Here is a 56368-nt window from a genome sequence, read left to right on the forward strand (position 1 = left end):
ATGACCTGAAGCAACCTGCTGCCGAAAACTGCGTAACTCGTTGTTTACCAAGGAGTTTTCCGTTTCGACTGCGCCGGAAGTGGGCGGATTATAGACAGATAAAATTCGCCGTCAACTGCTAATTCAGAGTTTCTATCAATAAACTGCACAAACGGGCAAAAGCGATGTTTTCCCTCCCGGACAAGCAAGGAAAAGCATCGCTTCTATATAGAAGAACCCCTCAGAGCACGCCGGCCTCTTTGAAAGCAGCAACGGCCGCCCCATCAAGCCCCAGCACCCGCTGCAACACCTCAAGCGTATGCTCGCCCAGTAGAGGAGGAGCGCTGCGGTACTCAACCGGGGTCTCGGACAAGCGAATCGGGCTGGCAACCTGCGGCACCAACCCTGCCAAAGCATGAGGCAACTCTATCGCCAGGCCACGAGCCTGCACCTGGGGATCGGCGAATACCTGCGACAGGTCGTTGATCGGCCCGCACGGCACACCGGCCAGCTCCAACTGCGCCACCCACTCGGCAGTAGTCTTGAAGACTGTCGCCTGGCGAATCAACGGAATCAGCACCGCACGATTGGCCACCCGCAGTTTGTTGGTCGCAAACCGCGGATCATCCGCCCACTGCGCCTGGCCAGCCACTTCAGCGAACTTGCGAAACTGCCCGTCATTACCCACTGTCAGGATGAAGTTGCCATCCGCCGTCGGGAAATCCTGGTAAGGGACGATGTTCGGGTGTGCATTGCCCAAGCGCTTGGGCGCCACCCCCGTCGTCAGGTAGTTCATCGCTTGGTTAGCCAGACACGCGACCTGCACATCCAGCAGCGCCATATCGATGTGCTGGCCGCCACCGTCATGATCCCGGTGAGCCAAGGCTGCCAGGATCGCCACCGTCGAGTAGAGGCCCGTCAGAATATCCGTCAGCGCCACACCGACTTTCACCGGTCCAGCCCCCTCATCCCCCTCGGGTCGCCCCGTCAGGCTCATCAGGCCGCCAAGCCCCTGAATCATGAAGTCATAGCCGGCGCGCTTTGCATAAGGACCGGTTTGACCAAAACCGGTGATCGAGCAATAGATCAGGTTAGGGTTGATCGCCTTGAGCGACTCATAGTCCAGCCCGTAAGCCGCCAGACCGCCGACCTTGAAGTTTTCGATCAGGATGTCGGACTTCGCCGCCAACTCACGCACCAGGCGCTGACCTTCAGCCTGGGTAAAGTCGATGGTCACCGATTGCTTGTTGCGATTGGCCGACAAGTAATAGGCGGCCTCGCTGGTGTTTTCGCCGTAGGCATCCTTCAGGAAGGGCGGGCCCCAGGCGCGAGTGTCATCGCCATTACCGGGACGCTCGACCTTGATCACCTCGGCACCAAGGTCCGCAAGGATCTGACCGGCCCAAGGCCCGGCCAGTACCCGCGACAAATCCAGTACCCGCAAATGCGATAACGCACCCATGGCCGCTCTCCTATTAATAGAACGCCTGGAGACCGGTCTGCGCACGACCCAGGATCAGCGCATGGACGTCATGGGTGCCTTCGTAGGTATTGACCACCTCGAGGTTGACCAGGTGACGTGCAACACCGAACTCATCGGAGATGCCGTTGCCGCCCAGCATGTCACGGGCCATACGGACGATATCCAGCGACTTGCCGCACGAGTTGCGCTTCATCATCGAGGTGATTTCGACAGCGGCCGTGCCTTCATCCTTCATACGCCCCAGACGCAGGCAACCTTGCAAGGCGAGGGTGATTTCAGTCTGCATGTCGGCCAGCTTCTTCTGGATCAACTGAGTGGCAGCCAGAGGGCGGCCAAACTGCTGACGATCCAGGGTGTACTGACGAGCGGTGTGCCAGCAGAACTCGGCCGCACCCAATGCGCCCCAGGAGATGCCATAACGGGCAGAGTTGAGGCAAGTGAATGGACCCTTCAAGCCGCGCACGTCCGGGAAGATGTTCTCTTCGGGAACAAACACGTTGTCCATCACGATCTCACCAGTGATGGAGGCACGCAGGCCTACCTTGCCGTGGATGACTGGGGCACTCAGCCCTTTCCAGCCTTTTTCCAGCACGAAGCCACGAATGTCGCCGGCATCGTCCTTAGCCCATACCACGAATACGTCAGCGATCGGACTGTTGGTGATCCACATCTTGCTGCCGGTCAGGCTGTAGCCGCCTTCCACTTTGCGCGCCCGGGTAATCATCGAGCCTGGATCGGAACCATGGTTTGGCTCGGTCAGACCGAAGCAGCCAATCCACTCACCGCTTGCCAGTTTCGGCAGGTATTTCTGCTTCTGGGCTTCAGTACCAAACTCATTGATCGGCACCATGACCAGGGAGGACTGCACACTCATCATCGAGCGATAGCCAGAGTCGACACGCTCGACTTCACGGGCAATCAGGCCGTAGCTCACGTAGTTCAGGCCGCTGCCGCCGTATTGCTCGGGAATGGTCGCGCCCAGCAGGCCGATCTCGCCCATTTCGCGGAAGATGGCCGGGTCGGTTTTCTCATGGCGGAACGCTTCAAGAATGCGTGGCGCCAGCTTGTCCTGCGCAAACTGAGCAGCGCTATCGCGCACCATGCGCTCTTCTTCAGTGAGCTGTTGATCCAGCAGCAGGGGATCGATCCAGTTGAAGCTAGCTTTACCGGCCATGAGAGTGTCCTCGCGAGTAGGTCAAATATCGTGGACTGATCCTAGGCGCCGTTTAGGCATTGGGCAAACGAGGATTTTGCATGCTGTTGTGCTAGTTTCTCACTCCGTAACTTCCTGAAACCCTGAAAGCACCAATAACGTGTGAGGTTGCCGTACATGCGCCGCAAAATACCCAGCACTGCCGCACTGATCAGCTTCGAAGCCGCCGCCCGCCACGAGAGCTTTACCAAGGCGGCCCAGGAGCTTTCGCTGACTCAAGGCGCCATCTGCCGACAGATCGCCAGCCTGGAGGAATTCCTCAGCGTCGAACTGTTCCGACGCTCGCGGCGCGGAGTGAAGCTGACGGAAGCCGGTCTTTCCTACAGCCGACGCGTCGCCACCCAACTGGACGCCGTTGAGCGCGACACACTGTCGGTAATGGGCCAGCAGGGCGCCAATGTCATCGAACTGGCGGTTGTCCCCACCTTCGGCACTCAATGGCTGCTGCCACGACTCAAGGACTTTCAGCAGCAACACCCGGAAGTGACGGTCAACCTCACCAACCGCACACGGCCCTTTCTGTTTGCCGACACCGAATTCGACGCTGCGATCTACTTTGGCGATGCCGACTGGTCCGGCACCGAATCCCACAGGCTGATGGGGGAGAACCCAATGCCGGTGTGCAGCCCGACCTTGCTGGGCGATCGCACTCACCTGAGTGCCGAGATGATTGCCGACCTGCCCCTGCTGCAACAGACCACGCGCCCCTATGCCTGGCGTCAATGGTTCAACTCACAGCACCTGAACATCCCCCGCGACATGACAGGCCCCCGATACGAGCTATTCTCCATGCTCGCCCAAGCAGCCATGCATGACATGGGTATTGCCTTGATCCCACCCTTCCTGATTCAACGCGAACTGGCAGAGAAACGACTGGTCATTGCCAACACCCAGGCACTGTCGAGTATCAAGGCCTATTACCTGATGATTCCTGATCGAAAGGTCGAATCTGCCTCTTTACGCGCATTTCGAGACTGGCTGATCAAGCAGGCTCACAGCTACAACATAGAAGGACAGGGGCTGCCCGACATTAGCTGACCCCGTAGTCAAATAACCAAAAGCCCTACAGATATAACTATTTGTCGCATATCCGTAGACTGTACCCACAACCGGTACAATCGTGCCACACGCGCCTAACGACGCGGCTTTGCGGCCTTGAATCGATACCATGGCGCATCATTCATACGGCCGATGTGTAAATTCTTGAATTTCGGCCAGAATCCTTGAAAGGCACGGCCTGCAAGGGATTGAACAGTTCAGTTGCGACATTCGGTCACGGGGTGACTTGTAGTTAATTTTCCGTCACCCGTCATAATCCCTTGAAGGGCACAAAGTTCGCCTGCAAAATGCCGCGCCCCGCCCGAAATACGGCGGAGTCGTGCTGATCGGCCGCCCCAGTGCACCCTCCGCAGTGCGCTGGACTTCCAAGAAAGATCAAAGCAATAAGATCAAGCAGGAGATTTGACGTGCACATTGGTGTTCCTCTCGAAACCCAGACCGGTGAAACGCGGGTTGCTGCAACCCCGGAAACCATCAAGAAGCTGATCGGCCAGGGTCATACAGTCACTGTGCAAAGCGGCGCGGGCGTCAATGCCAGCGTTGTGGACAGTGCTTATGAAGCGGCAGGTGCGGTGATTGGCAGCGCCCACGATGCATTTGGTGCAGAGCTGATTCTGAAGGTGGTCGCCCCCAGCGACATCGAACTGACCCTGATCAAAAGTGGAACCGTGCTGGTTGGCATGCTCAACCCGTTCAGCAATGAAACCATTGCCAAACTGGCCGAGCGCGGCATTACCGCGTTCGCCCTGGAAGCCGCGCCACGCACATCCCGCGCACAAAGCCTCGACGTGCTCTCTTCGCAAGCCAACATTGCCGGCTATAAAGCCGTGCTGCTGGCCGCGCATCACTATCCGCGCTTCATGCCGATGCTGATGACCGCAGCAGGCACCGTGAAAGCCGCGCGCGTGCTGATTCTGGGCGCCGGTGTCGCGGGCTTGCAGGCCATCGCCACCGCCAAGCGCCTGGGTGCCGTGATTGAAGCGTCCGACGTACGTCCGGCCGTGAAGGAACAGATTGAATCCCTGGGTGCGAAGTTCGTCGACGTCCCGTACGAAACCGACGAAGAGCGTGAGTGCGCGGTCGGCGTTGGCGGTTACGCTCGCCCGATGCCGACCAGTTGGATGCAACGTCAGGCCCAGGCCGTGCATGAGCGCGCCAAGCAGGCTGACATCGTCATCACCACCGCACTGATTCCGGGTCGCAAGGCGCCAGTCCTGCTGAGCGCGGAAACCGTCGCGCAAATGAAACCGGGCTCGGTGGTCATCGACCTCGCAGCGGCGCAAGGCGGTAACTGCCCGCTGACCGTGGCCGATCAAGTGATCGTCGCGCATGGCGTGACGATTGCCGGCCCGACCAACCTGGCCGCACAGGTCGGTGCAGACGCCTCGGCGCTGTACGCCCGCAACCTGCTGGACTTCCTGAAACTGGTCTTCACCAAAGAAGGCCAGTTCGAGATCAACCTAGAAGACGACATCGTCGCCGCGTGCCTGATGTGCCGCGATGGCCAAGTCATCCGCAAAAACGCCTAAGCAGGGATTCAGACGATGGAAGAGCTTATCTCCCCCGGTATCTACAACCTGATCATCTTCGTGCTGGCGATCTATGTCGGTTATCACGTGGTCTGGAACGTTACACCCGCCTTGCACACGCCGCTGATGGCCGTGACCAACGCCATCTCCGCGATCGTGATCGTTGGCGCCATGCTGGCGGCCGCCTTGACCGTGACACCGCTGGGCAAGACCATGGGCACCCTCGCCGTGGCACTGGCTGCGGTCAACGTGTTCGGTGGCTTCCTGGTCACCCGCCGCATGCTTGAGATGTTCAAGAAAAAAGCCCCGAAAGCCGTAAAAGAAGAGGCGCCCAAGTAATGAGCATGAACCTCGTAACGACGCTCTACTTGATCGCGTCGATCTGCTTTATCCAGGCCCTCAAAGGCCTGTCGCACCCAACCACCTCACGCCGCGGCAACCTGTTCGGCATGCTCGGCATGGCGCTGGCAATCGTCACCACCATCGGTCTCATCTATAAGCTGGGCGCGCTCTCTTTTGAGCAAGGCGGGGCCACCGCGGGTATCGGCTATGTGATCGTCGGCCTGCTGGTGGGCGGCACGGCCGGTTCGATCATGGCCAAGCGCGTTGAAATGACCAAGATGCCGGAACTGGTCGCGTTCATGCACAGCATGATCGGTATGGCCGCCGTGTTCATCGCCATCGCCGCCGTGGTCGAGCCGCAGTCGCTGGGCATCGTCAAACAGCTGGGTGATCCGATCCCGGCCGGTAACCGCATGGAACTGTTCCTTGGCGCGGCGATTGGTGCCATCACCTTCTCCGGTTCGGTAATTGCCTTCGGCAAGCTGTCGGGCAAGTACAAGTTCCGCCTGTTCCAGGGCGCACCGGTACAGTTTGGCGGCCAGCACAAGCTGAACCTGGTGCTGGGCCTGGCGACGCTCGGCTTGGGCATCACCTTCATGCTGACCGGCAACCTCGGCGCTTTCGCCTTGATGCTGGCCCTGGCCTTCGTGATGGGCGTGCTGATCATCATCCCGATCGGCGGTGCCGATATGCCGGTGGTGGTGTCAATGCTCAATAGCTATTCCGGTTGGGCAGCAGCGGGTATCGGCTTCTCGCTGAACAACTCGATGCTGATCATCGCAGGCTCCTTGGTGGGTTCTTCCGGTGCCATCCTCTCGTACATCATGTGCAAAGCGATGAACCGCTCGTTCTTCAACGTACTGCTCGGCGGTTTTGGCGGTGCAACGGATACCGCAGGCCCAGCTGGCGCCCAGGAAGCTCGTCCGGTGAAGTCCGGCTCGTCCGACGATGCCGCGTTCCTGCTGACCAACGCCGACACCGTGATCATCGTGCCGGGCTACGGCCTGGCGGTGGCACGTGCCCAGCACTCGCTGATGGAGCTGGCGGAGAAGCTGACTCACCGTGGTGTCACTGTGAAGTTTGCGATCCACCCGGTCGCCGGGCGGATGCCAGGCCATATGAACGTCCTGCTGGCCGAGGCCGAAGTGCCTTATGAGCAAGTGTTCGAGATGGAGGACATCAACTCCGAGTTCGGCCAGACCGACGTGGTGCTGGTGCTGGGCGCCAACGACGTGGTCAACCCCGCGGCGAAGAACGATCCGAAGTCGCCGATTGCCGGCATGCCGATCCTCGAGGCCTATAAAGCCAAGACCGTAATCGTCAACAAGCGTTCGATGGCCAGCGGCTATGCCGGTTTGGAAAACGAACTGTTCTACCTGGACAAAACCATGATGGTCTTCGGTGACGCCAAGAAAGTCATCGAGGATATGGTTAAAGCAGTCGATTAAAACCTGCGCCAGCGCAATACCCCAAACCCCAGCCTCTAGTAGGCTGGGGTTTTTTATTACCCGCTATAACCCGACCAAAGGCTCTAAATCAGCGATCGGCATTCGACCATGGTAGCGGGACGAATTTTTTTGAAATCACTAGACTGCGCATCTTGCTTCCGCTGCCCGAGATAACAATCCATGTACCGTGACCGTATTCGCTTGCCTTCGTTGTTGGATAAGGTGATGAGCGCCGCCGATGCTGCCGCTCTGATTCAAGACGGCATGACCGTCGGCATGAGCGGTTTCACCCGCGCCGGCGAAGCCAAGGCGGTGCCCCATGCACTGGCCGAGCGCGCCAAGGTCACGCCGCTGAAGATTAGCCTGATGACCGGTGCCAGCCTGGGCAACGACCTCGACAAAGAACTCACCGAGGCCGGCGTGCTGGCCCGTCGCATGCCGTTCCAGGTCGACAGCACACTGCGCAAGGCGATCAACGCCGGCGAAGTCATGTTCATTGACCAGCATCTGTCGGAGACCGTGGAGCAGCTGCGCAACCAGCAACTCAAGCTGCCGGACATCGCGGTGATTGAAGCCGTGGCAATCACAGAGCAAGGCCACATCGTGCCCACGACCTCGGTCGGCAACTCCGCCAGTTTCGCGATTTTCGCCCAGCAGGTGATCATCGAGATCAACCTGGCGCACAACCCGAACCTGGAAGGTCTGCACGACATCTATATTCCGACCTACCGCCCGACCCGCACCCCGATCCCGCTGGTCAAGGTCGATGATCGCATTGGCAGCACCGCCATCCCGATCCCGCCGGAAAAAATCGTCGCGATCGTCATCACCAATCAGTCGGACTCACCGTCCACGGTGTTGCCGCCCGACAGCGAGACCCAGGCGATTGCCGACCACCTGATCGACTTCTTCAAGCAGGAAGTGGACGCCGGGCGCATGACCAACAAGCTCGGGCCGCTGCAAGCCGGTATTGGCAACATCGCCAACTCCGTGATGTGCGGGTTGATCGACTCGCCATTCGAAGACCTGACCATGTACTCCGAAGTGCTGCAGGACTCGACCTTCGACCTGATCGACGCCGGCAAACTGAGCTTTGCCTCGGGCAGTTCGATCACCCTGTCGAGCCGACGCAATGCCGATGTGTTCGGCAATCTGGAGCGCTACAAGGACAAGCTGGTGCTGCGCCCGCAGGAGATCTCCAACCACCCTGAAGTGGTTCGTCGCCTGGGCATCATCGGCATCAACACTGCCCTGGAGTTCGATCTGTACGGCAACGTCAACTCCACCCACGTCTGCGGCACGCGGATGATGAACGGCATCGGCGGCTCGGGAGACTTTGCCCGTAACGCGCACCTGTCGATCTTCGTCACCAAGTCGATTGCCAAGGGCGGGGCGATTTCCAGCGTGGTGCCGATGGTCAGCCACGTTGACCACACCGAACATGATGTGGACATCCTGGTTACCGAGATCGGCCTTGCCGATTTGCGCGGCCTGGCACCTCGGGAGCGTGCCCGGGTGGTCATCGACAACTGTGTGCACCCGGACTATCGCCAGGCGCTGAATGACTACTTCGACAAGGCTTGCGCCCTCGGCGGACACACGCCACACATCCTGCGCGATGCACTCAGCTGGCACATGAACCTGGAAGAAACCGGTCACATGCTCGCCGTGTGATTGATACAGAAGGCGGCTGGCGCAAACACAGTTTCGTCAGCTCGCCCTCACTCAATCAAAATCCAGCAAAAACTGTACTACTGTACCGGCCTTTTCCTACCCTATTTGCCTACCTTCCCAGACAAAAACCTTAAAAATGCACTACTACAGTGCAGATAGGTACAGTTGCCTCAATTTAGACCAGTACAGCCCCTATTAACAGTTAACTGGTCCCTCACAATACAGGTGAACTGTATCTAGAGAGACTGGCCAAACGAGAGGATCATGGGTACCAGTTAAACCACTACCTAATCCCGCCACAAGCGGAAGGATGTCAATCATGGAACGTACACTCAGTTCCGAACTGTTCTTCGAAGACAAAGCTGAAAAAACCCAGGCTTCCATGCCTCTGCGCGTTCTCGCCAACCTGATGCTGTGGCAACGCCGCATCTCCAGCCGCCACCAACTGGCTCGCCTGGATTCGCGTCTGCTGGCTGACGCAGGGATTAGCGAAGCACAGCGTTACGAAGAGCTGAGCAAGCCGTTCTGGCGCTAAGTTAGCGTCGCTGGCCCTGACCCACCGGGTCCACCGCCAGCACCCTGAATTGCATACACAAAACCCGTCGCGGGCAATCGCGACGGGTTTTGTCGTTTCAGGGCTGAATAAACGTCGGTACAGAAGCGTTGATGCCTGACAGGTACAGTTTCAAATACCAAACAACTGAACCAGTACAATTAAACACTGCTGTAGCTGCTCCAGTGCCACAGAAAAGCTCACCCTGTTCTCCCAAGGCTGCTTTACCAGCCTCTGCGCGAGGACTTCATCATGGACCGCTCACTCGATATTTCGCTCCCACGCCCCCAGCGCTTAAGCACCCTCAAGCTGATGGCCCGCCTGTTCGCGGCTACCGGTCGTTGCATGGAGAGGGCACGAACCCGGCGCCTGCTGGCTCAACTCAATGACCAGCAACTGCACGACATTGGCCTGAGCCACTCGGACCGAGCCGCCGAACTGGATAGGCCATTTTGGCGATTGGAGGTGTGACAAAGTGCGATGGGACTATTCGAACCCTTGGGCAACGGCCTAATATCCAAGAACACGTGGCGAACACTGCGTATGACGCGTCTGATTCACAGCTTCAACGCGACACACGGTGTGTTGCCCGGCGTATTCAGCACCACTTTTTGGTTTTTGTTCATCAACAGGAGTTACCCCCATGTCCCGTCTTCGTCTGCTCAGCGCTGCGGCCCTGCTGGCCGTTGCCGCCAACTCGCACGCGACCAGCCTGATCGCCACCACTGACGCAATTGTCGGCGCACTCAAAGCCACTTCCGACGCGACCTCCGATGTCACCTCTTCGTTCCGCGACGACAAGATCGTACGAGCGGCTCGCGACGATGCGGCCAGCTTCGTGGCCAGCGAAGGCGCCATCCGTGGCGTTCGCCTGGAAAGCGCTCTGGAGCACATCCGCAAGCAGGTTCCACAGCTGAGCGCGACCGATGCACAGCTGGCTCAGGCCATCCTGACCATCTGATTGCACGTCAACGGGGTCGGCCTGACCGGCCCCGCTTCCTCCGCGCAGGCTCTGCCCCGAGCCGTGCGCCTGGAGCCTGCGCTGGTTTACCTGCGCCAGGCTCCGCCAAAACTTCGTGTCAGCGAGCTTGAACTGGCACAGACAATTCTCGTCCAATAGTTATCCCTGTTCTTCCGGAGTCGTTCCATGCGTAACCCGCTGATTGCTGCCACCCTTGGCCTACTGTTGTTGGCCGATGTGGCCCAGGCACACACCCTGGTAGCCACCAGCAACATATTGATCCGTGCGACCCAGCGCACCCTGGATTTCACATCCGATACCACCACCTCGATCCGCGACATGAAAGTCATCCGTGAGGCCCGGGACGATGCCGCCAGTTTCGTTGCCAGCAACGGTGATATCCGTGGCGCGCACCTGGAAGCCGCCTTCGACACCTTGCGCACCCGCGTGCCTGAAGCTCGCGACGCCAGTGATCAGGTCCTCGCCGAAGCTATCCTCGCACTGTGAGGCCGCTCGTCACCTGGCTGCTGAGTGCATGCTTGTTGCTGCTCGGCGGCACAGCGCAAGCCAGCCTGCAACTACACCTCAAGACCGAAGGTTTGAGCCCGGCAGAGCAACAGGCCAGCCAGGCACTGCTGGATGAAGCGATGCAGGCACTGCCGCCACGCTTTATCGAGCAACTGGACCGTCGCATCGATGTCGGCTGGACCGACAACATGCCGAGCAACGCTTACGGCCAGGCGTCGCTGGTGTCGGAACTCGATCTCAATCGCAAGCTGCTGGCCAGCCTGACCGACGGCAGTGCCGCGACGAAAAAAACCCATCGCCCGCACGGCACCGTACGCCGGGAAATGCTCGCCACGGTGCTGCACGAACTCACCCATATCTACGACCGTGCGCGCCTGTGGTCAGGCCCCGAACGTGTGCTGATCCAGCGCTGCACGCGACAAAACAACAGTTCGGGACTGGTCGGCATCCCCGATCAGTGCCGTGGCCAGACGGGGCGTCGCTTTACCCTGAGTGACGACCCGCGCCTGCTGGACCTGGCCGGCTGGCAGCAGTACGTCGGTCGTCGGGGTGAACGTGAGCAACACAACCGCCAGATCGTCCGCAGCCCGGATCTCTACGAGACCAGCAGCCCCAAGGAATTCGTCGCGGTCAACATGGAGTACTTCCTCCTCGACCCGAGTTACGCCTGCCGCCGTCCCGCGTTGTACCGCTATTACCAGGAACACTTTGGCTGGGCACCCGCCACCAAAGACACCTGCGCCAGCTCCTACGCCTTCCTGAACGCCGGCAACGACTTCGCCAGGCAGCCGCTGGGGCAGGTCGATCCTGAACGGGTCTACGCCGTTGACTACCTGTTGGCCGAAGCCAACCAGAACCTGGTCAGTCGCTGGGGCCACAGCATGTTGCGCCTGGTGATCTGCGCACCGGGCCGCCCACGCGGGCCGGACTGTCGCCTGGACCTGGAATACTCACTGGTATTGTCCTACCGAGCGTTCGTCGGGGACGTACAGCTCTCGAGCTGGGACGGTCTGGTCGGCAAGTACCCGTCGCGGCTTTTCGTGCTGCCGCTGTCCCAGGTCATCGACGAATACACCAAGACCGAACTGCGCAGCCTGGCCTCGGTACCGCTCAATCTGTCGCGCAGCGAAATCGAAGAGGTGGTCGAGCACGCGGCGGAGATGCACTGGAGCTACGACGGCAACTACTTCTTCCTGTCCAACAACTGCGCGGTCGAAAGCCTGAAGCTGTTGCGCAGCGGCAGTCACAACCCGCAGTTGACCGGGCTGGACAGCATCATGCCCAACGGCTTGCTGGAAGTGCTCAAGGCCCGGGGACTGGCGGACACCAGCGTGCTCGACGATCCACGTGAAGCCTTGCGCCTTGGCTATCGCTTTGACTCGTTCCGTGACCGCTACCAGGCCATGTTCGAGGTACTGAAAAAACACCTGCCGATCAGACAGGACAAGGTTGAAGACTGGCTGGCCTTGAGCGCCGCAGAGCGTCGCCCGTGGTTTGACCAGGCCGATCTGCGGACCAGCGCCGCGCTGCTGTTGCTGGAACAGGCCAGTTTCCGCCAGCAACTGATGCTGGCCCAGAATGAAGTGAAACAACGCTACCTGGACGCCCGCGAGCTGACGAACGGCGGCATGGATAAAGCCAACCAGACCTTGCAGCAGATTCTCGCTAACAGCGGCTTCCTCAGCCGCCCCGCGGAATTGCTCGACAGGGGCGGCTATGGACTGCCGCAAGCCAATGAATGGCAACGCCTGGAATCGGAGAGCAGCACCCGGCAGAAGAAACTGCTGGCGCTGACCGGCGATCTGGACAAAGAGGTGAGGGCGCTGCTGGAACCCGCGCGCGCAGCAGAAATTGCAGCCAGCGAGGCCAACCTCAAGCAATTGGGTGAACACCTGCGAGCCCTGCACAAGGCAGCCGGAGGCCTGGAGCTGCCTTGAGGCCTGGGCTACAGGCTTTCCTGTGCCTCTTCAGGCAACTGCTCATCCAGGTGCAGCCAGGGCAAGCGGCTGTCGGTCCAGATGTGCCGGTCGGCCGGGGCGTGCTCAGGATGGTCGAGGGTGGCGATGGTCACGTCGATGGTGTCCGGGCTCAGCTGAGTGATCAGCGCCAGGTGCGCACCACAATGGGCGCAGAAAAACCGCGCGCAGTTTTCAGAAGAGTCGTACCGCGCCGCAGTCCCGGCCAGCCATCGGAATGCAGAGCGGGGCAGGGTGATCCAGGTGGTCACCAGACCTCCGCTGACCCGTCGGCATATCGAGCAGTGACAATGGGCGATGTCGCGCAATGGCCCGCTGAATTCATAACGCAGTTGCCCGCAATGGCATCCACCGGTGTGAAGTTCGCTCATCTGCAGATCCCCCTACTCAGGCTTCGGGCCGTCCGGTCGGCGTCCAGCCCATTACTTTAGGCGTCAACCTGCGACCTTGAACATCTCGTCCGCTGTTTGTTCTGCGAAAGGTAGCTGAAAGGTTGGCCGATTAGGATCGCCTCACTACCGGCAATAGACCGGTTGGCCGACGCGAACGTTGCATCGTTTGCCCGGCCCATTTAACAACAACAATGGTGATTCTGATGTTCGCTCCTACCCGCCTGTTCGCCCCGACTCCCTTCGTACGCCTCGTGCCTCCCGTTCTGCGCTGACCCCATCCGGTCCGCCATTCCCTAGTCGCGCTACGCCTGGAGTATTCCCATGCTGACTTTCCTTGGCTTTGCCATGGTCATCACGTTCATGTACCTGATCATGACCAAGCGCCTCTCGGCGCTGATCGCCCTGATCATCGTTCCGATCCTGTTTGCCCTGTTCGGTGGCTTTGCGCCGAAGATCGGCCCGATGATGCTCGAAGGCATCACCAAGCTGGCCCCGACCGGGGTGATGCTGATGTTCGCCATTCTCTATTTCGCACTGATGATCGACTCCGGCCTGTTTGACCCGGCGGTGCGCAAGATCCTCAAGCTGGTCAAGGGCGACCCGCTGAAGGTGTCCGTCGGCACCGCCGTGCTGGCCCTGGTCGTGTCCCTGGACGGTGACGGCGCGACCACCTACATGATCTGCGTGGCCGCCATGCTGCCGTTGTACAGCCGCATCGGCATGAGCCCGCGGATCATGGCCGGCCTGATCATCCTCGCCGGTGGCGTGATGAACATGACCCCCTGGGGTGGCCCGACCGCCCGAGCCGCCAGCGCATTGCATGTCGACCCGTCGGACATTTTCGTGCCGATGATCCCGGCCATGCTTGCCGGCGTGGTGGCGATCCTGGCGATTGCCTACCTGTACGGTAAGCGTGAGCGTGCACGCCTGGGTGAATTGCACCTGGCAGGCGATGAGATCGACCACAGCGAGATCAGCGTTTCCCAGTTCCCGGACGCCCGTCGTCCAAAGCTGATCTGGTTCAACGGTGCCCTGACGCTGGTCCTGATGTGCGCCCTGATCGCCGGCCTGCTGCCACTGCCCGTGCTGTTCATGGTCGCGTTCAGTATCGCGATGATCGTCAACTATCCGTGCCTGCAACAACAGAAGGACCGCGTGGCGGCTCACGCCGGTAGTGTACTGGCGGTCGTCGGGTTGATCTTTGCCGCGGGTATCTTCACCGGTATCCTGTCCGGCACCGGCATGGTCGATGCCATGTCCAAAAGCTTGCTGGCCGTGATTCCGGAGTTCCTGGGCCCGTACCTGGCCGTGATCACCGCACTGGTGAGCATGCCGTTCACGTTCTTCATGTCCAACGATGCATTTTATTACGGCGTGTTACCGGTTCTCGCCGAAGCCGCCAGCCACTATGGCATCACCGCCGTGGAAATGGCCCGTGCCTCGATCGTTGGCCAACCCGTACACTTGCTGAGCCCGCTGGTGCCTTCGACCTACCTGCTGGTGGCGCTGGCCGGGATCGAATTCGGCGATCACCAGCGCTTCACCCTCAAGTGGGCAGTGCTGGTTTGCTTGTGCATACTGGTCGCCGCGTTGCTGATGGGTATTTTTCCATTGTTCAGCACCCTGTAACATCCTCACATCACTGCGCCGCCAGCCTGACTTCGATGTTTGAAGCGGCTGGCGTCGTGGTTTAACACTCGCTCAAAGGAATACACATGGAATGGCTGACCAACCCGGAGATCTGGGTTGCCTTCTTCACACTGACGGCCCTGGAAATCGTTCTGGGCATCGACAACATCATCATGATCTCGATCCTGGTCAGCCGCATGCCCAAGCATATGCAGGCACGTACCCGGATCTTTGGCCTGGCGCTGGCCATGATCACCCGGATCCTGTTGCTGCTGTCGATCACCTGGGTCATGCGTCTGACCGCAGATCTGTTTGTAATCTTCGGCCAGGGTATTTCCGGACGGGACCTGATCCTGTTCTTCGGTGGCCTGTTCCTGCTGTGGAAAAGCTCCCAGGAGATGTACCACGCACTGGAAGGTGAGGACGAAACAACCGACGAGCCAAGCGGCAAGGGCGGCAACTTCCTCTACACGATCATCCAGATCGCAATCATCGACATCGTATTTTCCCTGGACTCGGTCATTACCGCCGTCGGCATGGTGTCCCATGTTCCGGTCATGGTGGCCGCGATCGTCGTTGCAGTGCTGGTGATGATGCTGGCAGCTGGCAAAATCAGCGAGTTCATCGACAAGCACCCATCGCTGAAAATGCTCGCGCTGTCGTTCCTGCTGGTGGTGGGTACCGTGCTGATCGCCGAAGCCTTCGAAGTGCATGTGCCAAAAGGCTATGTCTACTTCGCCATGGCGTTCTCGCTGGCTGTCGAAGCGTTCAACATCAAGATGCGCTCGGCAATGGCGAAAAAGAAGAACCTGGCTCACGAGCCGGTAAAACTGCGCAAGGACATCCCGGGCCAGTAACCCGACTGCGCGGCAGGAAAAGGGGCTTTCGAGCCCCTTTTTCACGTCTGCAGAACGCTGTTTTCATGACAGCTTTGTTTCAATCACCTCTTTAGCTATGCGATGCTGGCGTCAGGACCATTCGCCAACTACAGCTTAAGTACAGAATCCATAACGTTACGCGGCACCGTCAACTTGCCCCTTTGGGGCGCTATGCATTCAGGGGGCCCACTATGCTGACCCTGCTCAATCTATTGTCTGCGGTGGCCCTGCTGATCTGGGGCACGCACATCGTGCGAACCGGCATCCTGCGGGTCTACGGTTCCAACCTGCGCCACGTCATTGGCCGCAACATGTCCAAGCGCTGGCTGGCCTTCATCGCCGGGATCCTGGTGACCGCCATGGTCCAGAGCAGCAACGCCACCGCGATGCTGGTAACTTCATTCGTCGGCCAGGGCCTGATGGCACTGACGCCGGCCCTGGCAACCATGCTCGGCGCCGATGTCGGTACCGCGTTGATGGCGCGGGTCCTGACCCTGGATCTGTCCTGGCTGTCGCCGCTGCTGATTTTCCTGGGCGTGATTCTCTTTCTCTCGCGCAAGCAAACTCGCGCAGGCCAACTCGGCCGGGTAGGGATTGGCCTAGGGCTGATTATTCTGGCCCTGCAACTGATCGTCGAAGCCGCGGCTCCCATCACCCATGCCCAGGGCGTCAAGGTGCTGTTTGCCTCGCTGACCGGCGACATCCTGCTCGATGCCCTGATCGGCGCACTGTTCGCGATGATTTCCTACTCCAGTCTGGCGGCGGTACTGCTCACGGCGACCCTTGCCGGCGCCGGAGTGATCAGCCTGCCAGTGGCCATTGGCCTGGTCATTGGCGCCAACATTGGCAGCGGTGTATTGGCATTCCTCAGCACCAGCATGCAAAACGCCGCAGGGCGGCAAGTCGCACTGGGTAGCCTGCTGTACAAAATGATCGGCCTGCTGTTGATCATTCCGGTACTCGACCCGCTGGTGCACTGGATGGACAGCCTTGATTTCAGCCCTCAGGGCCTGGTGATCGGTTTTCATCTGCTCTACAACACCCTTCGCTGCCTGATCCTGCTGCCCACCGTCAGCCCGATGGCACGGCTCTGCGCCTGGCTGCTACCGGAGCGTCCGGAAACCAACGGTCAGGCAAAACCCCGGCATCTGGACCCAACAGCCCTCACCACCCCGAGCCTGGCCCTGGCCAACGCCTCCCGGGAAACCCTGCGCATCGGCGACCTGATCGATAACATGCTCGAAGCCATGCTCGACGTGCTGCGCGGCAAGCAGACCGCCGTCACCCAGGAAGTGCGGCGCTTGAGCGATGACGTTGAAGCCCTCTATAGCGCGATCAAGCTCTACCTGGCGCAGATGCCCCGCGAAGACCTCAGCGACCAGGACAGCCGGCGCTGGGCGGAAATCATCGAGCTGGCGATCAACCTGAAGCTCGCCTCGGACCTGATCGAACGTATGCTGCGCAAGGTTCAGCAGCAAAAGACCTCGCAGCGTCGCTCCTTTTCCGACGTCGGCCTAGAAGAACTGGCCGGTTTGCACCATCAATTGATCGCCAACCTGCGCCTGGGGTTGTCGGTGTTTCTCAGCGCCGATAAGGAAAGTGCCCGACAGCTGTTGCGCGAGAAACGCCGCTTTCGGGCTCAGGAGAGACGCCTGGCCCATGCCCACGTCAGCCGGCTACAAAGAAAAATCGTACAAAGCATCGAGACCAGCTCGCTGCACCTGGAGCTGATTGCCGACATGAAACGCTTGAACTCACTGTTCTGCGGCAGCGCCTACGTGGTGCTGGAAACCTTCGAAACCGGCGCCCTGGCTGTCGAGGACATGGCTGACATCACCCATTCACCCTGAACGTCTAGCGTTGTAAAAAGTCCCTATAAAAGCTGAATGAAAACCCTCGCTCCCGCCTCTACCCGCCAGGAAGGTTGTTATGCGTTGTCTGTTGTTCGCGTGTCTGCTGCTCGGCTCCACCTGCTCATGGGCCCTGGACCGCTTTCAGGTTGAAGGTTACGTGCTACCAAACGGCCTGCAGATTCTGCTCAAACCCGGCAGTGAACGTGGCCATGTCGCCATTCGTCTGGTGGTTGGAGTTGGCCTTGATGATTTCGCCTGCGCTGACAAAGAACTGCCTCACCTGCTTGAGCATGTGCTGTTCAGCGGCATCGACGCCGGAGGCGAGGGTGGGCTTGAAGAGCGCATGCAGGGGCTGGGGGGTGAATGGAACGCCTACACCAGCAATGCCGACACCACCTTCGTCATCGAAGCCCCGGCGAAAAACCAGCGTAAGGTCCTGGACGTCCTGTTGGCACTGCTGACCAAAACCCGCATCTACGACACGGCCATCCGCGCCGCCAAACAGGTGGTTGAACGTGAAGATGGTGGCCACTACACCCACCTGCAACGCTGGCTCGACCGCCAGGACCTGGGCCACACGGCGAGTAATCAACTGGCCGTGGAGTTGGGCCTCAAGTGCCCGGAGCGGGCCGAAGTCCATCATCTGACCCGCGAACAATTGAAGAGGGTGCGCAAGGACTGGTATGCCCCCAATAACATGACGCTGATTATCGTGGGCGACCTCGATCGCCTGCTACCGGCCTACCTTGAACGCACTTTCGGTCAACTCAAGCCGATCGAGCCCACCGCGCATCCGCCCCTGCCGCAGATTCAGAACACCGCCCAGGCCCGGCGCAACCTGATCCACGGATGGGTGGGCGACGGTGCCAGGCTGCACTGGCTGCTCCCGGAGCCGGTGCTCGACGATCAGTACGACGAGACCTTCGATCTGCTCAAGGACTACCTCGACTGGGCGCTTTACCGTCAGCTACGACTGGCACATGGCTTGTCCTATGGCCCGTCCGCCGAACGCGAAGTGTTCGGTGGCGTAGGCTTCATGAGCCTCAATGCGGATCTTGAGCGCGATGACCTGCCGCAGGCGCAGCAGGTCCTGGATGAGCTCAAGGCCGACCTGCTGAAAAACGGCCTCGACCCTGTCGGCTTCGAGCGCCTGAAACAGGCGGCCATTACCCGGCAAGCCTGGGCCGTGCAAGGCAACAGCGGATTGGCCGACTACTACTGGAGCGCCCTGTCAGACTATGAAGACGGTCGCTTCGACAACCCCGCCAGACGCTTGCGCGCGGTGACGCTCAAACAGGCCAACCTGGCCCTGCATGCACTGCTCGACCAGCCGGGTTACCTGCGAATCGAGAAGCCACTGCTCAGCGATGACCAGGTGCTGTGGTTGTTGGGTGGCATGTTGGGGGTGCTGGTATTCGGTGTGCTGGGCTGGCGTTGGCATCGCAGGCACCCGTAACGATCGCGAGGGCACTGGCTCCCTCGCCACAGGCTTCTCGCAACATCAGTGTGCCAGCGGTATCCTGTGCGGGTTTTTCCCTTGAGCACTGTGAACCGTCCAATGCCTAATCTCCCCCAGACCGTACAGCGCATTCTCGAACTGATGAAGCGCTACCCCGGGGTCATTGCCCTGGGTGGTTTCATCTCGGGGATCGGCAGCTTTATCCTGGTTGACCGCCAACAAGGTCTGGCGACCTGGATTGCAATCATCATGCTGGTCAGTTGGGTCTGGCTGATGCTGGAAAACAGCCTGACCGAACTGTTCGCCAAGGTGTTCAAGCGCGAAATTCCGCAACCTCTGCTGCGCTATGCCACGCAGATGATCCACCAGGAAAGCCTGTTCTTCGTCCTGCCGTTCTTTTTCATCACGACCGCCTGGAACAGCGGGCAACTGGTGTTCACCGGGCTGCTCGGCGCCGCGGCGCTGATCTCGATCATCGACCCCCTGTACTACAAGTGGCTGGCACCGCGGCGCTGGTTGTTCCTGGCCATGCACACCCTGACGCTGTTCGCCGCCCTGCTGACCGCACTGCCGATCATCCTGCACCTGACCACTGCACAGAGCTTCAAACTGGCACTGGGCACCGCCATGCTGCTGTCGTTCCCGAGCCTGGCCTCGATCTTTCCGATTCGCACACTGCGCGGCGGGCTGAGCGTGCTGTGCATCACCCTGGTCATCGGGGCAACTGGCTGGTTCATGCGCTCGTGGGTACCGCCGGCCACCTTGTGGATGACCGAGGTGGCCATCAGCACCCAACTGCAGGACCGTACGCCAGGCGACAGCCTGCATCAGGTCAGCGTTGCCCAACTGAGCCGCGATGGCCTGTACGCCTACACCGCGATCAACGCCCCGCGCGGGCTGGACGAGCGGATTTATCACGTCTGGAAGTTCAACGGCAAAGAGGTCGACCGCATTGCCCTGGATATCCACGGCGGGCGCAAGGAGGGCTACCGGGCCTGGACCCACAAGCAGAATTTCCCCGGCAATCCGGTGGGTAAATGGCAGGTTCAGGTACTGACCGAAGACGGCCAGGTGATTGGTGTCCTGCGCTTCGTCGTGAGCGACGCAGGTCAAAACAATCAGGCGCCGAACGAGGTAAAGTAACGGCGATCATGCTATTACGTAGCACTGCGTATCAGCCGAACAAGCAAGGAGCTTATGAGCAATACGATAACCGGCAGTGCCCGACTCGATACCTCGCAGACCCCCGCGCTGCTGAGGATCACGGGGGATTGGACGCTCGCCCATTACGCCGACCTCAAGCGCCTGCGTGAAACCCTCAAAGGTCAGTACGACGAGCGCACCACCATTAACCTTAACGGACTGGGTGCCCTCGACACGGCAGGCGCTTCCTTGCTGGTCGAACTGTTGGGGGCCGAGCGCCTCGGCAAATCGGCCGAACACCCCGACTGCAGCCTGTCAGCCGCCGACCGCGCGCTGCTGCAAACGGTCTATTGCTCAATGGCCGACTTCTGCATCCCCGTCAAAGAACCCGACATCAGCGTTGGCGTCCAGTTGCTGACCCGGATTGGTCGCGCTGTCGATACCGTCTGGCAAGACACCCTGCAACTGCTGGGCTTTGTCGGCCTGATCCTGGAAACCATCGCCCGCGGGCTGTTTCGCCCCAAGCGCTGGCGGATCACCCCGATGGTGGCACACATCGAACAAACCGGGCTCGACGCCGCCCCCATCGTCGCCTTGCTGACCTTTCTGGTGGGCGCGGTAGTGGCGTTCCTCGGGGCGACAGTACTCGCCAGCTTTGGCGCGAGCATCTTTACCGTGGACCTGGTGGCCTTCTCCTTTTTACGTGAATTTGGCGTATTGCTGACCGCGATCCTCATGGCTGGCCGCACTGCCAGTGCCTTCACCGCGCAAATCGGCTCCATGAAGGCCAACGAAGAAATCGATGCCATCCGCACCCTGGGCCTGGACCCGACCGAGTTGCTGGTGGTGCCGCGGGTACTGGCGTTGCTGGTGGCACTGCCCATGTTGACGTTTCTGGCCATGCTCTCGGGGATTGTCGGCGGCGGGGTGGTCTGCGCCCTCTCTCTGGATATCTCGCCGGCGATGTTCCTGTCCTTACTGCAATCGGACATTGGCGTTCAGCACTTTCTGGTGGGCATGGTCAAAGCGCCGATCTTCGCCTTCCTGATCGCCGCCATCGGCTGCCTGGAAGGCTTCAAGGTCAGCGGCAGCGCCGAGTCCGTGGGCGCACACACGACCTCAAGCGTGGTGCAGTCGATTTTTGTGGTGATCGTGCTGGATGCGGTGGCCGCGATGTTCTTTATGGAGATGGGCTGGTGAGTCGCTTACCCCGTGCACCCACCGAAGCGGTGATCGAAGTCCGTGGACTGTGCAACCGCTTCGGCAAGCAAAGCGTGCATGAGAATCTCGATCTGGATCTATACAAGGGCGAGATCCTCGCCGTAGTGGGTGGTTCCGGCAGCGGCAAGTCGGTGTTGCTACGCAGCATCGTCGGCCTGCGCCAGCCCAGCGAAGGCAACGTGACGGTATTTGGCAAGAACCTGCCCAGCCTGTCGGAGCATGAGCGTTCAATGGTCGAGCGGCGCTTCGGCGTGCTGTTCCAGAAGGGCGCATTGTTCTCGTCGCTGACCGTGACTGAAAACGTCGCGCTGCCACTGATCGAACACGCCGGGCTGAGCCGCGACGATGCCGAGCACCTAGCCGCCGTGAAACTGGCCCTCGCCGGCTTGCCCCTGTCGGCGGCCGACAAGTACCCGGCCTCGCTGTCCGGCGGCATGATCAAACGTGCTGCACTGGCCCGGGCACTGGCGCTGGATCCGGACATCCTGTTTCTCGATGAGCCGACCGCGGGCCTTGATCCTATCGGTGCAGCCGCATTCGATCAGTTGATCCTGACGCTGCGCGATGCGTTGGGACTGAGTGTGTTCCTGGTGACCCACGACCTCGACACGCTCTACACCATCACCGACCGGGTGGCGGTGCTGGCGCAGAAAAAGGTGCTGGTGGCCGATGCCATCGACGTCGTGTCCGAGACCAGCGACCCGTGGATTCACGAGTACTTCCATGGCCCACGTGGCCGCGCGGCGCTGACAGCCGCTTCACAGCTCAACGAGGTATGACATGGAAACCCGAGCCCATCATGTATTGATCGGCCTGTTCACTGTAATCGTCGTGGCCGGCGCCTTGCTGTTCGGATTGTGGCTGGCCAAGTCCAGTGTCGACACGGAGTTCAAGGATTATGAAGTCGTCTTCAACGAAGCTGTGAGCGGCCTGTCCAAAGGCAGTGCGGTGCAATACAGCGGGATCAAGGTCGGCGATGTGGTGAGTTTGCGCCTGGACCCCGACGATCCCCGCCGGGTGCTGGCACGGATTCGCCTGGGTGGCGACACCCCGATCAAGGAAGACACTCGGGCCAAACTGGCACTGACCGGCATTACGGGCACCTCGATCATCCAGCTCAGCGGCGGCACCCCCAAAAGCCCGGAACTGCAAGGCAAGGACGGTGAATTACCAATCATCGTCGCCTCGCCGTCACCCATCGCACGGTTGCTGGACAACAGCGACGACGTGATGAGCAGCATCAACCGGCTGCTGTACAACGCCAACCAGATGCTGTCGCCGGAAAACGTCGAGCGTCTGAGCAAGACCCTCGATCATCTGGAACAGACCACCGGGGCCATTGCCGACCAGCGCGGCGATATCCGCCAGGCCATGCAACAACTGGCGGTTGTCGGCAAACAGGCCGGTGCCGCCATGGAACAGACCGCCGCGTTGATGCGTAACGCCAATGGCCTGCTCAATGACCAGGGCAAGCAGATGTTCGGCAGTGCCGAGCACGCCATGAAATCCCTGGAGCAGAGCACGGCAACCATCAACACGCTGCTGAGCAGCAATCAGGACGCACTGAACAACGGCATGCAGGGGCTCAATGGCCTGGCACCGGCCGTGCGCGAACTGCGCGACACCCTGAGTTCGCTGCGGGCCATTTCACGTCGCCTCGAAGCCAACCCCAGCGGCTACCTGCTGGGCGGCGACAATGACAAGGAGTTCACACCATGAAGGGTGTCTACCGCACTTTTGCCCACGGCACGCTGCTGGCAAGCCTGGCGCTGACCAGCGCCTGCTCGATCCTCCCCAAACCGGAGCCTCGGGACATCTATCGCCTGCCCGCGGCCCAGGGTAGCACTCCGTCGACTCACGCCAATGGGGTACGCTGGTCGCTGAAGGTCGCCAAACCACAGGCGGGTGACGTACTGAACAGTGCCAAGATCGCCGTGATCCCGCAAGGTGACCTGATCAGCAGCTACAAGGCTTCGCGCTGGAGCGACGCGACGCCAATCCTGCTGCGCAACCGTCTGCTCGACGGCTTTACCCAGGACGGCCGCGTAGGCCTGCTGAGCACCGACGACAGTAACTTCCAGACCGACCTGGAACTGGGCGGCAACCTGCAAGCCTTCCAGACCGAGTATCAGGGCAACAGTGCACAGGTGGTGATTCGCCTGGATGCATTGCTGGTGCGTGGCACCGACCAGCGCATCCTCGCCAGCCGGCGCTTTGAAGTGCGCCAGCCATTGAACGATGTGAAAGTGCCCGCCGTGGTGACCGGGTTCGGCCAGGCCGGCGATACGCTGACCAGGCAGGTGATTGCGTGGACAGTGGAGCAGGGGCAGCAGAACGCTTCCACGAAACCTTCAGTCAGCACCCTCGCCACAGAGATAGCGGACTACCCAAAGAACCAGTAGCACACCCCGATCGCGCCCAGTACGCCAGCGAGTTCCGCCAGCAGGGCGCAGCCCACGGCGTGCCGCGCGCGCTGGATGCCCACGGCGCCGAAATACACCGCCAGCACGTAGAAGGTGGTTTCGGTACTGCCCTGAACCGTCGCCGCGACCAGCGCCGGGAAGCTGTCCACCCCTGACGTTTTCATGGTTTCGATCAACATGGCGCGCGCCGCGCTGCCCGAGAACGGCTTGACCATCGCCGTCGGCAAGGCATCGACGAAGCGGGTGTCCCAGCCAGCCCACTCCACCAGATGACGAATCCCGTCCAGGCCGAAGTCCAGCGCGCCGGAGGCTCGCAGCACACCCACCGCACAGAGCATCGCCACCAGGTACGGCAGCAGGTTCTTGGCCACGTCGAAGCCTTCCTTGGCGCCCTCGACGAATGTTTCGTAGACCTTGACCTGGCGCAGCGCACCAATCACCAGGAACAGCATGATCAGCCCAAACAGCGTCAGGTTGCCGAGGATCGAGGACAGGCCGGCCAGCGCGGTGGCTGAGAGCGTCGCCAGCAAGGCCATGAAGCCACCCAGTACCAGCGCACCCGGAATCAGATAAGCCAGCACCACCGGGTCCCACAGGCGCAGACGCTGCACGAACGCCACCGACAGCAGGCCGACCAGGGTCGAACAACTGGTCGCCAACAGAATCGGCAGGAACACCAGGGTCGGATCGGGCGCGCCTTGCTGGGCGCGGTACATGAAGATGGTCACCGGCAACAGGGTCAGTGACGACGCGTTGAGCACCAGGAACAGAATCTGCGCGTTACTGGCCACCGTTGCGCTGGGGTTGAGCTCCTGCAACGCCTTCATGGCCTTGAGTCCGATCGGCGTGGCGGCGTTGTCCAGCCCCAGGCCGTTGGCTGCAAAGTTGAGGGTGATCAGGCCGATGGCCGGATGGCCGGCCGGCACTTCCGGCATCAGGCGCAGGAACAGTGGCCCCAGGGCCTTGGCCAGCCATTCGACGATACCGGCCTTCTCGGCGATTTTCAGAAAGCCCAGCCACAGGGTCAAGGTACCGAACAACAGCACCATCACTTCGACCGACAGCTTGGCCATGGCGAAGATGCTTTCCACCATCGCCGCGAAGATCCCGGCATTGCCACCGATCAGCCACTGAGCCAGTGCCGAAACGGCCGCCACGACGAAAAAGCCAAGCCACAGGCCATTGAGCATCAGTCAAATCCCCCCAAAAGATGCGCGAATGATAGCGGGGTGGGCAGAAACGACAAACCCCGGATTTCTCCGGGGTTTGTGGGCCGGACGCAAAGCGTCCGGGGATGCATTCCCACGCAGGGCGCGGGAACGATCATGTAGGCGAACTCAGTTGCTGGAAGTCTCGCCGACCGGCAGCTTCTCTTTGCTGCGCCAGTGCGGCAGGGAGTTCCAGTAGCGCTGACCCTTGGCATCGTCGTACATGCCTTCCCAACGCGCGATAACCAGTACGGCCAGGGCGTTGCCGATCACGTTCAGTGCGGTACGGGCCATGTCCATGATACGGTCGACACCGGCGATGAACGCCAGGCCTTCCAACGGAATACCCACGCTGCCCAGAGTGGCCAGCAGCACCACGAAGGACACGCCCGGCACGCCGGCGATACCTTTGGAGGTGACCATCAGGGTCAGTACCAGCAGCAGTTGCTGGCTGATCGACAGGTCGATGCCGTACAACTGGGCAATGAAGATTGCCGCGATGCTCTGGTACAGGGTCGAACCGTCGAGGTTGAACGAGTAACCGGTCGGCACCACGAAGCTGCAAATGGCTTTCGGCGCGCCGTAGGCTTCCATCTTCTCGATCACGCGCGGCAGCACGGTTTCCGAGCTCGCGGTGGAGTAGGCCAGCACCAGCTCATCCTTGAAGATGCGCATCAGCTTAAGCACCGAGAAACCGAACAGGCGTGCGATCAGGCCCAGAACGACAAAGCCGAAGAAGGCAATGGCGGCGTAAACCAGGATCACCAGCTTGGCCAGCGGCAGCAGGGACGCAAAGCCGAAGTTGGCAACGGTCACCGCGATCAGCGCGAACACACCGATCGGCGCGTAGTTCATGATCATGTGAGTGACCTTGAACATGCTTTCCGATACGCCCTGGAACATCTTCACCAGCGGCTCGCGCAGGTCGGACTGCAGGCTCGACAGACCGAGGCCGAACAGGACCGAGAAGAAGATGATCGGCAGCATCTCGCCACGCGCCATGGCAGCAAAGATGTTCGATGGAATCAGGTTGAGGATGGTTTCGATGAACGCATGTTCATGCTGAACCTCGGCCGCCGTCGCCTGGTACTTGGAAATATCCACAGTCCCCAGGGTGCTCATGTCGATGCCCGAGCCCGGGTGGAACAGGTTGGCCAGCACCAGACCCACCAGAATGGCGATGGTGGTGACGATTTCGAAGTAAATGATGGTCTTCAGACCAATGCGCCCGAGCTTCTTCGCATCACCCACGCCAGCGATACCGACGATCAGCGAGGAGATCACGATCGGGATCACGATCATCTTGATGAGACGGATAAAGATATCGCCCGCCGGTTGCAGGACGTTGCTGATCCACCAGGCTTTTTCAGCACTGAAATGGTTGAGCACTGCGCCGATTGCTATACCCAGGACCAGACCGATGAGGATCTGCCAGGCGAGGCTAAGCTTTGCCTTCTTCATATCATTACCCTTACTTGCGTTTGACTCGGGCAGATGCACGAACTGGAACGCTCAATGGCGGAAAAGTTTGAGCATCTACCCCCGTATAAGGTGCCCCGGAACGCGTGTATACGGCTCTCTGGCAGGCGAAAAAAGGCGCAACTATTCCGATGCAAGGACACCGCGTCTAATGCCGTAAACGCCTACCCTATGCCGAATCGGCATGAGTTTTTTCAAACAAAACGGCCGTCCCAACCGGTTCGAATACGACATTTCGGCAGGCATAAGTGCCGTGAACCGGCCATCGCAGAGGACAGTGATTGTTTTTTGATCAGCTGATAAGGGACAAAAAAAACAGAATTTCCCTACTCGCAGTGACGAAAAATGACCGGAAATTAATCTTAAAAATCTCGATATACGGTCACTTGGAAACACTGCGAAATGCTTTGCCAGGCAGATGCAGGAACAATTACCCGATAAATATCCCTGGATCGCTCTAGGACAGTGCTTTGCACTTGTGAGCGCGCCGCCTGTTCACCACCTTGCAAGCGAGTGGCGAACAGACGGCGCAATTTTGCGTTGCCTGACCCGGTCCTTTCGCGGGCACTCCCTGTACCCGTAGGTCACTCCGATCCTGAAACAATCAGAACGTCCCGGCCCCCTGGTCATGCGCGCACCGTCCTCGGGTGGGCGCAAAGGAAAGAGACCCTGTTGATCCCTTTCGGTTTTCAAACTGGCAGCAAGTCCTCGCGATCAGCCTCGACCACCGCGACGGCCAAAGAAGAAGGAAGCGATGAACATCACCAGGAACACGACAAAGAGAATCTTGGCGATACCCGTGGCGGTGCCCGCGATACCACCGAAGCCAAGTACGGCAGCGACAATGGCAATAATCAGGAATGTGATTGCCCAGCTCAACATGATGATTCTCCTTACACGTCTATTAGTGGTGCTGCCTTACCCGATGTGTGAAACGCACGTCCGGCCTGCTGCCTAGAACACCCAGCGCTCCTGAGGCGGCCCCTTGAACTCAGGCCGAGCCTGATCAATGTCCATCATTCGCCTGGAAGTCGCGTCAGGCAGGTGGCTGCTGACAGCACTGGAACGGGGCGGGGCGATATGCAGGGTTGGTGCGATGCCTGCATCCGGCTGCTGACTGTGCTCCCAGCGCAAGAACTGCTGGCCTCCGATCAGGGTGACCACCAACGCCAGCACGATGGACAGTCCCTGTTGGATACACAGCGGCAAGAGTCGCAATGGGGCGCCACGTTGGCGATTCATCCTGATGCTCCTCCCACACGGGTGGTGATGGGTTTGAGGGCGCTGTGTCATGAGCGACCCGGATCAACCAGAACATTGCAGCCGGCATGCCAGCTTCTTTCCAGTTAAAACACCAATAAAATCAGACAGTTATAAATAAACCCAGAATCCGTTTGAGCGCATCCTGCACGATGCGCGAGGGTCGCTCGTGCGATATGCACGATCGGTCTGAGACAAATGGAAAATTTTTGGAATGTATGGGGCGGTGCAGATGTCAGAAAAGGAGGCAGGACAACCCAACACCCGTGAATGGGCAGTAATACCTGACAAAAACGTACGTTTATTGATGAGTTGCGCAGATATCGGCTTCGCTTTGATCAGAAGCGACCAGAATGAATCATGCAACTTGCCTGATTTCTCCGGGACTAAATCAAGATCACTCATTCAAGGAGCGCAGGAAAAATGGAATTCGCCAACGAGCATCAAGGCCGCATTCTGCTGGTGGACGATGAGGCAGCCATCCTGCGCACCTTCCGCTACTGCCTCGAAGACGAAGGCTACAACGTCGCCACTGCCAACAGCGCCGCCCAGGCAGATCTCCTGCTGCAGCGTCAGGTCTTCGACCTGTGCTTCCTCGACCTGCGGCTGGGCGAAGACAACGGTCTCGACGTGCTGGCGCAAATGCGCATCCAGGCACCGTGGATGCGCGTGGTCATCGTCACCGCACACTCAGCCGTGGACACCGCCGTCGACGCCATCCAGGCCGGTGCCGCCGATTATCTGGTCAAGCCTTGCAGCCCGGATCAACTGCGACTGGCCACTGCCAAACAGTTGGAGGTTCGCCAGCTTTCGGCACGCCTTGAAGCCCTCGAAGGCGAACTGCGCAAACCCGGCAACGGCCTGGATTCCCATAGCCCGGCGATGAAAGTCGTCCTGGAAACTGCGCGCCAGGTTGCCAGCACCGACGCCAATATCTTGCTTCTCGGCGAGTCAGGCACGGGTAAAGGCGAGCTGGCACGGGCCATCCATGGCTGGAGCAAGCGCGCGAAGAAGTCCTGCGTCACCGTCAACTGCCCGTCCTTGACGGCCGAGTTGATGGAAAGCGAGCTGTTCGGTCATAGCCGGGGGGCGTTCACCGGGGCCAGCGAAAGCACCCTGGGCCGGGTCAATCAAGCCGATGGCGGCACACTGTTCCTCGATGAGATCGGTGATTTCCCTTTGACCTTGCAGTCCAAACTGCTGCGCTTCATTCAGGACAAGGAATACGAGCGGGTCGGTGACCCGGTGACCCGTCGCGCCGATGTGCGGATTCTCGCCGCCACCAACCTCAACCTCGAAGACATGGTCCGCGACGGTCGTTTCCGTGAAGACCTGCTGTACCGGTTGAATGTCATCACCTTGCACCTGCCACCGCTACGCGAACGGGCAGAGGATATTCTGACCCTGGCCGACCGCTTCCTCGCCGGATTCGTCACAGAGTACGCCCGGCCGGCCAGAGGGTTCAGCGACGAGGCACGCGAGGCGCTACTGGGATACCGATGGCCCGGCAACATCCGTGAACTGCGTAACGCGGTCGAACGGGCGAGCATCATTTGCCCACAGGAAAGGGTGGAGATCAGCCATTTGGGCATGGCTGAGCAGACCACCAATAATGCTCCGCGAATCGGTGCCGCGTTGAGCCTGGATGAACTGGAGAAAGCCCACATCGGCGCGGTACTGGCCAGCTCCGGCACCCTGGACCAAGCCGCCAGGACCCTGGGCATCGACGCCTCGACGCTGTATCGCAAACGCAAGCAGTACAATTTGTGAGCAGTACCTTATGAAGCTGGCGATAAAGTTGCGCACGCGACTGTTTCTGAGCATCTCGGCATTGATAACCGTCGCCTTGCTCGGGCTGGTGCTCGGGCTGGTCAGCGTGATGCAGATGACCAGCGATCAGGAGGGGCTGGTTCGCGACAACTTCATCACCCTGGACCTGGACCTGAAGCTGCAACAGACCTTGGACGAGCAACGGGTCATCATGCTCAACGAAACGCCCGACCTTGAAGCGCTGCACGCATCAGAGCGACACGCCTTCGAGCTACTGGACCAAGGCATCGCCCATGAGAATAGCCTCGATACCGACCACCACGGCTTCCAGCAGGCTCGCAATGACTACCGGGCGCTCCTCGAAGCCTTTCGTCACTCACAGGAACCTTCCGCCACACTCAGCGGTAATCAGGCGCTCACCGAAAAACTCGACATCCTGCGCAACGGCCTGATTGCCGAACAGAAACGGGTACTGGAGAACATCACCAGCACTCAGCACGATGTCCGTCAACGTGCGTTGCTGGTCGCCGGCCTGCTTGGCCTGGTGGCGCTGGCGGTGCTGATCGTCGGTTTTGTCACCGCACACGGTATCGCGCAAAGCTTCGGTGCCCCCATCGAAGCGCTGGCCAAGGCGGCGGACGACATTGGCCAAGGCAATTTCGACGTTACCCTGCCGATTTCCCCGGCCGCAGAGATGATCCAGCTGACTCGGCGCTTCGGCCTCATGGCCGAAGCCTTGCGCGAACATCAGGCAACCAACGTCGACGAACTGCTCGCCGGCCAGCAACGCTTGCAGGCGGTGCTCGACAGCATCGACGACGGCTTGCTGATGATCGACCGCCAAGGGCATCTGGAGCACTTTAACCCGGTCGCGCAACGCCAGCTGGGCTGGGACGACGATCGCCTGGGTCAGGGCCTGGGCGCCGCGCTGCAACGTCCGGAGCTCGATGAACAACTGCAACGGGTGCTGCATGGCGGTTCGCTGGAGCGCGCACCTGAAGACCTGAGCATCGAAGTCGACGGCCAATCTCGCCTGCTGAGCTACAGCCTGACCCCCGTCAGCCATACCGAAGGTCATATTCTCGGCGCGGTGATGGTGCTGCACGACGTCACCGAACAGCGAGCCTTTGAGCGGGTGCGCAGCGAGTTCGTACTGCGCGCCTCCCATGAACTGCGCACGCCGGTCACCGGCATGCACATGGCCTTCGGCTTGTTCCGCGAACGAGCACACTTTTCCGAAGAATCTCGCGAAACGGATCTGCTGAATACGGTCAATGACGAAATGCAGCGTCTGGTGCAGTTGATCAACGACCTGCTGAACTTCTCGCGCTATCAAAACGGTCTGCAAAAGCTCTCCCTGGCGGCCTGTAACGTCGATAACTTGCTGGAGCAAGCGCAAGGACGCTTTGTCGAACGGGCCAGTGAGCACAGCATCGAGTTGCGGGTGGAGGTACAGGCCCCGATGCCACGGCTGCAGGCCGATCAGGCGCAACTGGAGCGTGTGCTGGACAACCTGATCGACAATGCCCTGCGCCACACCCGCCCCAACGGGCAGATACGCTTACAAGCCCGTCGCAATGGCGAACGGGTGATCATCAGCGTCGAAGACAACGGCGAAGGCATCGCCTATGGCCAGCAAGGGCGAATCTTCGAGCCGTTTGTTCAGGTCGGACGCAAGAAAGGGGGCGCCGGGCTTGGCCTGGCCCTGTGCAAGGAGATCGTGCAACTGCACGGTGGCCGCATCGGCGTGTATTCACGGCCGGGGCAGGGGGCTCAGTTTTACATGGCGTTGCCGTTATAGCAGGCGTTCAAGCCTCGTCATCGATACGCCGCGGCGCCCGTCGGCGGCCGCGGGTCACCAGCTCGATCAATTGCATCGCACTCAGGGCCTGGGCAAACAGCCAGCCCTGACCGTAATTCACCCCTTCACTCATCAGCAACATGGCCTGGGCTTCATGTTCGATGCCTTCGGCGATGACCGTAAGCTGCAGAGCATGCGCCATGCGGATGATATGGGGGGCCACCCCGCTGCTCGCGGCGTCATGACCCAGTGCATCAATGAACGCCTTGTCGATTTTCAGGCAGTCCACCGGCAGGGTTTGCAGGTAGGCCAGACTGCAGTAACCGGTGCCAAAGTCGTCGATCAGCACCTGATGCCCGGCATCGCGCAAGGCTTGCAGGTTCTGGCATGCGACCGCCACGTCGATCAAACCGCGCTCAGTGACCTCAAACGCGATCTGCCGCGCCGCAACACGATGCAAGGCCAGCAGCCGGGCCATGACTTCGCCGATTCTCGGCACCATCACATCACAGGCCGCCAGGTTGACCGAGATATACAGCTGCGGGTTGGCGCGCAGCAACTGGCCGAGCTGCTCAAGCAGGCGCTGTAAGACAAAGTCGGTGATCTGGCGTATCTGCCCGGTGTTCTCCGCCATGGGAATGAACAGGTCCGGACTGGTCAGCGTGCCGTCCGGTCGACGCCAGCGCAACAAGGCCTCAGCGCCGACACAGTTGCGGCTGCGCAGGTCAAAGATCGGTTGATACAACACCTGCAGTTCGCCGCGCTTGAGCGCGCCCTGCAACTCACCGCCCATTGACTGTCGCTGCCGGGCCAACAGATACACCACCGCGCCGATGCTCAATCCCACCATCAGGCTTGCCGACACCAACCACCACCACAGTGCCGGCAAGCTCATGCGGGTGCGCGGAGAGGTCAAAACCAGTTGGTACTCAGGATTGTTGGTCGGCATCCGATAGATCAGCTGGGTCCGGGTGATCTGCAATGGCTCATTGCTGAACGGTGACCAAGGCTCAGTCAGTGGCCAGGCTTGCGGCGCGCCAAGCACCGGAACCGCCCGGGCACCATGATCGAGGATCACCAACAGGCTGCTGCCCGGTGGCAAGTCGACCATGTCGGTCAAATGCCCGCGCGACGTCGCGACCCGAAAATTGCCGCGCCCAAGCATCAATGCCGCGCGGTTTTCATCGGGTTCGGTCGACGTATTGAGCCAATAGCTGTAGGTCGGGCCCTTGATATCGGGTGGGCGGATGGCCGAAAGCGCTTCCTGATGAGGGCGGTTGGAGCAGAACTGTGTCTTGTCGATGTAGGCAGCTTCATACACGAAACGGTAGTTGAAACTGACCTGCTGCAAGGTCGTGAGCATGTTCATGTCACAGCCACGCAGTGGTTGTGCCTCAAGGTCGTCCAGGCCTTCGCGCAATTGGCCGAACAGTTGCTCCAGTCGCTCCAGGAAACGCTCCCCCTGGGCGTTCATCTGTTCGCTTTCCCGCAACTGGACCTGACGCAACGACAACCCCAGGCTACCGGCCAACAACAAGGCCGCGCTGAGCGCAGCCGCCAGCATCGCCAAAAACCAAGGGCGATGAAACCAGTTGCGCAGGGTCTTTCGAGCAGCCGCCATCATTAAACATCCGAAGGATTACCAATGAGTTATAGCTACTGATTGAGATATGACCCCTACCGTCGAGCGGGCGTCATTATTTTGTCTGATTGAGTACTTGCAGAATCGCAGCACTTTGCGCGTCTGGCGTACCGTCGAAGCGCGATGGCCGGAAGCGCATCTGGAAGGCCGCCAGTACATGCCGGGTGGCGACATCCAGCTCGCCGGTCTGCGGCGTCGTGTAGCCCAGGCGCGTCAGTTGCTCCTGAAACCAGCTGATGCTCGGTAACCGTGTCGCAAACACCGCTTGCTGACGGGCGACTGCCTGCTCGTTGGGCCAGAGCGCCACACCGGCTTCGGCCAGGCGCTTCCACGGGAACAACGGGCCTGGGTCGAGTTTGCGCAAGGGGGCGATGTCACTGTGGCCGATCACCTGGCGAGGGCTGATGCCATGACGCTTGTTGATGTCCTTGAGCAGGACGATCAGCGACTGCACCTGGGCTTCGCTGTAGGGATACCAGACGCGTCCGGTCGGCGTATCGCTGAAGCCCGGATTGACGATCTCGATGCCGATGGAACTCGAGTTCAGCCAGGTACGCCCTTGCCACTCGCTTTCACCGGCATGCCAGGCGCGATAGTTCTCATCCACCAGCTTGTAGATGGTCGCGTTTTTATCATCACCGACCAGGTAATGACTGCTGACCTCGCCATGGGTCAACAACGCCAGTGACTGCGTCAGCGACGCGGAGGTGTAATGCATGACGACGAACTGCACACGGTTGTCGTAATTGGCCGAAGGGTGGCTGGTATCGTAACGAGGACCACTGGCGCAACCTGCCAGGACAAGAAAGGACACGAGCAAAGTAATGAATTTCATGGCAGTGACAGTACGCTGAAGACAGTAATGCAACAGTGTAACGTACCGTCTTGTACCTGAGCCGCTAAAAGCGCCGGATTAAATAAAATGGAACAATTGCCGTCAGGCCGGCTCAACGCGATTTCGTCCGGCATTTTTTGCCCGATATAGCGCCTGATCGGCTCTCTTAAGCACCAGATCGCTACGTTCTCCCGGCTTGAACGCCGTCACACCGATGGAAACCGTAATGGTCACCGGTTCGCCCTTGAAGTGAAACGGGCAGGCTTCGATGGCCGCTCGCAAGGTTTCCAGCAGGTTCACACCCGCTGCCAGCGAGGTGTCGGGCACCAGCAATACAAACTCTTCGCCACCAAAGCGGGCAATGAAGTCCGAACCTCGCAGGCGCTTGCGCAGCACCGTTGCGATGATTTTCAGCACCTTGTCGCCGGCCAGGTGGCCGTAGTTATCGTTGATGCGCTTGAAGTGATCCAGGTCGAGCATCGCCAGCAACAAGGTCGTGCCGTGCTGTTGCCACCGGGCCACTTCATGCTCCAGGCGTTCGCTCCAGGCGGCCCGGTTCGGCAAGCCGGTGAGCGGGTCGACCAAGGCCTTCTGGCGCTGCTCTTCCAGGTGTTCGCGATAGCCTTGGGCTTCCTGCTCCATGCTCGCCACCCTTTGCGCCAGGCCTTGCAGACGCGCTGCAACTTCCTGCTCGCGCTCGTCGCGCTGCTGCTGGTACTGGTCCAGAGTGCCGAGCAGGCCCTCGAGGTGGTTCTCCAATACACGCTTGAGATCCTCCAGGTCCGCAGCGTCCTGCATGCTGCTGTGCAATCCGTCGACCTGTTCACGGAGCTGTGTGTCCATCTCGCGAGCGGCCGAACGGTTGTCCGCGTGCCCGTCACTGGCCGCTTGCAGGTTGCTCTGGAAGGATTCCAGGCGCTCATTGAGCTGCTTGAGGTAGACCTCGAACTCGTGCTGGCCACTGTCGGTGATCGCCAGCATCAACACCGCAAGATCATCGAGGATCGGTAGCAGTTCGTACCAATTCAACCCGTTTCTCAGCCGTACGCGCATGGCCTCGGCTTGCGGGCGGTGGCGTTCGGGCAACGATAGATCGTCCAGCAGCCCCAGCAGCGTGCCTTCGATGTGCTTGGCCACCGAGCTGTAGGACGGCTCTGGCGAATCCGGGAGCGCATAAAGCGCGTCCGGTTCGCAATACTCAGGATCCACTTCGGTGTGGATGTGTGCCACGGCTGGAGACAAGGGCAGGCTGTCGACCAATGGCGTGGTTTCGACCTCGGGTTGCAGGGCAAGCGGCGCTTCCCGCTCGTCCAGGACTGCCAGATCCTGATCCGCAGCCTGGGTCGAGTCGTGCCGAGCCTGCTGCACCGGCGGTTCAAAAGCGGCCACTGCGAGCGCTGATGACTCCTCGATCGGCTCAGGCTCGGACTCCACTACGACGGCTGTCGATGCTTCCTGAGCCTGCTGCGCGATCGGCACTGTCACAGGCTCAGGCGTCATGCCAACAGCAGGCACTGGCTGGGTCGAACCGACCGGCTGCTCTTCGCCGCCCTCATCACGCCCCCCAAACAGACGCTGCAACAACCCTGGGCGGTCAGGTTCATCAGGGCTCTCCAGCACACTGAGTGCCTGGCTCTGTAACTGACTCAGTTCACCGAGCAGCAAGGGAATCTCGCGGGCCTGGCTGACGCGACCATCCAATTGCTTGGCAAAGGTCTTGAGCGGTCGACTGACCTCTCGTGGCAATGGCAAGGCCTGGAGTTGCGCGACCAGTGCGGTAAGCGCCGAGCCGATCTGATCAACCCGGGTTTCGCGCCGCTGCTCGGAATCCAGCACGGCTTTTTCCAGACGTGGCAGCAACGCAGCCAACCCGGCATCCATTTCATTGGTGCGGATGACTTCGCGCATTTCCTTCATGCATTGGTCTACCGCACGGTCGGTCCCCTCGGCAGCCAGCGTACTGCGCACCAGCCCACGACGCAGCAAGTCGAGGCGGGCATCCCAGCGACGCTCGAGTTTTTCCTGCTGTTCGATACTTTTGAGGTACTTCTCTTTCCAGCGGTTTGCTTCGTCGCTCATTCAGGGGTTCCGCGAAGGGCAGGACTCAACGCGGGCAATGCATCGGCCGTGAGCGAACCCGGCAGACGAATCTCTACCGCGACCGGCAGGTGATCGGAGATGGGTTGCGCCAGCACTTCGACCCGTTCAAGCGTCAGGGTCGGACTGAGCAGAATATGGTCCAGGCAACGCTGCGGGCGCCAGCTGGGGAATGTCGCTTCGACTTGCGGCGCAAGCAGGCCCAGGTCGCGCAAAGGCGAGCTTTGCAGCAGATCGCTGGCATGGGTGTTCATGTCGCCCATCAGCACCTGGTGCTTGTAGCCACCGATCAACTCGCGAATGTAGGCCAGTTGCAGACTGCGAACCCGGGCACCGAGCGCCAGGTGCATCATCACGACGACCAGCGCCTCGGGCCCCTCGCCAAACCGCACGAGAATCGCACCCCGGCCCTTGGGCCCAGGCAGCGGGTGATCCTCAATCTGCCAGGGCCGCATCCGGCTGAGCACACCATTACTGTGCTGGCCGAGACGACCCAGGTTTCGATTGAGTTGCTGATACCAGTAGGGGAAGGCGCCAAGCTGGGCCAAGTGTTCGACTTGATTGACGTAGCCGGAACGAAGGCTGCCGCCATCCGCTTCCTGCAAGGCGACCAGATCGTAGTCGCCCAGCAGGTTGCCGATCTTTTGCAGGTTGTCGGCGCGCCCGGTGTGCGGCAGCAGGTGTTGCCAGCCACGGGTCAGGTAGTGCCGATAACGCTCGGTACTGATACCCACCTGGATGTTGAAGCTCAGCAGACGCAGACGACTGTCCGCGGGCAAGCCCGAGGGTTCCAGATGATGCTCGTTGACCTGCGGATCATGCAGGCCGACGACGCGTTCAGTACCCCAACGACGCATGGCGTGCGCCGCTTACTTAGCGGCGCGCTCCTTGGCGATCAACTGGTCAGCCACGCTCAGAGCGCCTTCAGGACCACCAGCGGTGCCAAGGTCAAAGCGGTACTTGCCATTGACGACCATGCTCGGTACGCCGGAGATCTGATAGGCCTGGGCCTTCTTCTTGGCGTCTTCAACCTTGCCTTTGACGGCGAACGAGTTGTAGGTGCTCAGGAACTTGTCCTTGTCGACACCTTCGCCGGCCAGGAACTCGGCCATTTCTTCCGGGGTAGCGAGCTTCTTGCCATCGTGGACGGCTTCGAACACTGCTTTATGAACCTTTTGCTCTACACCCATGGCTTCCAGGGTGATGAACAGCTGGCCGTGCACGTTCCAGATACCACCGAACATGGCCGGGATACGCACGAAGTTCACATCGGCCGGCAGTTTTTCAGCCCAAGGGTTGATGGTGGGCTCGAACGCATAGCAATGCGGGCAGCCATACCAGAACAGCTCCACGACTTCGATCTTGCCGGGCACAGCCACCGGAACGGCGCTGCTCAGTTCGACATATTGTTTACCGGCTTCAAGCGGCTCAGCAGCCTGGGCGGTGACGCCGAACAGGCTGGCAGTGACGAGTGCGGCGCTGAGAATCAGATTACGCATGCTTTACTCCTGGGCAAATTGGCTCGCCTCGCGCGACCTGCTTTCTGGCAGGCCATGGCGGGCATCAGTTCTCTAGTGTAACGGCAGCGGCCACAAAAAAGGGCGGCCTAAGCCACCCTTTTTATGCTTGCATCGAAGGATTAATCGAGCGTTAACGTTGTGCGGGTTCAACCTCCCGCGTAACGCCCGCTCGACGGACCTTAGTGCAGGCCCTGAATGTAGCTGGACACCGCTTCGATGTCTTTGTTGCTCAGCTTGGCTGCAACGCTTTGCATGATTTTCGCGTCACCGTCGTTGGTACGGTTGCCTTCACGGAAATCGGTCAGTTGCTTGGCGGTGTATTGAGCGTGCTGGCCACCCAGGTGCGGGAAAGCAGCTGCCGCGTTGCCGGCGCCGTTAGGCGAGTGGCAACCGGTGCACGATGGCATGCCCTGCTCCAGTTTGCCGCCGCGGAACAACTCTTCACCGCGAGCCACGACTTTCGGGTCTGCCGCGCCGACGCTGCCTTTCTGGCTGGCGAAGTAGGCTGAAATGTCAGCCAGGTCCTGATCGCTCAGGTTGGTCAGCAGGCCGGTCATCTCCAGAACGGTGCGCTTGCCCGACTTGATGTCGTGCAGTTGCTTGTTCAGGTAACGCTCACCCTGACCCGCCAGTTTTGGAAAGTTTGGCGCCATGCTGTTGCCATCCGGGCCATGGCAAGCACCACATACTGCGGCTTTCGCCTGACCAGCAGCAGCGTCGCCCGCAGCATGGGCGCCACCTGCGATGCCCAGGGTCAACAGCAGACTCACGACTAATTTGTTCATCAGCTAATCCAACTACGGCTAAGGGTTAAAGAGTTATGGACCGGGATCACTCGCTCATCCACTGGATGATTGCCTGGTAATCCTCGGCACTGCAGTCCATGCACAAACCACGCGGCGGCATCGCCTTGAAACCCTGGGTCACGTGTTGCACCAGCGTCTCCATACCTTGCGCCAGTCTTGGCGCCCAAGCTTCCTGATCGCCCTTTTGAGGCGCCGTCGGGAGTTGGCCGGAATGACAGGCTCCACAAACACGGTTGTACACAGCTTCCGGATCCTGTGTAGCCTGCGCGCCATAAAGCGGCATCAAGACACCGGCAGCTAGCAGCCATTTCGTCATAAAACGACCTTTTCAGGGTTGAGAGCGTGCTGCGTTCTTATGCGCAATCAAGGTCAATCGCTCTCGTGAACTTCATCCTACGCTGGGACAAAGCGCACACAAAATCTGCGGCATTATATACTGGCGTCACTGAAACGGAAACGACGCAGCTCTTTGCGACCATTCTCGGCACCGCCCACATCGGAAATCCCATGCAACTCAAGAACCCCATCCTTGGTCTGTGCCAACAGTCCACCTTCATGCTCAGCGCTGCCAAAGTCGATCAATGCCCTGACGACGAAGGCTTTGAAGTGGCCTTCGCCGGGCGTTCCAACGCCGGCAAGTCCAGCGCGCTGAACACCCTGACCCACGCCAGCCTGGCGCGCACCTCGAAGACTCCGGGTCGCACACAGCTGTTGAACTTCTTCAAGCTAGACGAAGATCGGCGTCTGGTCGACCTGCCGGGCTACGGTTACGCGAAAGTGCCAATCCCGCTGAAGCAGCACTGGCAGCGCCACCTGGAAGCCTACCTGGGCAGCCGCGAGAGCTTGAAGGGCCTGATTCTGATGATGGACATCCGTCATCCAATGACCGACTTCGACCTGTTGATGCTCGACTGGGCTGTCGCCAGCGGCATGCCGATGCACATTCTGCTGACCAAGGCCGACAAACTGACCTACGGCGCGGCGAAGAACTCACTGCTCAAGGTTCAGGCAGAAATCCGCAAAGGCTGGGGCGAAGCCGTGACCATCCAGCTGTTCTCGGCCCCCAAACGCCTGGGTCTGGAAGAGGCCTACACGGTATTGGCGGACTGGATGGAACTGGCGGACAAGGGCGCCGAGACAGAAGCTCAATAAGCTTTTGGGAAATGCGAAAACTGTTTGTGGGACGGTCAGGCAAGGCAAAAGCGCAGCTCGAAACGACCGGGGTCGCGTTCGACTTTAGGGGCCTAAATGAGCATTTCGAGCCGCGCTTTTAACGCAGCATGGCCGTTCCACAGACAGTTTTCAGGCAAAAAAAACCCCGAACTACATATGGGGAGGGAGTAGTTCGGGGTCTAAGTTCCGGACCGCTAGGGCGGGGTCCAGATATCTGCCAACACTTAACACAACATAGGAGCATCGAAGGGCTTCACCACCCATTCAGTAATTCTGAGTGGGGGTTCACGGATTTAGTTCCGGCCAGTTTCAAAATCGATTGGAATAATCCAAGATTTTTTCGAGCTAACAGCCCTTCGCCTGCGATGGCCGCGACACTATGCCGCGGCCAATTGCGCCTCAAAACGGCTTAATGAGCCTCATCCCAGTTGTTTCCGACACCGACGTCCACCAGAAGAGGCACATCCAGGGCCGCCGCGCCGCTCATGTGCACGCGAATTTCCTCGCGAACCTGGTCGACCAGGTCCTCGCGAACCTCCAGCACCAGTTCATCGTGTACCTGCAGGATGACTTTGGCGTCCAGGCCGGAAGCCATCAGCCAGTTATCCACCGCCACCATGGCTTTCTTGATGATGTCTGCCGCCGTGCCCTGCATCGGCGCGTTGATCGCCGTGCGTTCGGCGCCAGCGCGCTCCTGGGGTTTGTTGGAGTGGATCTCGGGCAGGTACAGGCGGCGCCCGAACAGCGTTTCTACATACCCCTGGTCCGCCGCCTGGGCACGGGTGCGCTCCATGTACTCGCGCACGCCGGGATAGCGGGCAAAATAGGTGTCGATGTAGGCCTTGGCCTGCTTGGTATCGACGCCAATGTCCTTGCCGAGCTTCTGCGCCCCCATGCCGTAGATCAGACCGAAGTTAATCGCCTTGGCGCTGCGACGCTGGTCGGACGTGACGTCCTGAAGCTCAACCTTGAACACCTCGGCGGCCGTGGCCGTGTGCACGTCCAGGTTGTTGCGAAACGCATTGAGCAGGCCTTCGTCCCGGGACAGGTGCGCCATGATCCGCAGCTCGATCTGCGAATAGTCCGCCGCCAGCAGTTTGTAGCCGCTCGGGGCGATAAAAGCCTGGCGGATGCGCCGGCCCTCGGCGGTACGCACCGGAATGTTCTGCAGGTTCGGATCACTGGAGGACAGGCGCCCGGTGGACGCCACCGCCTGGTGATAAGAGGTGTGAATCCGCCCGGTGCGCGGGTTGATCTGCTCAGGGAGGCGGTCGGTGTAGGTGCTCTTGAGCTTGCTCATGGAGCGGTATTGCATCAGCACCTTGGGCAGTTGGTAGTCATCTTCCGCCAGCTTGGCCAGCACCTCTTCGGCGGTGGACGGCTGGCCCTTGGCGGTTTTCTTCAGCACCGGATAGCCGAGCTTTTCGTAGAGGATCGCACCCAACTGCTTGGGCGAGCCGAGATTGAACTCCTCACCGGCGATGTGAATGGCTTCACGCTCCAGGGCTGTCATCTTGTCGCCCAGCTCAATGCTCTGCACCCCCAACAGCTCGGCATCCACCAGCGCACCCTGGCGTTCGATGCGCGCCAGCACCGGCACCAACGGCATCTCGATATCGCTCAGCACACTGGCCAGGCTCGGGATGGCGGCCAGCTTCTCGTGCAGGGTCTGGTGCAGCCGCAGGGTCACATCGGCGTCTTCAGCAGCATAAGGCCCGGCCTGCTCAAGGGCGATCTGATCGAAGGTCAGCTGCTTGGCCCCTTTGCCCGCGATGTCCTGGAAGCTCACGGTGGTGTAGTCCAGGTACTTCTGCGCCAGGCTGTCCATGTCATGGCGGGTGGCGGTGGAGTTGAGCACATAGGACTCAAGCATGGTGTCGAAGGCAATGCCGCGCACGGTGATGCCGCAGGCTGGATCGCCACCGATGGCGCAGTTGGCCAGGATATTCATGTCGAACTTGGCGTGCTGGCCAACCTTGAGCTTGTCCGGGTCCTCCAGCAGCGGCTTCAGGGCACGCAGGACGCTGTCGCGATCCAACTGCTCCGGCACACCTTCGTAGGCGTGAATCAGCGGAATGTAGGCCGCTTCAAAAGGTTGCACGGCGAAGGACAGCCCCACCAGTTGCGCCTGCTGGGCGTCGATACCGGTGGTTTCCGTGTCGAAGGCAAACAGCTTGGCGCCATTGAGCTTCTTCAGCCAGGCGTCGAAACGGGCCTGATCGAGGATGGTTTCGTAGCGCGCTTCAACGACCACGGGCGCGCTGGCTTCGGTCTCGGTGGCACTCAACAGATCAGCCACCGGCTCAGGCTGGGGAGCGGCACTCAGCTCAAGACGCTTGGCATCGCGTTGCAGCTCATCGAACCAGCTCTTGAATTCAAGCAGGGTGTAGAGCTCGGCCAGTTTTTCGCGGTCCGGCTCGCCCAGGTGCAAATCGTCCAGCCCCACGTCCAGCGGCACGTCGACCTTGATGGTCGCCAGTCGATAGGAGAGGAACGCCATCTCCTTGTGCTCTTCGAGCTTGGCCGGCAGGGTCTTGGCCCCGCGAATCGGCAGGGTCGGCACGATATCGAGCTGTGCATACAGCTCGGTCAGGCCGCCATTGACGCCCACCAACAGGCCGGACGCAGTCTTCGGGCCAATCCCCGGAACGCCCGGAATGTTGTCGGAGGAATCGCCCATCAACGCCAGATAGTCGATGATCTGCTCGGGAGCGACGCCGAATTTCTCCTTCACGCCAGCCACGTCCATCGCGCTACCGGTCATGGTATTGACCAAGGTAATGTGCCCGTCGACCAGCTGCGCCATGTCCTTGTCGCCCGTGGAGATCACCACCGGGCGGTCAGCGGCCGCGCTGCTGCGGGCCAGCGTGCCGATCACGTCGTCCGCTTCAACGCCTTCCACGCACAACAGCGGGAAGCCCAGGGCAATCACGCTGGCATGCAGGGGCTCGATCTGCACGCGCATATCGTCGGGCATGCTCGGGCGATTGGCCTTGTATTCGGCGTACATGTCGTCGCGAAATGTCCCACCCTTGGCGTCGAACACGACGGCGAACGGGCTGTTCGGGTACTGCTTGCGCAGACTCTTGAGCATGTTCAGCACGCCCTTGACCGCACCGGTTGGCAGGCCTTTGGAGGTAGTCAAAGGTGGCAGCGCGTGAAAGGCGCGGTACAGGTATGAAGAACCGTCCACCAGGACGAGGGGGGCTTGGCTCATGAGCAGGATCAACCTTTTCGGCGGGTCCGGCGCTAGAATAGCGGGACCGTTGACGACAAAGGGACAAGGTTATCATGCGTACACTCAATCGCCTGTTGCTGGCTGGCTTGTTTACCTGCATTCCGCTGGCTGCCATGGCAGCGGATGACGCACCGACCCCAGAACCGGAAGTCACCATTCGCACTGAAGGTGACAAGACCATCCAGGAATACCGCCAGAACGGCTTCCTGTATGCGATCAAGGTCACTCCGAAGGGCGGCAAACCGTATTTCCTGGTGCGCTCGGACGGAACGGAAGCCAATTTCATCCGCTCGGATCAGCCGGATATGCTGATCCCTGCCTGGGAAATTTTTTCGTGGAAGTAGTTTCTTAACTTTAATCGGTGCTGGCTCGATAGCGGCACCCGAACTGAGCAGTTTTTAACCATGTCTGTGTTCACCCCCCTGGCTCGGCCCGAGCTGGAAACCTTTCTCGCCCCTTATGGGCTCGGCCGCCTGCTTGATTTCCAGGGGATCGCCGCGGGCAGTGAAAACACCAACTACTTCATCAGCCTGGAGCAGGGCGAGTTTGTCCTGACCCTGATTGAGCGTGGCCCGGCGCAGGAAATGCCGTTCTTCATCGAACTGCTCGACGTGTTGCACAACGCCGACCTGCCGGTGCCCTATGCGCTACGCACCACCGAGGGTGTCGCCCTGCGTGAGCTGGCGGGCAAGCCTGCGCTGTTGCAGCCACGCCTGGCCGGCAAGCACATCAAAGTCGCCAACGCGCAGCACTGTGTGCAGGTCGGGGAACTGCTGGGGCATCTGCACCTGGCAACCAAAGACAAGATGATCAAGCGCAAGACCGATCGCGGCCTGGACTGGATGCTCGAAGAGGGCACACAACTTCTGTCGCACCTGGGGGTTGAGTCGCGCGCATTGCTACAGCGCGCACTGGATGAAATCACCGCCCGCAAAGACAGCATCCTGGCGTTGCCACGGGCCAACATCCACGCCGACCTGTTCCGCGACAACGCCATGTTTGAAGGCACGCACCTGACCGGGCTGATCGATTTCTACAACGCCTGCTCGGGGCCGATGCTCTACGACGTGGCCATCGCCCTGAATGACTGGTGTTCGGACGATGACGGCTTGATTGACGGCCCACGGGCGCGGGCATTGCTCGGCGCCTACGCCGCGCTGCGGCCGTTCACCCCGGCCGAGGCCGAACTGTGGCCGACCCTGTTGCGGGTGGCCTGCGTGCGCTTCTGGTTGTCACGCCTGATCGCTGCCGAGTCCTTTGCCGGACAGGACGTGCTGATTCACGACCCGAAAGAGTTCGAGCATCGCCTGGCGCAGCGTCAACTGGTCAGCACGCCGCTGCCGTTCGCCATTTAAAGGCATCGCGGGCGGCATTCTGCTTGCCCGCGAATGGAATGGCGCCTGTTTTCCGGTTACAGCGACTCCAGGCACCCCGCCAGATCATTCCCCAACTTCTCCAGCACCTGCTCATAACCCCGTGCGGTGGCTGGTGTGTAGCCACCCAGCGCATCAAGTTCCGCCAGTTTCACCGGCAGGCCGGCCACCAGCGTCTCGGCCAGGCGAGGGCGCAGCGGCGGCTCGCTGAACACGCAAGTCTTGCCGACCGCTTGCAGACGCGCGCGCATCGCAGCGACGTGCTGGGCACCGGGCTGAACTTCGGCGGCCACACTGAACACACCCGCATGCTTGAGGCCGTAGGCATCCTCAAAGTAGTCGAACGCTTCATGGAACACGAAGTAGGGCTTGCCCTCGACAACCGCCAGGCGGGCTTTCAATCGCAGATCCAGCGCATCCAGTCGCTCATCGAATGCCTTGAGGTTGCCTTGGTAGCGCCCAGCATTGGCCGGATCGACTGCACTCAGGTCGGCGGCGATTTTAGCGGCGATGACACGCGCATTGACCGGCGACAGCCACAAGTGGGCATCGAGACTACCGGGGCGGTGATCATGGTCATGCTCGTCAGCCTCTTCGGCGTGGGCGTGGTTGTCTTCGCCAAAATGGCGCAGCTTCAAGCCTGGCAGGTCCTGCACGGCCACCGATGGCAAGGTGCGCCCCTTGAGTACGCGGGGCAGGAAGCCCTCCATGTCCGGCCCGATCCAGTACAGCAGGTCCGCCGACTGCACGCGCCGTACGTCGGAAGGCCGCAAGGCATAGTTATGTGGCGATGCACCCGGTGGCAGCAGGACTTCCGGCACCCCCGCGCCATCCTGCACCGCAGCGGCAATCAGTTGCAGCGGCTTGATGCTGGTGAGCACTTTGACTTCGGCGTGAGCGGCGCTGAAAGCGAACAAACTGGCAGTAAATGTGACAAGGATGGCAAAAAGTCTGGGCACGATAACCACTCAAAGGGGCGAGAACGAGTAACATAATAACGTCTCTCACAAAACTCGTCGCCGCTCATGCCTATCACACCGCTCGCCAGCCGTCCCCACGACCACTCACATTGCGTGCACAGCGCACTGTCCGAGGCCGATGCCATCTGCGCACGCCAAGGGTTGCGCCTGACCGCATTGCGTCGGCGGGTACTGGAACTGGTGTGGCAAAGCCACAAGCCGCTGGGGGCCTACGACATCCTGGCGGTGCTCAGCGAGCAGGATGGCCGCCGCGCAGCACCGCCGACGGTCTACCGCGCCCTGGATTTCCTGCTGGATAACGGCCTGGTGCATCGGATCTCGTCGCTCAACGCCTTTGTCGGCTGCAACCATCCGGGGCACGCCCATCAGGGGCAGTTCCTGATTTGCCGCGAGTGCCATGCCGCCATCGAGCTGGAGCAAACCTCCATCAGCGACGCCATCATCCACAGCGCCAGCGACGTCGGGTTCGTGGTTGAAGGCCAGACCGTCGAAGTGGTCGGTCTCTGCGCCGGTTGCCAGGGGGCTTGATGAGCACAGCGTTGATCCGCCTTGAGCAAGTTGCGGTGACCTTTGCCGGGCAAACCGTGCTGGACAACATCGAGCTGAGTGTCGAGCCGGGACAGATTGTCACTCTGATCGGCCCCAACGGCGCCGGCAAGACCACCCTGGTGCGTGCCGTGCTCGGCCTGCTCAAGCCCGACAGCGGCAGCGTATGGCGCAAGCCAAAGCTGAGAGTCGGCTACATGCCGCAGAAACTGCACGTCGACCCGACCCTCCCGCTGTCGGTACTGCGTTTTCTGCGCCTGGTCCCCGGCGTCGATCGCGCCCGGGCCCTGGCCGCACTCAAGGAAGTCGGTGCCGAACAGGTCATCGACAGCCCGGTACAGAGCGTCTCTGGCGGTGAAATGCAGCGCGTTCTGTTGGCCCGTGCCTTGCTGCGCGAGCCGGAGTTGCTGGTCCTCGACGAACCGGTGCAAGGCGTCGACGTGGCCGGGCAAGCCGAGCTGTACAGCCTGATCACGCGCCTGCGTGATCGCCACGGCTGCGGCGTGCTGATGGTTTCCCACGACCTGCACCTGGTGATGAGCACCACCGACCAGGTGGTCTGCCTCAATCGCCACGTCTGCTGCTCCGGACATCCCGAGCAGGTCAGCGGCGATCCGGCGTTCGTCGAACTGTTCGGCAAGAACGCGCAAAGCCTGGCGATCTATCACCACCATCACGACCATGCCCACGACCTGCATGGCTCGGTGGTCAGCGCGGCACCGTCCGCTCACACCCACGTTCACGGAGATGGCTGCAAGCATGGCTGATTTTCTGTTGTATGCCCTGCTTGCAGGCCTGGCCCTGGCTGTCGTCGCGGGCCCCCTGGGATCCTTCGTGGTCTGGCGGCGCATGGCTTATTTTGGCGACACCTTGTCCCACGCGGCCTTGCTCGGCGTGGCGCTGGGCTTTTTGCTGGATGTCAGCCCGACCATCGCGGTCACGGTCGGCTGCCTGTTGCTGGCCGTGCTCCTGGTGACCCTGCAACAGCGCCAGCCACTGGCTTCCGACACCTTGCTGGGGATTCTTGCACCGAGCACGCTCTCTCTGGGCCTGGTGGTACTAAGCTTCATGCATGAAGTGCGGATCGACCTGATGGCTTACCTGTTCGGCGACCTGCTGGCGATCAGCCCTAGCGATCTTGCGTGGATTCTCGGCGGCAGCGCAGCGGTTCTGCTGTTACTGGTGGCGCTGTGGCGACCGCTGCTGGCGATTACCGTGCATGAAGAGCTGGCCAGGGTCGAAGGCTTGCCCGTAGCCGGGCTGCGCCTGGCCTTGATGCTGTTGATTGCAGTCGTGATCGCGGTGGCGATGAAAATCGTCGGCGTGCTGCTGATTACTTCGTTGCTGATCATTCCGGCGGCTGCGGCACAGCGTCACGCGCGATCGCCCGAGCAGATGGCCTTGGGCGCGAGTTTGCTGGGTATACTCGCGGTCTGCGGTGGCCTGGCGCTGTCGTGGTTCAAGGACACGCCGGCTGGCCCATCGATTGTGGTCGCCGCCGCCGCGCTGTTTTTGCTGAGTTTTGTCCTGCCCCGTCGAGGGGTGTAGACTTGCTCGTTTTTTGCGCAATCAGAGAGTCGCAGGAATGAAGCCGTTCGCCTCCCGTTATCTGCTCCTTGTTGCATTTTTGCTGCTGGGTGCCTGCCAGAGCACACCGCCCCCCGAGGCCCCGGACGCGCGGGCGCCGGCAATCGCGCAGCTGGAGCAAAGCCTGGCCAGCAGTGAGCTGGCCACTGCCGAAGATCAATTGGCCGCCCTACAGGCGCAATCACCCAATGATCCGTCGCTGGAGCCCTACCAACGACAACTCGCCGAAGCCTATCTGCAACGCAGCCAGATCATGCTGCAAAAAGGTGATGTCAATGCCGCCGCTACGGCCCTGAGCCGGGCTCGTGTCCTGATGCCCAAGGCCCCGGCACTGACCGGTGGTGTCAACGGCGCTATCACCCAAGCCCGTAAAGCCGAGCTGGAAAAAGCCGAGGCCGCCCTCCAGGCAGCCGCCGCCAAACCGGTTGCCAAAGTCATCGACCCAACGGCTGAAAGCACAACAATTGCGCTGAACATCACCGATAGCAAGCAACTACGCCGGCAACTCGACGCGATTGCCGCTGACGTGGTGAATTACCAGTGCGACGTGAGCATCCAGGCCCCGCGCACCGAGGATTACCCCTGGCTGGCCACGTTGCTGACCAAACGTGTGCAAAAGCTGGACCCAGGCTTCGACCTGGACATCGAGCGACAAATCCTGCGGCACGTCCCGGCGCAAATGGTGTTGTCACCGCGCAAACCGTAAGTGAGATCGCCGCGTGGCCAGCGTCTTCATCGAGAAGAACACGCTGGCCACGCGGCGATCTTGTGCATTTACGGTTGTTTCGTTATCGCCAAATGGCATGACGAACGCAAAATAAATGCTAAGAACCTCTATACGGACACGCTAAAATGCCCGCCCGGCTAACCGCTGATCCTTTTCCAACGCGCCCCACAAGGTTCGCTACGTGATCGAGTTTCAAAACGTCCATAAAACCTACCGCGTTGCCGGTAAGGATATTCCCGCACTGAACCCGACCAGTCTGACGATTGAGAACGGCCAGGTGTTTGGCCTGATCGGCCATTCCGGCGCGGGAAAAAGTACCCTGTTGCGCCTGATCAACCGCCTGGAGGATGCCAGCGGCGGCAAGATCACCGTGGATGGCGAGGAAGTCACCGCGCTGGACGCCAATGCGCTGCGCCGCTTCCGTCAACAAGTCGGGATGATCTTTCAGCACTTCAACCTGCTGGCCTCCAAGACAGTCGCGGACAACGTGGCCCTGCCGTTGAATCTGGCCGGCGAGCTGTCGCGCAGCGAGATCGACCTGCGCGTGGCCGAGTTGCTGGCGCGGGTAGGCTTGTCCGACCACGCCAAGAAGTACCCGGCGCAGTTGTCCGGTGGCCAGAAGCAGCGCGTCGGCATCGCCCGCGCCCTGGCAACCAAGCCGAAAATCCTGCTGTGCGACGAAGCCACCAGCGCCCTGGACCCGCAAACCACTGCGTCGGTCCTGCAACTGTTGGCCGAGATCAACCGCGAGCTGAAGCTGACCATCGTGCTGATCACCCATGAAATGGACGTGATTCGTCGCGTTTGCGATCAAGTGGCCGTGATGGATGCCGGCTCGATCGTCGAACAGGGTCCGGTGGCCGAGGTGTTTCTGCACCCCAAGCATCCAACCACCAAGCGGTTTGTTCAGGAAGACGAGCACATCGACGAAAGCGAGCAGCGTGATGACTTCGCGCACGTGCCGGGCCGTATCGTGCGCCTGACCTTCCAGGGTGATTCGACCTACGCACCCTTGCTGGGCACCGTCGCCCGCGAAACGGGGGTGGACTACAGCATCCTCGCCGGCCGTATCGACCGCATCAAAGACGTCCCTTACGGGCAACTGACCCTGGCCATCACCGGCGGTGACATGGAAGCGGCCTTTGCCCACTTCACCGCAGCGGATGTCCACATGGAGGTGCTGCGCTAATGGAACTGCTGACAAGTTTCTTCGCCAATATCGACTGGTATGAAATCTGGCTGGCCACCGGCGACACCTTGCTGATGCTCGGTGGCTCGCTGCTGTTCACCGTATTGCTCGGCCTGCCGCTGGGCGTCCTGCTATTCCTTTGCAGCCCACGCCAGTTGCTGGAAGCCAAAGGTGTTTACGCGCTGCTGTCGCTGATCGTGAACATCCTGCGCTCGCTGCCGTTCATCATTCTGTTGATCGTGATGATCCCGTTCACCGTACTGATCACCGGCACCTCGCTGGGTGTCGGTGGCGCGATCCCGCCTCTGGTGGTTGGCGCGACGCCATTCTTCGCCCGCCTGGTGGAAACCGCCCTGCGTGAAGTCGATCGCGGCATCATCGAAGCGACCCAGGCCATGGGCGCGACCACGCGCCAGATCATCACCAACGCCTTGCTGCCGGAAGCCCGTCCGGGCATCTTCGCGGCGATCACGGTGACTGCGATCACGCTGGTGTCCTACACGGCCATGGCCGGTGTGGTGGGCGCCGGTGGCCTGGGTGACCTGGCGATCCGCTTCGGTTACCAGCGCTTCCAGACGGATGTGATGGTGGTGACCGTGGTGTTGCTGCTGGTGCTGGTCCAGGTTCTGCAAACCGTCGGCGATAAGCTGGTGGTGCACTTTTCCCGAAAATAAATGCAATCGCCGGCATCACGCTGGCAGGCGCCCGAAAAGGGCGCCTCAAAAGGAGTTTGCTGAATGAAAAAACTACTCGTCGCGTTCGCTGCCGTTGCCTCGTTCGCCGCCAATGCCGCTGAAACCCTGACGGTCGCCGCGACTCCGGTACCGCACGCGGAAATCCTCGAATTCGTGAAGCCAGCCCTGGCCAAGGAAGGCGTGGACCTCAAGGTCAAGGTCTTCACCGACTACGTACAGCCGAACGTACAGGTGGCCGAAAAACGCCTGGATGCCAACTTCTTCCAGCACCAGCCGTACCTCGATGAGTTCAACAAGGCCAAGGGCACTCACCTGGTGAGCGTGGCCGGTGTGCACATCGAACCGCTGGGCGCTTACTCCAGCAAGTTCAAGGCACTGGCTGACCTGCCAGGCGGCGCCACCGTGGTTATCCCGAACGACGCCACCAACGGTGGCCGCGCGCTGCTGTTGCTGGACAAGGCCGGCCTGATCAAGCTGAAGGACTCGAACAACATCCTGTCGACCGTCAAGGACATCACCGAGAACGCCAAGGGCCTGAAGTTCCGTGAACTGGAAGCCGCGACCATCCCGCGCGTGCTGACCCAGGTCGACCTGGCGCTGATCAACACCAACTACGCGCTGGAAGCCAAGCTTGACCCGTCCAAGGACGCGCTGACCATCGAAGGCAAAGACTCGCCTTACGTGAACATCCTGGTTGCCCGTCCGGACGACAAGGACAGCGAGGCCATGAAGAAGCTGATTGCAGCCCTGCATACGCCAGAAGTGAAAGCGTTCATTCTCGAGAAGTACAAAGGCGCGGTATTGCCAGCGTTCTGATCTGACGCTTTAACAAAAAAATGGGGCGCATTCATTGCGCCCCATTTTTTTTGCCTGAAACACTGACGTTGTGACAGCGAGCTTGCTCGCTCCCACAGATTACGTGTCGCCTTATTGACGCTTGAGCATCTCCGGCAGTTGCACCACCAGCTTCTGGTTATTCAACGGCGCACGAATGAAGCCGCGCTGGGTGCCATCCGGGCCGATCACCGCCAGGTTACCGCTGTGGTCAACGGTGTAGTTGGGTTTGCTGGTGTCGGCAGGGATAAACGGAATGCTCATCGCGTTGGCGACTTTTTGCAGCTCCTCTACCGAGTTCGGCGTCAGGCCGATGAACTGCGGGTCGAAATAGCCCAGGTACTGTTTGAGCTGCTTGGGCGTGTCGCGGTTCGGGTCGACGCTGACCAGGACGATCTGCAGTTTGTCGACCGCATCGGCCGGCAGTTCGCCTTTGATCTGGCGCAACTGCGCCAAGGTGGTCGGGCAGATGTCCGGGCAGAAGGTGTAGCCGAAAAACACCAGGCTCCATTTACCCTTCAATTCGTTGACCGTGACCGGCTGGCCGTCCTGGTTGGTCATCTGCACGTCCGGCAGGTTACGGCTTTGCGGCAACAGGATGATCCCGGCATCGATCAACGCAGTGGGATCGCCCTGCCCCTTGCCATTCAGCACTTTGTTGATGGTCAGCCCCAGCACCAGCGCAATCAGGGCAACAAGTATGAAGACGGTTTTCTGGGTTCGTGTCATAGGTTCAACATTAGGTAGTGGTCTACGAGCAGGGCGATGAACAGCAGGAACAAGTAGTAAATAGAGTACTTGAAGGTATTGATCGCCGCATGCGGCCGAGTGCCACGGTACAGCACCACGGCCCATTGCAGAAACCTCGCGCCCAGGCCCAGGGCACAGGCCAGATAAAGCAGGCCGCTCATGTGGATCACATAGGGCATCAGGCTCACCGCCAGCAGGACGAAGGTGTAGAGCAGGATGTGGACCTTGGTGTAGTGCTCGCCATGGGTCACTGGCAGCATGGGTATGTCGGCCTTGGCATACTCCTCCTTGCGATGAATCGCCAGCGCCCAGAAATGCGGCGGGGTCCAGGCGAAGATGATCAGCACCAGCAGCAAGGGCTCAGCACTGACATGCCCGGTGATCGCCACCCAGCCGAGCAGGGGCGGCGCGGCACCGGCCAGCCCGCCGATCACGATGTTTTGTGGTGTCGCACGCTTGAGGAAACCGGTATAGACCACCGCATACCCCAGCAAAGACGCGAGGGTCAGCCACGCTGTCAGCGGATTGGTGAACACCAGCAGCACGGCCTGCCCGCTCACCGCCAGGATCAACGCAAACGTCAGCGCGGCCGCGGGGGACACCCGGCCTTCGGCCAATGGCCGCTTGTGGGTGCGGGCCATGACCGCGTCGATCCGCCGATCCACCACATGGTTGACCGCCGCCGCGCCACCGGCGCACAGGGCGATCCCTAGGTTGCCGAACACCAGCACCGTCCACGGCACTCCCGCACGCGTGGCGAGAAACATGCCCACCAGCGAGGTGATCAGCATCAACACCACCACCTTGGGTTTGGTCAGCTCCAGATAGTCACGCCAGGTTGCCTGACTGTGACGCTCGCCGATCAGAGTCGCCATGGCATTTCTCCTTTTATGGTGATGGGCCCAGCGGTGTGCCTACGAGGGCTCAGGCGCCAGCGCCCGAGCGCTTGTTGCTTGACCCGGACCAGACTGGTTCGTGCGTGATAATTGACCAGCACCATGCTCAGCAGCAGCGCCGCGCCACCGGCGTTATGGGCAACGGCCACGGGCAAGGGCAGGTGAAACAGCACGTTGCTGATGCCCAGGGTGATCTGTGCCGCCAGCGCCACCAGCACCAACCCGGCAAGCCGGGTCATGCCAACGCTCCGCAGTTGCCAGGCCAGGCCCAATAACACCAGGGTGACCAGCAAGGCGCCGATCCGGTGCGTCAGGTGGATGGCCGTGCGCGCATCACTGTCCAGTTGCCCGCCCAGGTAGTTGGGGCCGATGTGCTGGGTCAGGTGAAAGCCGTTGGCGAAATCAGCCGGTGGCAGCCATTGCCCGTGGCAGGTGGGGAAGTCGATACAGGCCACCGCCGCGTAGTTGGAACTGACCCAGCCACCCAGGGCGATCTGGCCGATCACCAGCAGCAAGCCGGCCGTCGCCCAATACTGCAGGCGTCGCGGCACGATCAACGCCGGCAAGACGCCAGACAGGCGCAAGGTCAGCAAGAACAACAGGCTCAAGGTGGCAAAACCACCCAGCAGATGCCCCGTCACCACCTGTGGCCAGAGCTTGAGCGTCACGGTCCACATGCCGAAGGCGGCTTGGGCGACCACCACCACCAGCAAGAACAACGGCAGCTTCAGGGGTTGGTCCTGATGATGGCGATGAGTCCAGGCGCGTGCCGCCAGCAACACGATCAGCAGCCCCAGGGTGCCGGCGAAGTAGCGATGGATCATCTCGTTCCAGCCCTTGTGGGCCTCAACCGGTGTATCGGGAAAATGCCGTTCGGCATGGGCCAGTTGGGCTTCGCTTTGCGGCACGCTGACAAAGCCGTAGCAACCCGGCCAGTCGGGACAACCCAGGCCGGCGTGGGTCAACCGGGTATAGGCGCCCAGCAAGACGACAATCAGTGCCAGCAAGGTGGCAAACAGCGCAAGGCGAAATCCAGGTTTGGCCATGACGAAGCCCTTATCCGATATTCGACAGTTTCAACAGATGACGCAGATCGTTGAGCAGGTCCTTGCCTTTGACGGTGGGACCGTAGCGCAGTACCAGATTGCCGTGCGGGTCGATGATCCACAGCTGCGCCGGACCTTTGCCCTGAACAGTTTTAGTGTAGGTCGAAAGGTCCAGTGGATAACGCTGCAATTGCGGGTATTCACGGCTCAGCTTGGCGTCGTAGTCGGCGCTCAGCGGGTGCGCGACGGCCAGTGCATGGCTGGCGCGCGAGGCCTCGCGCCCCAGGCCGACCTGGATCTGCCGGGCCAGGTACACCAGTTGCTGGCAATCCACCGAGCACTCCTGCGGCGCGGTGACCAATAGCTGCCAGCGAACCTCGTCCGCCTGCACGCCCAGCTCGGCACGACTCTGACCGTTACCAATCAGCTCGCCGTGATAACTGCGACCTTCCGGTACCCAGAACTGCAATTTGTACATGCCCGTGGCGAGGATCATCGGACCGACCACCATCAGTACAATCAGGATCAACTGCCAGCGCCCGCGACGACGCTGTGGCGCACCTGTTTCAGACATGTTGGGTGGATTCATGGCCGCTCCCATGGTGTTTCTCCCTTGCGTTGTGCCATCCGAGGTACAGATAGAGACCGAACAGGGCGAACGCCAGGGCGAACCACTGCACGGCATAACCGAGGTGTTTTTCCGGCCCCATGGCCACCACTGGCCAATCCGCCAGGTAGGACGCAGGACCTGTTTGAACCCGTAGTTCATAGGTAAAACCACGGCGGTCAAGTTCACGCCACAGCTTGCCCGGCTCGATCGCCGTCACCAGCCGGGGCCAGTTCGCACCTGCCGGATCGGCCTGCAATTGAAAGGTTGCACCGGGCGCGACATAGACCCACGCGACCAGATCCAACTCCTGTTCCGGGGTGCTGAACACAGGCGGCACGCGCCGGTCCGGCCATGGCAGCCAGCCACGATTGACCAGCAGCCACTGGCCGCTGGCCTGGTCGAGAAACGGTTGCAGCAACTCGACACCCACCCTGCCGTCACGCTGGCGGTTATCCAGCAGCACGCTGTGTTCGGCGTCGAAATGACCGTGCAGCCATACCCGCTGGAAGGCAGGGTCCGGGTTGTCCAGCAACCGAGCGACAGGCACCGGCTCGGCTGTCCGACGCTCGGCGTAGCTTTCGAGCAATTGCTGTTTCTGCTCGCCACGACCCAATTGCCAGAATCCCAGCGACACCAGCAAGGGCAGCAACAGCGCCACCACCAGTGTCGGTACGAACCCCGGCCGGAAACCTTTCATGACAGCGCCGCAAAGTCAGCGGGTGAGCTCGCTATACTCAAATACATCGCGTTTCCCCCGGAGTCACAGCATGCTCAAAGCAGCCATCGTCCTGATGCTGATTGCCACGGTTGTCAGCCTGTTCAGCGGCCTGTTTTTTCTGGTCAAGGACGACAGCCACTCCAATCGCCTGGTCATCGCCCTGAGTGTTCGCGTCAGCCTGGCCGCCATTACCCTCGGCCTGATCGCCTGGGGCTTCTTCAGTGGCCAGCTGGTTTCTCACGTCCCCTGGTAGCCGGTGTCAGAGCACATAGACGAAGACAAACAAGCCGATCCACACCACGTCCACGAAGTGCCAATACCAGCTCGCGGCCTCGAAGCCGAACTGATGGTCGGCATCGAAATGCCCGCGCATGATCCGCATCAGCATCACGAACAGAATGATCGTGCCGATGGTCACGTGGGCGCCGTGGAAGCCGGTCAGCATGAAGAAGGTGGCCCCGTAGATACCCGAACCCAGGGTCAGTCCCAGTTCGTGATAGGCGTGGATGTATTCCTCGGCCTGGAAGCCCAGGAATGCGCACCCCAGCAGTACCGTCAGCGCCAGCCAGACTTTCAGCGCGCCACGATGGCCCTTTTTCAAGGCATGGTGGGCAATGGTCACCGTGACGCTGGAGCTCACCAGAATGACGGTATTGAGCAGCGGCAGCCCCCATGGACTGATGACTTCCCGGGGAGGTGGGAACAGTGTCGAGTCGGGGTTGCTGAGCAGCGGCCAAGTGAATTCGAAGTTCGGCCAGAGCATGTGGGCAATGCCTTTGGTGCCTTCGCCACCGAGCGCCGGACCGGCAATGGTGCGCACATAAAACAGCGCACCGAAGAACGCGATGAAGAACATCACCTCGGAAAAGATGAACCAGCTCATGCCCCAACGGAACGAGCGATCCAGCTGGGCGCTGTACAACCCCGCACGGCTTTCCTTGATCACGGTGCCGAACCAGCCGAACAGCATGTAGGCCAGCAACAGGCTGCCCACGAAGAAGATCAGCGGGCCATGGGACTCGGGGCGCACCGCCTTCAGGTCGTTGAACCAGGTACCGAGACCGAACATGGTGACGAACATGCCGACCGTGGCGATGATCGGCCATTTGCTCTGGGCGGGAACGTAATAATGCTCATGAGTTGCCATTTATTGTTCTCCTTATCGGGCACGCTTGAACGTCTAGCCACCGGTCTTTTCAGTTACAGCCACGGGCGGATGACGCGCGGTGATATCGAACAGCGTGTAAGCCAGCGTCAGGTGCTTCACATCCTTGGGCATGTCGCGGTCAACGATGAAACGTACCGGCATCTCGATCTGTTGACCGGGCTGCAGCACTTGCTGGGTGAAACAGAAACATTCGGTCTTGTGGAAGTACATCGCCGCACTGCTCGGTGAAATACTCGGGACCGCCTGGGCACTCATCGGGTGCTGGCTGGGGTTGCGTGCGATGAAGATCATCTCGTTCACCGCACCGGGGTTGACCACAATGTCGTCGGACTTGGGATAGAACTCCCACACCATGTCGATGGCATTGGTCGACAGAAACTGCACCCGCACCTGCCGCGACGCGTCGACCTGTTGCTCGCCCTGATACTGCCCACCCGTCTTGCCGTTGATACCCAGCGCCTTGCACATCACGTCATAGATCGGCACCAGCGCAAAGCCAAAGACAAACATCGCCACCACCACCATCAACAAGCGGGTGACCAGTTTCTTCATCGAGATCGAGTCAGCCATGGTGTACGTCCTCCACACAAAACCCTGTGGAAGAAGCGGGCGAGCCCGTCACCACAAGGCCAACGCTGTTCATTTCACTTCCGGCGGTGTGGTGAAGGTGTGGTACG

General features: G+C 60.5%; 57 protein-coding genes (1 of these 57 cut by a window edge). 33 read left to right on the forward strand and 24 right to left on the reverse strand.

What is annotated here, in order from left to right; genetic code table 11:
* Positions 1-220: 220 nt before the first annotated feature.
* Together CKW29_RS15960 and CKW29_RS15965 are read right to left on the reverse strand one after the other, a co-directional pair.
* Positions 221-1441, reverse strand: a complete 1221-nt coding sequence (locus CKW29_RS15960) for a CaiB/BaiF CoA-transferase family protein (protein ID WP_095147078.1) — start codon at positions 1439-1441, stop codon at positions 221-223.
* A gap of 13 nt (positions 1442-1454) precedes the next feature.
* On the reverse strand, positions 1455-2636 hold the full coding sequence (locus CKW29_RS15965) for an acyl-CoA dehydrogenase (protein WP_095147077.1): 1182 nt from the start codon (positions 2634-2636) through the stop codon (positions 1455-1457).
* 156 nt (positions 2637-2792) lie between these two features.
* On the opposite strand from CKW29_RS15965, the gene CKW29_RS15970 reads away from it, so the two are divergent.
* The 11 genes from CKW29_RS15970 to CKW29_RS16015 all read left to right on the forward strand — a co-directional run bounded on the left by CKW29_RS15970 (position 2793) and on the right by CKW29_RS16015 (position 12706).
* Entirely contained in the window at positions 2793-3713 is a 921-nt protein-coding gene (locus CKW29_RS15970) for a LysR family transcriptional regulator (RefSeq protein ID WP_095147076.1), read from the forward strand.
* Between the two features lie 428 nt (positions 3714-4141).
* Positions 4142-5263: a Re/Si-specific NAD(P)(+) transhydrogenase subunit alpha gene (locus CKW29_RS15975; RefSeq protein WP_095147075.1), complete on the forward strand. Its 1122-nt coding sequence runs from the start codon at positions 4142-4144 to the stop codon at positions 5261-5263.
* 15 nt (positions 5264-5278) lie between these two features.
* Positions 5279-5602, forward strand: coding sequence for an NAD(P) transhydrogenase subunit alpha (locus tag CKW29_RS15980; protein ID WP_003187010.1), 324 nt, complete (start codon positions 5279-5281; stop codon positions 5600-5602).
* Complete coding sequence (locus CKW29_RS15985) at positions 5602-7053, forward strand: NAD(P)(+) transhydrogenase (Re/Si-specific) subunit beta (protein WP_095148829.1); 1452 nt, start codon at positions 5602-5604, stop codon at positions 7051-7053. The genes CKW29_RS15980 and CKW29_RS15985 overlap by 1 nt, the downstream gene beginning before the upstream one ends.
* Before the next feature lie 180 nt (positions 7054-7233).
* A complete protein-coding gene (locus tag CKW29_RS15990; RefSeq protein ID WP_095147073.1) occupies positions 7234-8727 on the forward strand; it encodes an acetyl-CoA hydrolase/transferase family protein in 1494 nt (497 codons plus the stop codon).
* A gap of 319 nt (positions 8728-9046) precedes the next feature.
* Positions 9047-9262 (forward strand): DUF1127 domain-containing protein, encoded by a 216-nt coding sequence (locus CKW29_RS15995; protein WP_095083390.1) that lies wholly within the window; start codon positions 9047-9049, stop codon positions 9260-9262.
* Positions 9263-9532: 270 nt separating this feature from the next.
* Complete coding sequence (locus CKW29_RS16000) at positions 9533-9751, forward strand: DUF1127 domain-containing protein (protein WP_095147072.1); 219 nt, start codon at positions 9533-9535, stop codon at positions 9749-9751.
* 172 nt (positions 9752-9923) lie between these two features.
* A complete protein-coding gene (locus tag CKW29_RS16005) occupies positions 9924-10241 on the forward strand; it encodes a DUF2388 domain-containing protein (protein WP_095083393.1) in 318 nt (105 codons plus the stop codon).
* Between the two features lie 63 nt (positions 10242-10304).
* The gene (locus CKW29_RS26085; protein ID WP_371850668.1) at positions 10305-10400 is read left to right on the forward strand and encodes a DUF2388 domain-containing protein; all 96 of its coding nucleotides are present in this window, start codon (positions 10305-10307) and stop codon (positions 10398-10400) included.
* Positions 10401-10427: 27 nt separating this feature from the next.
* Positions 10428-10748 (forward strand): DUF2388 domain-containing protein, encoded by a 321-nt coding sequence (locus CKW29_RS16010; RefSeq protein ID WP_095083395.1) that lies wholly within the window; start codon positions 10428-10430, stop codon positions 10746-10748.
* Positions 10745-12706 carry a DUF4105 domain-containing protein gene (locus CKW29_RS16015; RefSeq protein ID WP_095147071.1) on the forward strand — a complete coding sequence of 654 codons (1962 nt, stop codon included), beginning with the start codon at positions 10745-10747 and terminating at the stop codon, positions 12704-12706. The genes CKW29_RS16010 and CKW29_RS16015 overlap by 4 nt, the downstream gene beginning before the upstream one ends.
* Before the next feature lie 8 nt (positions 12707-12714).
* Here CKW29_RS16015 and CKW29_RS16020 read toward each other — a convergent pair whose 3' ends face one another.
* On the reverse strand, positions 12715-13116 hold the full coding sequence (locus CKW29_RS16020; protein ID WP_095147070.1) for a GFA family protein: 402 nt from the start codon (positions 13114-13116) through the stop codon (positions 12715-12717).
* A gap of 342 nt (positions 13117-13458) precedes the next feature.
* On the opposite strand from CKW29_RS16020, the gene CKW29_RS16025 reads away from it, so the two are divergent.
* From CKW29_RS16025 to CKW29_RS16065, 9 genes are all read left to right on the forward strand, one after another.
* On the forward strand, positions 13459-14766 hold the full coding sequence (locus CKW29_RS16025; protein WP_095083401.1) for a CitMHS family transporter: 1308 nt from the start codon (positions 13459-13461) through the stop codon (positions 14764-14766).
* A gap of 86 nt (positions 14767-14852) precedes the next feature.
* Entirely contained in the window at positions 14853-15623 is a 771-nt protein-coding gene (locus CKW29_RS16030; protein ID WP_095147069.1) for a TerC family protein, read from the forward strand.
* Between the two features lie 212 nt (positions 15624-15835).
* Positions 15836-17494 carry a Na/Pi cotransporter family protein gene (locus CKW29_RS16035; protein ID WP_095147068.1) on the forward strand — a complete coding sequence of 553 codons (1659 nt, stop codon included), beginning with the start codon at positions 15836-15838 and terminating at the stop codon, positions 17492-17494.
* A gap of 79 nt (positions 17495-17573) precedes the next feature.
* Positions 17574-18953, forward strand: a complete 1380-nt coding sequence (locus CKW29_RS16040) for a pitrilysin family protein (protein WP_095147067.1) — start codon at positions 17574-17576, stop codon at positions 18951-18953.
* A 102-nt stretch (positions 18954-19055) separates the two neighbouring features.
* Positions 19056-20099 carry a DUF5924 family protein gene (locus CKW29_RS16045; RefSeq protein ID WP_095147066.1) on the forward strand — a complete coding sequence of 348 codons (1044 nt, stop codon included), beginning with the start codon at positions 19056-19058 and terminating at the stop codon, positions 20097-20099.
* A 54-nt stretch (positions 20100-20153) separates the two neighbouring features.
* Entirely contained in the window at positions 20154-21299 is a 1146-nt protein-coding gene (locus tag CKW29_RS16050) for an ABC transporter permease (protein ID WP_095147065.1), read from the forward strand.
* Positions 21296-22099 (forward strand): ABC transporter ATP-binding protein, encoded by an 804-nt coding sequence (locus tag CKW29_RS16055; protein ID WP_095147064.1) that lies wholly within the window; start codon positions 21296-21298, stop codon positions 22097-22099. The genes CKW29_RS16050 and CKW29_RS16055 overlap by 4 nt, the downstream gene beginning before the upstream one ends.
* A gap of 1 nt (position 22100) precedes the next feature.
* Positions 22101-23039, forward strand: a complete 939-nt coding sequence (locus CKW29_RS16060; RefSeq protein ID WP_095147063.1) for an MlaD family protein — start codon at positions 22101-22103, stop codon at positions 23037-23039.
* Positions 23036-23722: an ABC-type transport auxiliary lipoprotein family protein gene (locus CKW29_RS16065; protein WP_095147062.1), complete on the forward strand. Its 687-nt coding sequence runs from the start codon at positions 23036-23038 to the stop codon at positions 23720-23722. Before CKW29_RS16060 ends, CKW29_RS16065 begins: the two co-directional genes overlap by 4 nt.
* Here the strand turns inward: CKW29_RS16065 and CKW29_RS16070 are convergent.
* The 4 genes from CKW29_RS16070 to CKW29_RS16085 all read right to left on the reverse strand — a co-directional run bounded on the left by CKW29_RS16070 (position 23704) and on the right by CKW29_RS16085 (position 27672).
* Positions 23704-24933 (reverse strand): nucleoside recognition domain-containing protein, encoded by a 1230-nt coding sequence (locus CKW29_RS16070; RefSeq protein ID WP_095147061.1) that lies wholly within the window; start codon positions 24931-24933, stop codon positions 23704-23706. The genes CKW29_RS16065 and CKW29_RS16070 overlap by 19 nt on opposite strands.
* Before the next feature lie 147 nt (positions 24934-25080).
* Complete coding sequence (gene gltP, locus CKW29_RS16075; RefSeq protein WP_095147060.1) at positions 25081-26412, reverse strand: glutamate/aspartate:proton symporter GltP; 1332 nt, start codon at positions 26410-26412, stop codon at positions 25081-25083.
* A 732-nt stretch (positions 26413-27144) separates the two neighbouring features.
* Positions 27145-27312 (reverse strand): DUF1328 domain-containing protein, encoded by a 168-nt coding sequence (locus tag CKW29_RS16080; protein WP_095147059.1) that lies wholly within the window; start codon positions 27310-27312, stop codon positions 27145-27147.
* 72 nt (positions 27313-27384) lie between these two features.
* A complete protein-coding gene (locus CKW29_RS16085) occupies positions 27385-27672 on the reverse strand; it encodes a hypothetical protein (protein WP_095147058.1) in 288 nt (95 codons plus the stop codon).
* A gap of 441 nt (positions 27673-28113) precedes the next feature.
* Here CKW29_RS16085 and algB point away from each other — a divergent pair, with 441 nt between their 5' ends.
* Positions 28114-29460 (forward strand): sigma-54-dependent response regulator transcription factor AlgB, encoded by a 1347-nt coding sequence (gene algB / locus CKW29_RS16090; protein ID WP_095147057.1) that lies wholly within the window; start codon positions 28114-28116, stop codon positions 29458-29460.
* A gap of 10 nt (positions 29461-29470) precedes the next feature.
* Positions 29471-31261 carry an ATP-binding protein gene (locus tag CKW29_RS16095; RefSeq protein WP_095147056.1) on the forward strand — a complete coding sequence of 597 codons (1791 nt, stop codon included), beginning with the start codon at positions 29471-29473 and terminating at the stop codon, positions 31259-31261.
* A gap of 7 nt (positions 31262-31268) precedes the next feature.
* Here the strand turns inward: CKW29_RS16095 and CKW29_RS16100 are convergent, their stop codons facing one another.
* The 7 genes from CKW29_RS16100 to CKW29_RS16130 all read right to left on the reverse strand — a co-directional run bounded on the left by CKW29_RS16100 (position 31269) and on the right by CKW29_RS16130 (position 38477).
* On the reverse strand, positions 31269-32885 hold the full coding sequence (locus tag CKW29_RS16100) for an EAL domain-containing protein (protein ID WP_095147055.1): 1617 nt from the start codon (positions 32883-32885) through the stop codon (positions 31269-31271).
* 73 nt (positions 32886-32958) lie between these two features.
* Positions 32959-33738: an N-acetylmuramoyl-L-alanine amidase gene (locus tag CKW29_RS16105; protein ID WP_095147054.1), complete on the reverse strand. Its 780-nt coding sequence runs from the start codon at positions 33736-33738 to the stop codon at positions 32959-32961.
* A 102-nt stretch (positions 33739-33840) separates the two neighbouring features.
* Positions 33841-35817 (reverse strand): GGDEF domain-containing protein, encoded by a 1977-nt coding sequence (locus CKW29_RS16110; RefSeq protein ID WP_095147053.1) that lies wholly within the window; start codon positions 35815-35817, stop codon positions 33841-33843.
* Positions 35814-36692 (reverse strand): endonuclease/exonuclease/phosphatase family protein, encoded by an 879-nt coding sequence (locus tag CKW29_RS16115; protein ID WP_095083442.1) that lies wholly within the window; start codon positions 36690-36692, stop codon positions 35814-35816. The genes CKW29_RS16110 and CKW29_RS16115 overlap by 4 nt, the downstream gene beginning before the upstream one ends.
* Positions 36693-36704: 12 nt before the next feature.
* Entirely contained in the window at positions 36705-37334 is a 630-nt protein-coding gene (locus CKW29_RS16120) for a thiol:disulfide interchange protein DsbA/DsbL (protein ID WP_095147052.1), read from the reverse strand.
* 200 nt (positions 37335-37534) lie between these two features.
* Positions 37535-38140, reverse strand: a complete 606-nt coding sequence (locus tag CKW29_RS16125; protein ID WP_095083446.1) for a cytochrome c — start codon at positions 38138-38140, stop codon at positions 37535-37537.
* 46 nt (positions 38141-38186) lie between these two features.
* A complete protein-coding gene (locus tag CKW29_RS16130; RefSeq protein WP_095083448.1) occupies positions 38187-38477 on the reverse strand; it encodes a cytochrome c5 family protein in 291 nt (96 codons plus the stop codon).
* 191 nt (positions 38478-38668) lie between these two features.
* Between CKW29_RS16130 and yihA the strand changes: the two genes are divergently transcribed.
* Positions 38669-39313, forward strand: a complete 645-nt coding sequence (yihA, locus tag CKW29_RS16135) for a ribosome biogenesis GTP-binding protein YihA/YsxC (protein WP_095147051.1) — start codon at positions 38669-38671, stop codon at positions 39311-39313.
* 430 nt (positions 39314-39743) lie between these two features.
* Here the strand turns inward: yihA and polA are convergent, their stop codons facing one another.
* The gene (gene polA / locus CKW29_RS16140; protein WP_095147050.1) at positions 39744-42551 is read right to left on the reverse strand and encodes a DNA polymerase I; all 2808 of its coding nucleotides are present in this window, start codon (positions 42549-42551) and stop codon (positions 39744-39746) included.
* Positions 42552-42625: 74 nt separating this feature from the next.
* On the opposite strand from polA, the gene CKW29_RS16145 reads away from it, so the two are divergent.
* A complete protein-coding gene (locus tag CKW29_RS16145; RefSeq protein ID WP_095083454.1) occupies positions 42626-42916 on the forward strand; it encodes a DUF2782 domain-containing protein in 291 nt (96 codons plus the stop codon).
* Between the two features lie 60 nt (positions 42917-42976).
* Positions 42977-43927: a homoserine kinase gene (locus tag CKW29_RS16150; protein ID WP_095147049.1), complete on the forward strand. Its 951-nt coding sequence runs from the start codon at positions 42977-42979 to the stop codon at positions 43925-43927.
* A 56-nt stretch (positions 43928-43983) separates the two neighbouring features.
* Here CKW29_RS16150 and CKW29_RS16155 read toward each other — a convergent pair whose 3' ends face one another.
* The gene (locus CKW29_RS16155) at positions 43984-44913 is read right to left on the reverse strand and encodes a zinc ABC transporter substrate-binding protein (RefSeq protein ID WP_095147048.1); all 930 of its coding nucleotides are present in this window, start codon (positions 44911-44913) and stop codon (positions 43984-43986) included.
* A 57-nt stretch (positions 44914-44970) separates the two neighbouring features.
* On the opposite strand from CKW29_RS16155, the gene CKW29_RS16160 reads away from it, so the two are divergent.
* The 7 genes from CKW29_RS16160 to CKW29_RS16190 all read left to right on the forward strand — a co-directional run bounded on the left by CKW29_RS16160 (position 44971) and on the right by CKW29_RS16190 (position 50485).
* Positions 44971-45453: a Fur family transcriptional regulator gene (locus CKW29_RS16160; RefSeq protein WP_095083460.1), complete on the forward strand. Its 483-nt coding sequence runs from the start codon at positions 44971-44973 to the stop codon at positions 45451-45453.
* Positions 45453-46238 (forward strand): zinc ABC transporter ATP-binding protein ZnuC, encoded by a 786-nt coding sequence (gene znuC, locus CKW29_RS16165; RefSeq protein WP_095083462.1) that lies wholly within the window; start codon positions 45453-45455, stop codon positions 46236-46238. The genes CKW29_RS16160 and znuC overlap by 1 nt, the downstream gene beginning before the upstream one ends.
* On the forward strand, positions 46231-47019 hold the full coding sequence (znuB, locus tag CKW29_RS16170; protein ID WP_095147047.1) for a zinc ABC transporter permease subunit ZnuB: 789 nt from the start codon (positions 46231-46233) through the stop codon (positions 47017-47019). Before znuC ends, znuB begins: the two co-directional genes overlap by 8 nt.
* Positions 47020-47056: 37 nt before the next feature.
* The gene (locus tag CKW29_RS16175) at positions 47057-47764 is read left to right on the forward strand and encodes a PA5502 family lipoprotein (RefSeq protein WP_095147046.1); all 708 of its coding nucleotides are present in this window, start codon (positions 47057-47059) and stop codon (positions 47762-47764) included.
* A gap of 202 nt (positions 47765-47966) precedes the next feature.
* Positions 47967-48974, forward strand: coding sequence for a methionine ABC transporter ATP-binding protein (locus CKW29_RS16180; protein ID WP_095147045.1), 1008 nt, complete (start codon positions 47967-47969; stop codon positions 48972-48974).
* The gene (locus tag CKW29_RS16185; protein WP_027616612.1) at positions 48974-49648 is read left to right on the forward strand and encodes a methionine ABC transporter permease; all 675 of its coding nucleotides are present in this window, start codon (positions 48974-48976) and stop codon (positions 49646-49648) included. Before CKW29_RS16180 ends, CKW29_RS16185 begins: the two co-directional genes overlap by 1 nt.
* A gap of 63 nt (positions 49649-49711) precedes the next feature.
* The gene (locus CKW29_RS16190; protein WP_095147044.1) at positions 49712-50485 is read left to right on the forward strand and encodes a MetQ/NlpA family ABC transporter substrate-binding protein; all 774 of its coding nucleotides are present in this window, start codon (positions 49712-49714) and stop codon (positions 50483-50485) included.
* A 111-nt stretch (positions 50486-50596) separates the two neighbouring features.
* Here CKW29_RS16190 and CKW29_RS16195 read toward each other — a convergent pair whose 3' ends face one another.
* Genes CKW29_RS16195 through CKW29_RS16215 form a run of 5 tightly spaced genes read right to left on the reverse strand, consistent with a single transcriptional unit; the run spans position 50597 to position 54502 of the window.
* Positions 50597-51232, reverse strand: a complete 636-nt coding sequence (locus tag CKW29_RS16195) for an SCO family protein (RefSeq protein WP_095147043.1) — start codon at positions 51230-51232, stop codon at positions 50597-50599.
* The gene (gene cyoE, locus CKW29_RS16200; protein ID WP_095147042.1) at positions 51229-52128 is read right to left on the reverse strand and encodes a heme o synthase; all 900 of its coding nucleotides are present in this window, start codon (positions 52126-52128) and stop codon (positions 51229-51231) included. The genes CKW29_RS16195 and cyoE overlap by 4 nt, the downstream gene beginning before the upstream one ends.
* Positions 52116-53195 (reverse strand): heme A synthase, encoded by a 1080-nt coding sequence (locus tag CKW29_RS16205; protein ID WP_095147041.1) that lies wholly within the window; start codon positions 53193-53195, stop codon positions 52116-52118. The genes cyoE and CKW29_RS16205 overlap by 13 nt, the downstream gene beginning before the upstream one ends.
* Positions 53196-53205: 10 nt before the next feature.
* On the reverse strand, positions 53206-53796 hold the full coding sequence (locus CKW29_RS16210; RefSeq protein WP_095147080.1) for a hypothetical protein: 591 nt from the start codon (positions 53794-53796) through the stop codon (positions 53206-53208).
* Positions 53762-54502 carry an SURF1 family protein gene (locus CKW29_RS16215; RefSeq protein ID WP_095148830.1) on the reverse strand — a complete coding sequence of 247 codons (741 nt, stop codon included), beginning with the start codon at positions 54500-54502 and terminating at the stop codon, positions 53762-53764. Before CKW29_RS16215 ends, CKW29_RS16210 begins: the two co-directional genes overlap by 35 nt.
* Before the next feature lie 70 nt (positions 54503-54572).
* On the opposite strand from CKW29_RS16215, the gene CKW29_RS16220 reads away from it, so the two are divergent.
* Complete coding sequence (locus CKW29_RS16220; protein WP_095080895.1) at positions 54573-54776, forward strand: twin transmembrane helix small protein; 204 nt, start codon at positions 54573-54575, stop codon at positions 54774-54776.
* 6 nt (positions 54777-54782) lie between these two features.
* Here the strand turns inward: CKW29_RS16220 and CKW29_RS16225 are convergent, their stop codons facing one another.
* The 3 genes from CKW29_RS16225 to ctaD form a co-directional block, all read right to left on the reverse strand.
* A complete protein-coding gene (locus CKW29_RS16225; protein ID WP_095080896.1) occupies positions 54783-55670 on the reverse strand; it encodes a cytochrome c oxidase subunit 3 in 888 nt (295 codons plus the stop codon).
* 33 nt (positions 55671-55703) lie between these two features.
* A complete protein-coding gene (locus CKW29_RS16230) occupies positions 55704-56261 on the reverse strand; it encodes a cytochrome c oxidase assembly protein (protein WP_095080898.1) in 558 nt (185 codons plus the stop codon).
* Positions 56262-56330: 69 nt separating this feature from the next.
* Positions 56331-56368 carry the end of a cytochrome c oxidase subunit I gene (gene ctaD / locus CKW29_RS16235; RefSeq protein WP_095147039.1) on the reverse strand. The gene runs 1549 nt beyond the window's last position, so only the last 38 of its 1587 coding nucleotides appear in the window; the start codon falls outside the window, past its right edge; its stop codon occupies positions 56331-56333.

The sequence above is a fragment of the Pseudomonas sp. Irchel s3a18 genome (assembly GCF_900187535.1).
In the GTDB taxonomy this organism is placed as follows: Bacteria; Pseudomonadota; Gammaproteobacteria; order Pseudomonadales; family Pseudomonadaceae; genus Aquipseudomonas.

Excerpts from the sequence above, each read along its gene's own strand:
- CKW29_RS15960 (WP_095147078.1), bottom strand. The coding sequence starts at position 1,441 with ATGGGTGCGTTATCGCATTTGCGGGTACTGGATTTGTCGCGGGTACTG.
- CKW29_RS15965 (WP_095147077.1), bottom strand. The coding sequence starts at position 2,636 with ATGGCCGGTAAAGCTAGCTTCAACTGGATCGATCCCCTGCTGCTGGAT.
- CKW29_RS15970 (WP_095147076.1), top strand. The coding sequence starts at position 2,793 with ATGCGCCGCAAAATACCCAGCACTGCCGCACTGATCAGCTTCGAAGCC.
- CKW29_RS15980 (WP_003187010.1), top strand. The coding sequence starts at position 5,279 with ATGGAAGAGCTTATCTCCCCCGGTATCTACAACCTGATCATCTTCGTG.
- CKW29_RS15985 (WP_095148829.1), top strand. The coding sequence starts at position 5,602 with ATGAGCATGAACCTCGTAACGACGCTCTACTTGATCGCGTCGATCTGC.
- CKW29_RS15990 (WP_095147073.1), top strand. The coding sequence starts at position 7,234 with ATGTACCGTGACCGTATTCGCTTGCCTTCGTTGTTGGATAAGGTGATG.
- CKW29_RS15995 (WP_095083390.1), top strand. The coding sequence starts at position 9,047 with ATGGAACGTACACTCAGTTCCGAACTGTTCTTCGAAGACAAAGCTGAA.
- CKW29_RS16000 (WP_095147072.1), top strand. The coding sequence starts at position 9,533 with ATGGACCGCTCACTCGATATTTCGCTCCCACGCCCCCAGCGCTTAAGC.
- CKW29_RS16005 (WP_095083393.1), top strand. The coding sequence starts at position 9,924 with ATGTCCCGTCTTCGTCTGCTCAGCGCTGCGGCCCTGCTGGCCGTTGCC.
- CKW29_RS16010 (WP_095083395.1), top strand. The coding sequence starts at position 10,428 with ATGCGTAACCCGCTGATTGCTGCCACCCTTGGCCTACTGTTGTTGGCC.
- CKW29_RS16020 (WP_095147070.1), bottom strand. The coding sequence starts at position 13,116 with ATGAGCGAACTTCACACCGGTGGATGCCATTGCGGGCAACTGCGTTAT.
- CKW29_RS16025 (WP_095083401.1), top strand. The coding sequence starts at position 13,459 with ATGCTGACTTTCCTTGGCTTTGCCATGGTCATCACGTTCATGTACCTG.
- CKW29_RS16030 (WP_095147069.1), top strand. The coding sequence starts at position 14,853 with ATGGAATGGCTGACCAACCCGGAGATCTGGGTTGCCTTCTTCACACTG.
- CKW29_RS16035 (WP_095147068.1), top strand. The coding sequence starts at position 15,836 with ATGCTGACCCTGCTCAATCTATTGTCTGCGGTGGCCCTGCTGATCTGG.
- CKW29_RS16040 (WP_095147067.1), top strand. The coding sequence starts at position 17,574 with ATGCGTTGTCTGTTGTTCGCGTGTCTGCTGCTCGGCTCCACCTGCTCA.
- CKW29_RS16045 (WP_095147066.1), top strand. The coding sequence starts at position 19,056 with ATGCCTAATCTCCCCCAGACCGTACAGCGCATTCTCGAACTGATGAAG.
- CKW29_RS16050 (WP_095147065.1), top strand. The coding sequence starts at position 20,154 with ATGAGCAATACGATAACCGGCAGTGCCCGACTCGATACCTCGCAGACC.
- CKW29_RS16060 (WP_095147063.1), top strand. The coding sequence starts at position 22,101 with ATGGAAACCCGAGCCCATCATGTATTGATCGGCCTGTTCACTGTAATC.
- CKW29_RS16065 (WP_095147062.1), top strand. The coding sequence starts at position 23,036 with ATGAAGGGTGTCTACCGCACTTTTGCCCACGGCACGCTGCTGGCAAGC.
- CKW29_RS16070 (WP_095147061.1), bottom strand. The coding sequence starts at position 24,933 with ATGCTCAATGGCCTGTGGCTTGGCTTTTTCGTCGTGGCGGCCGTTTCG.
- gltP (WP_095147060.1), bottom strand. The coding sequence starts at position 26,412 with ATGAAGAAGGCAAAGCTTAGCCTCGCCTGGCAGATCCTCATCGGTCTG.
- CKW29_RS16080 (WP_095147059.1), bottom strand. The coding sequence starts at position 27,312 with ATGTTGAGCTGGGCAATCACATTCCTGATTATTGCCATTGTCGCTGCC.
- CKW29_RS16085 (WP_095147058.1), bottom strand. The coding sequence starts at position 27,672 with ATGAATCGCCAACGTGGCGCCCCATTGCGACTCTTGCCGCTGTGTATC.
- algB (WP_095147057.1), top strand. The coding sequence starts at position 28,114 with ATGGAATTCGCCAACGAGCATCAAGGCCGCATTCTGCTGGTGGACGAT.
- CKW29_RS16095 (WP_095147056.1), top strand. The coding sequence starts at position 29,471 with ATGAAGCTGGCGATAAAGTTGCGCACGCGACTGTTTCTGAGCATCTCG.
- CKW29_RS16100 (WP_095147055.1), bottom strand. The coding sequence starts at position 32,885 with ATGATGGCGGCTGCTCGAAAGACCCTGCGCAACTGGTTTCATCGCCCT.
- CKW29_RS16105 (WP_095147054.1), bottom strand. The coding sequence starts at position 33,738 with ATGAAATTCATTACTTTGCTCGTGTCCTTTCTTGTCCTGGCAGGTTGC.
- CKW29_RS16110 (WP_095147053.1), bottom strand. The coding sequence starts at position 35,817 with ATGAGCGACGAAGCAAACCGCTGGAAAGAGAAGTACCTCAAAAGTATC.
- CKW29_RS16115 (WP_095083442.1), bottom strand. The coding sequence starts at position 36,692 with ATGCGTCGTTGGGGTACTGAACGCGTCGTCGGCCTGCATGATCCGCAG.
- CKW29_RS16120 (WP_095147052.1), bottom strand. The coding sequence starts at position 37,334 with ATGCGTAATCTGATTCTCAGCGCCGCACTCGTCACTGCCAGCCTGTTC.
- CKW29_RS16125 (WP_095083446.1), bottom strand. The coding sequence starts at position 38,140 with ATGAACAAATTAGTCGTGAGTCTGCTGTTGACCCTGGGCATCGCAGGT.
- CKW29_RS16130 (WP_095083448.1), bottom strand. The coding sequence starts at position 38,477 with ATGACGAAATGGCTGCTAGCTGCCGGTGTCTTGATGCCGCTTTATGGC.
- yihA (WP_095147051.1), top strand. The coding sequence starts at position 38,669 with ATGCAACTCAAGAACCCCATCCTTGGTCTGTGCCAACAGTCCACCTTC.
- polA (WP_095147050.1), bottom strand. The coding sequence starts at position 42,551 with ATGAGCCAAGCCCCCCTCGTCCTGGTGGACGGTTCTTCATACCTGTAC.
- CKW29_RS16145 (WP_095083454.1), top strand. The coding sequence starts at position 42,626 with ATGCGTACACTCAATCGCCTGTTGCTGGCTGGCTTGTTTACCTGCATT.
- CKW29_RS16150 (WP_095147049.1), top strand. The coding sequence starts at position 42,977 with ATGTCTGTGTTCACCCCCCTGGCTCGGCCCGAGCTGGAAACCTTTCTC.
- CKW29_RS16160 (WP_095083460.1), top strand. The coding sequence starts at position 44,971 with ATGCCTATCACACCGCTCGCCAGCCGTCCCCACGACCACTCACATTGC.
- znuC (WP_095083462.1), top strand. The coding sequence starts at position 45,453 with ATGAGCACAGCGTTGATCCGCCTTGAGCAAGTTGCGGTGACCTTTGCC.
- znuB (WP_095147047.1), top strand. The coding sequence starts at position 46,231 with ATGGCTGATTTTCTGTTGTATGCCCTGCTTGCAGGCCTGGCCCTGGCT.
- CKW29_RS16175 (WP_095147046.1), top strand. The coding sequence starts at position 47,057 with ATGAAGCCGTTCGCCTCCCGTTATCTGCTCCTTGTTGCATTTTTGCTG.
- CKW29_RS16185 (WP_027616612.1), top strand. The coding sequence starts at position 48,974 with ATGGAACTGCTGACAAGTTTCTTCGCCAATATCGACTGGTATGAAATC.
- CKW29_RS16190 (WP_095147044.1), top strand. The coding sequence starts at position 49,712 with ATGAAAAAACTACTCGTCGCGTTCGCTGCCGTTGCCTCGTTCGCCGCC.
- CKW29_RS16195 (WP_095147043.1), bottom strand. The coding sequence starts at position 51,232 with ATGACACGAACCCAGAAAACCGTCTTCATACTTGTTGCCCTGATTGCG.
- cyoE (WP_095147042.1), bottom strand. The coding sequence starts at position 52,128 with ATGGCGACTCTGATCGGCGAGCGTCACAGTCAGGCAACCTGGCGTGAC.
- CKW29_RS16205 (WP_095147041.1), bottom strand. The coding sequence starts at position 53,195 with ATGGCCAAACCTGGATTTCGCCTTGCGCTGTTTGCCACCTTGCTGGCA.
- CKW29_RS16210 (WP_095147080.1), bottom strand. The coding sequence starts at position 53,796 with ATGGGAGCGGCCATGAATCCACCCAACATGTCTGAAACAGGTGCGCCA.
- CKW29_RS16215 (WP_095148830.1), bottom strand. The coding sequence starts at position 54,502 with ATGAAAGGTTTCCGGCCGGGGTTCGTACCGACACTGGTGGTGGCGCTG.
- CKW29_RS16220 (WP_095080895.1), top strand. The coding sequence starts at position 54,573 with ATGCTCAAAGCAGCCATCGTCCTGATGCTGATTGCCACGGTTGTCAGC.
- CKW29_RS16225 (WP_095080896.1), bottom strand. The coding sequence starts at position 55,670 with ATGGCAACTCATGAGCATTATTACGTTCCCGCCCAGAGCAAATGGCCG.
- CKW29_RS16230 (WP_095080898.1), bottom strand. The coding sequence starts at position 56,261 with ATGGCTGACTCGATCTCGATGAAGAAACTGGTCACCCGCTTGTTGATG.